The 57,671-nt window shown below is 39.3% G+C and carries 51 protein-coding genes and 1 pseudogene (1 of these 52 only partly in view); 25 read left to right on the top strand and 27 right to left on the bottom strand.

Features of this window, described 5'->3' with window-relative positions:
• Positions 1–62 precede the first annotated feature (62 nt).
• The 4 genes from QP437_RS04635 to QP437_RS04650 all read right to left on the bottom strand — a co-directional run bounded on the left by QP437_RS04635 (position 63) and on the right by QP437_RS04650 (position 4,187).
• Entirely contained in the window at positions 63–1,277 is a 1,215-nt protein-coding gene (locus tag QP437_RS04635) for an aromatic amino acid transporter (RefSeq protein WP_285267116.1), read from the bottom strand.
• A 162-nt stretch (positions 1,278–1,439) separates the two neighbouring features.
• A complete protein-coding gene (locus QP437_RS04640; RefSeq protein WP_285267117.1) occupies positions 1,440–2,816 on the bottom strand; it encodes a tyrosine phenol-lyase in 1,377 nt (458 codons plus the stop codon).
• Positions 2,817–3,315: 499 nt separating this feature from the next.
• The gene (locus QP437_RS04645; RefSeq protein ID WP_285267118.1) at positions 3,316–3,582 is read right to left on the bottom strand and encodes a hypothetical protein; all 267 of its coding nucleotides are present in this window, start codon (positions 3,580–3,582) and stop codon (positions 3,316–3,318) included.
• 329 nt (positions 3,583–3,911) lie between these two features.
• Positions 3,912–4,187: a hypothetical protein gene (locus tag QP437_RS04650; protein ID WP_285267119.1), complete on the bottom strand. Its 276-nt coding sequence runs from the start codon at positions 4,185–4,187 to the stop codon at positions 3,912–3,914.
• A 352-nt stretch (positions 4,188–4,539) separates the two neighbouring features.
• Between QP437_RS04650 and QP437_RS04655 the strand changes: the two genes are divergently transcribed.
• On the top strand, positions 4,540–4,848 hold the full coding sequence (locus tag QP437_RS04655) for a hypothetical protein (protein ID WP_285267120.1): 309 nt from the start codon (positions 4,540–4,542) through the stop codon (positions 4,846–4,848).
• A gap of 86 nt (positions 4,849–4,934) precedes the next feature.
• Here the strand turns inward: QP437_RS04655 and QP437_RS04660 are convergent, their stop codons facing one another.
• The 9 genes from QP437_RS04660 to rimO all read right to left on the bottom strand — a co-directional run bounded on the left by QP437_RS04660 (position 4,935) and on the right by rimO (position 18,273).
• Positions 4,935–6,389 carry a DASS family sodium-coupled anion symporter gene (locus QP437_RS04660; RefSeq protein WP_197545052.1) on the bottom strand — a complete coding sequence of 485 codons (1,455 nt, stop codon included), beginning with the start codon at positions 6,387–6,389 and terminating at the stop codon, positions 4,935–4,937.
• Positions 6,390–6,614: 225 nt separating this feature from the next.
• A complete protein-coding gene (locus QP437_RS04665) occupies positions 6,615–8,096 on the bottom strand; it encodes an aldehyde dehydrogenase family protein (RefSeq protein WP_197547491.1) in 1,482 nt (493 codons plus the stop codon).
• A 278-nt stretch (positions 8,097–8,374) separates the two neighbouring features.
• The gene (gene torA, locus QP437_RS04670) at positions 8,375–10,855 is read right to left on the bottom strand and encodes a trimethylamine-N-oxide reductase TorA (RefSeq protein WP_285267121.1); all 2,481 of its coding nucleotides are present in this window, start codon (positions 10,853–10,855) and stop codon (positions 8,375–8,377) included.
• A 63-nt stretch (positions 10,856–10,918) separates the two neighbouring features.
• Entirely contained in the window at positions 10,919–12,016 is a 1,098-nt protein-coding gene (locus QP437_RS04675; protein ID WP_285267122.1) for a NapC/NirT family cytochrome c, read from the bottom strand.
• Positions 12,017–12,201: 185 nt separating this feature from the next.
• The gene (locus tag QP437_RS04680) at positions 12,202–13,137 is read right to left on the bottom strand and encodes an alpha/beta fold hydrolase (protein ID WP_285267123.1); all 936 of its coding nucleotides are present in this window, start codon (positions 13,135–13,137) and stop codon (positions 12,202–12,204) included.
• Entirely contained in the window at positions 13,134–13,562 is a 429-nt protein-coding gene (locus QP437_RS04685; RefSeq protein WP_285267124.1) for a hypothetical protein, read from the bottom strand. The genes QP437_RS04680 and QP437_RS04685 overlap by 4 nt, the downstream gene beginning before the upstream one ends.
• Before the next feature lie 61 nt (positions 13,563–13,623).
• Positions 13,624–14,739, bottom strand: coding sequence for an aspartate-semialdehyde dehydrogenase (gene asd / locus QP437_RS04690; RefSeq protein WP_070775149.1), 1,116 nt, complete (start codon positions 14,737–14,739; stop codon positions 13,624–13,626).
• A 138-nt stretch (positions 14,740–14,877) separates the two neighbouring features.
• Entirely contained in the window at positions 14,878–16,896 is a 2,019-nt protein-coding gene (locus QP437_RS04695) for an adhesin (RefSeq protein ID WP_285267125.1), read from the bottom strand.
• A gap of 39 nt (positions 16,897–16,935) precedes the next feature.
• A complete protein-coding gene (rimO, locus tag QP437_RS04700) occupies positions 16,936–18,273 on the bottom strand; it encodes a 30S ribosomal protein S12 methylthiotransferase RimO (RefSeq protein WP_285267126.1) in 1,338 nt (445 codons plus the stop codon).
• A 165-nt stretch (positions 18,274–18,438) separates the two neighbouring features.
• Here rimO and QP437_RS04705 point away from each other — a divergent pair, with 165 nt between their 5' ends.
• Together QP437_RS04705 and mutS are read left to right on the top strand one after the other, a co-directional pair.
• Complete coding sequence (locus tag QP437_RS04705; protein ID WP_049364256.1) at positions 18,439–19,155, top strand: MgtC/SapB family protein; 717 nt, start codon at positions 18,439–18,441, stop codon at positions 19,153–19,155.
• Between the two features lie 84 nt (positions 19,156–19,239).
• Entirely contained in the window at positions 19,240–21,822 is a 2,583-nt protein-coding gene (mutS, locus tag QP437_RS04710; protein ID WP_285267127.1) for a DNA mismatch repair protein MutS, read from the top strand.
• A gap of 60 nt (positions 21,823–21,882) precedes the next feature.
• Here mutS and glpX read toward each other — a convergent pair whose 3' ends face one another.
• Positions 21,883–22,896: a class II fructose-bisphosphatase gene (gene glpX, locus QP437_RS04715; protein ID WP_014064477.1), complete on the bottom strand. Its 1,014-nt coding sequence runs from the start codon at positions 22,894–22,896 to the stop codon at positions 21,883–21,885.
• Between the two features lie 143 nt (positions 22,897–23,039).
• Between glpX and QP437_RS04720 the strand changes: the two genes are divergently transcribed.
• From QP437_RS04720 to QP437_RS04780, 13 genes are all read left to right on the top strand, one after another.
• Positions 23,040–23,258: a cell division protein ZapB gene (locus tag QP437_RS04720; RefSeq protein ID WP_014064476.1), complete on the top strand. Its 219-nt coding sequence runs from the start codon at positions 23,040–23,042 to the stop codon at positions 23,256–23,258.
• 51 nt (positions 23,259–23,309) lie between these two features.
• Positions 23,310–23,747, top strand: coding sequence for an FMN-binding protein MioC (mioC, locus tag QP437_RS04725; protein WP_285267128.1), 438 nt, complete (start codon positions 23,310–23,312; stop codon positions 23,745–23,747).
• Positions 23,748–24,176: 429 nt separating this feature from the next.
• Positions 24,177–26,066 carry a tRNA uridine-5-carboxymethylaminomethyl(34) synthesis enzyme MnmG gene (gene mnmG, locus QP437_RS04730; RefSeq protein WP_054420075.1) on the top strand — a complete coding sequence of 630 codons (1,890 nt, stop codon included), beginning with the start codon at positions 24,177–24,179 and terminating at the stop codon, positions 26,064–26,066.
• A gap of 170 nt (positions 26,067–26,236) precedes the next feature.
• Entirely contained in the window at positions 26,237–26,848 is a 612-nt protein-coding gene (gene rsmG, locus QP437_RS04735; RefSeq protein WP_285267129.1) for a 16S rRNA (guanine(527)-N(7))-methyltransferase RsmG, read from the top strand.
• A gap of 140 nt (positions 26,849–26,988) precedes the next feature.
• A complete protein-coding gene (locus QP437_RS04740; protein ID WP_285267130.1) occupies positions 26,989–27,363 on the top strand; it encodes an ATP synthase subunit I in 375 nt (124 codons plus the stop codon).
• Between the two features lie 31 nt (positions 27,364–27,394).
• Complete coding sequence (gene atpB, locus QP437_RS04745) at positions 27,395–28,183, top strand: F0F1 ATP synthase subunit A (protein WP_075916789.1); 789 nt, start codon at positions 27,395–27,397, stop codon at positions 28,181–28,183.
• A 54-nt stretch (positions 28,184–28,237) separates the two neighbouring features.
• A complete protein-coding gene (gene atpE / locus QP437_RS04750; RefSeq protein ID WP_005629249.1) occupies positions 28,238–28,492 on the top strand; it encodes a F0F1 ATP synthase subunit C in 255 nt (84 codons plus the stop codon).
• Between the two features lie 49 nt (positions 28,493–28,541).
• Positions 28,542–29,012, top strand: a complete 471-nt coding sequence (atpF, locus tag QP437_RS04755; protein WP_005699161.1) for a F0F1 ATP synthase subunit B — start codon at positions 28,542–28,544, stop codon at positions 29,010–29,012.
• A 12-nt stretch (positions 29,013–29,024) separates the two neighbouring features.
• On the top strand, positions 29,025–29,558 hold the full coding sequence (gene atpH / locus QP437_RS04760; protein ID WP_197542617.1) for a F0F1 ATP synthase subunit delta: 534 nt from the start codon (positions 29,025–29,027) through the stop codon (positions 29,556–29,558).
• 12 nt (positions 29,559–29,570) lie between these two features.
• Positions 29,571–31,112, top strand: a complete 1,542-nt coding sequence (gene atpA / locus QP437_RS04765) for a F0F1 ATP synthase subunit alpha (protein ID WP_111315334.1) — start codon at positions 29,571–29,573, stop codon at positions 31,110–31,112.
• An 18-nt stretch (positions 31,113–31,130) separates the two neighbouring features.
• Complete coding sequence (gene atpG, locus QP437_RS04770; protein WP_285267131.1) at positions 31,131–32,000, top strand: F0F1 ATP synthase subunit gamma; 870 nt, start codon at positions 31,131–31,133, stop codon at positions 31,998–32,000.
• Positions 32,001–32,016: 16 nt separating this feature from the next.
• Positions 32,017–33,390, top strand: coding sequence for a F0F1 ATP synthase subunit beta (atpD, locus tag QP437_RS04775; RefSeq protein WP_054420080.1), 1,374 nt, complete (start codon positions 32,017–32,019; stop codon positions 33,388–33,390).
• 30 nt (positions 33,391–33,420) lie between these two features.
• Positions 33,421–33,849: a F0F1 ATP synthase subunit epsilon gene (locus tag QP437_RS04780; protein ID WP_177989728.1), complete on the top strand. Its 429-nt coding sequence runs from the start codon at positions 33,421–33,423 to the stop codon at positions 33,847–33,849.
• A gap of 50 nt (positions 33,850–33,899) precedes the next feature.
• On the opposite strand, the gene ilvA is transcribed toward QP437_RS04780, so the two are convergent.
• The 6 genes from ilvA to QP437_RS04810 form a co-directional block, all read right to left on the bottom strand.
• Positions 33,900–35,441 (bottom strand): threonine ammonia-lyase, biosynthetic, encoded by a 1,542-nt coding sequence (gene ilvA, locus QP437_RS04785; RefSeq protein WP_285267132.1) that lies wholly within the window; start codon positions 35,439–35,441, stop codon positions 33,900–33,902.
• Between the two features lie 86 nt (positions 35,442–35,527).
• Positions 35,528–37,366, bottom strand: coding sequence for a dihydroxy-acid dehydratase (gene ilvD / locus QP437_RS04790; protein ID WP_285267133.1), 1,839 nt, complete (start codon positions 37,364–37,366; stop codon positions 35,528–35,530).
• Between the two features lie 363 nt (positions 37,367–37,729).
• On the bottom strand, positions 37,730–38,452 hold the full coding sequence (locus QP437_RS04795; RefSeq protein ID WP_285267134.1) for a hypothetical protein: 723 nt from the start codon (positions 38,450–38,452) through the stop codon (positions 37,730–37,732).
• Positions 38,453–38,464: 12 nt separating this feature from the next.
• Positions 38,465–38,683: an acetolactate synthase 2 small subunit gene (gene ilvM / locus QP437_RS04800; RefSeq protein ID WP_285267135.1), complete on the bottom strand. Its 219-nt coding sequence runs from the start codon at positions 38,681–38,683 to the stop codon at positions 38,465–38,467.
• A gap of 1 nt (position 38,684) precedes the next feature.
• Positions 38,685–40,340 carry an acetolactate synthase 2 catalytic subunit gene (gene ilvG / locus QP437_RS04805; RefSeq protein WP_285267136.1) on the bottom strand — a complete coding sequence of 552 codons (1,656 nt, stop codon included), beginning with the start codon at positions 40,338–40,340 and terminating at the stop codon, positions 38,685–38,687.
• A 185-nt stretch (positions 40,341–40,525) separates the two neighbouring features.
• Complete coding sequence (locus QP437_RS04810; RefSeq protein ID WP_070775162.1) at positions 40,526–41,164, bottom strand: tellurite resistance TerB family protein; 639 nt, start codon at positions 41,162–41,164, stop codon at positions 40,526–40,528.
• Positions 41,165–41,323: 159 nt separating this feature from the next.
• Here QP437_RS04810 and QP437_RS04815 point away from each other — a divergent pair, with 159 nt between their 5' ends.
• Both QP437_RS04815 and QP437_RS04820 read left to right on the top strand, forming a co-directional pair.
• Positions 41,324–42,838 (top strand): sodium-dependent transporter, encoded by a 1,515-nt coding sequence (locus tag QP437_RS04815; RefSeq protein WP_197542610.1) that lies wholly within the window; start codon positions 41,324–41,326, stop codon positions 42,836–42,838.
• 2 nt (positions 42,839–42,840) lie between these two features.
• Positions 42,841–42,939 (top strand): methionine/alanine import family NSS transporter small subunit, encoded by a 99-nt coding sequence (locus QP437_RS04820; protein ID WP_111327440.1) that lies wholly within the window; start codon positions 42,841–42,843, stop codon positions 42,937–42,939.
• 57 nt (positions 42,940–42,996) lie between these two features.
• Here QP437_RS04820 and cpdB read toward each other — a convergent pair whose 3' ends face one another.
• Complete coding sequence (gene cpdB / locus QP437_RS04825) at positions 42,997–44,970, bottom strand: 2',3'-cyclic-nucleotide 2'-phosphodiesterase (protein ID WP_285267137.1); 1,974 nt, start codon at positions 44,968–44,970, stop codon at positions 42,997–42,999.
• Between the two features lie 229 nt (positions 44,971–45,199).
• On the opposite strand from cpdB, the gene QP437_RS04830 reads away from it, so the two are divergent.
• From QP437_RS04830 to potE, 4 genes are all read left to right on the top strand, one after another.
• Entirely contained in the window at positions 45,200–46,204 is a 1,005-nt protein-coding gene (locus QP437_RS04830; protein WP_285267138.1) for an ornithine carbamoyltransferase, read from the top strand.
• Positions 46,205–46,420: 216 nt separating this feature from the next.
• Positions 46,421–46,615 (top strand): leader peptide SpeFL, encoded by a 195-nt coding sequence (gene speFL / locus QP437_RS04835; protein WP_197534114.1) that lies wholly within the window; start codon positions 46,421–46,423, stop codon positions 46,613–46,615.
• 250 nt (positions 46,616–46,865) lie between these two features.
• Complete coding sequence (gene speF / locus QP437_RS04840; protein WP_014064454.1) at positions 46,866–49,028, top strand: ornithine decarboxylase SpeF; 2,163 nt, start codon at positions 46,866–46,868, stop codon at positions 49,026–49,028.
• Between the two features lie 105 nt (positions 49,029–49,133).
• Positions 49,134–50,450, top strand: coding sequence for a putrescine-ornithine antiporter (gene potE / locus QP437_RS04845; protein ID WP_232086039.1), 1,317 nt, complete (start codon positions 49,134–49,136; stop codon positions 50,448–50,450).
• Between the two features lie 104 nt (positions 50,451–50,554).
• On the opposite strand, the pseudogene QP437_RS04850 reads toward potE, so the two are convergent.
• Positions 50,555–50,704, bottom strand: a pseudogene (locus QP437_RS04850) (SoxR reducing system RseC family protein); the annotation flags it as partial.
• Between the two features lie 173 nt (positions 50,705–50,877).
• Between QP437_RS04850 and pepE the strand changes: the two are divergent.
• The 3 genes from pepE to QP437_RS04865 all read left to right on the top strand — a co-directional run bounded on the left by pepE (position 50,878) and on the right by QP437_RS04865 (position 54,236).
• Positions 50,878–51,582, top strand: coding sequence for a dipeptidase PepE (gene pepE, locus QP437_RS04855; RefSeq protein WP_285267139.1), 705 nt, complete (start codon positions 50,878–50,880; stop codon positions 51,580–51,582).
• 17 nt (positions 51,583–51,599) lie between these two features.
• Entirely contained in the window at positions 51,600–52,895 is a 1,296-nt protein-coding gene (dcuC, locus tag QP437_RS04860) for a C4-dicarboxylate transporter DcuC (protein ID WP_285267140.1), read from the top strand.
• Between the two features lie 69 nt (positions 52,896–52,964).
• The gene (locus tag QP437_RS04865; protein WP_285267141.1) at positions 52,965–54,236 is read left to right on the top strand and encodes a M20 family metallo-hydrolase; all 1,272 of its coding nucleotides are present in this window, start codon (positions 52,965–52,967) and stop codon (positions 54,234–54,236) included.
• Positions 54,237–54,334: 98 nt separating this feature from the next.
• On the opposite strand, the gene QP437_RS04870 is transcribed toward QP437_RS04865, so the two are convergent.
• The 5 genes from QP437_RS04870 to QP437_RS04890 all read right to left on the bottom strand — a co-directional run.
• The gene (locus QP437_RS04870; RefSeq protein WP_285267142.1) at positions 54,335–54,775 is read right to left on the bottom strand and encodes a SoxR reducing system RseC family protein; all 441 of its coding nucleotides are present in this window, start codon (positions 54,773–54,775) and stop codon (positions 54,335–54,337) included.
• Entirely contained in the window at positions 54,769–55,536 is a 768-nt protein-coding gene (locus tag QP437_RS04875; RefSeq protein WP_285267143.1) for a class I SAM-dependent methyltransferase, read from the bottom strand. Before QP437_RS04875 ends, QP437_RS04870 begins: the two co-directional genes overlap by 7 nt.
• Positions 55,518–56,609, bottom strand: a complete 1,092-nt coding sequence (gene trmA, locus QP437_RS04880) for a tRNA (uridine(54)-C5)-methyltransferase TrmA (protein ID WP_285267144.1) — start codon at positions 56,607–56,609, stop codon at positions 55,518–55,520. The genes QP437_RS04875 and trmA overlap by 19 nt, the downstream gene beginning before the upstream one ends.
• A 101-nt stretch (positions 56,610–56,710) precedes the next feature.
• Positions 56,711–57,046: a DUF413 domain-containing protein gene (locus QP437_RS04885; RefSeq protein WP_285267145.1), complete on the bottom strand. Its 336-nt coding sequence runs from the start codon at positions 57,044–57,046 to the stop codon at positions 56,711–56,713.
• 55 nt (positions 57,047–57,101) lie between these two features.
• A protein-coding gene (locus QP437_RS04890; RefSeq protein WP_115180123.1) for a DsbA family protein crosses the window boundary here: on the bottom strand, positions 57,102–57,671 show its 3' portion. Its footprint extends 36 nt past the window's final position; only the last 570 of its 606 coding nucleotides appear in the window; its start codon lies off the right edge, out of view — the gene reads right to left on this strand; the stop codon is at positions 57,102–57,104.

The raw sequence follows: 57,671 nt of genomic DNA on the forward strand, positions 1-57,671 counted from the left end.
AACAAAAAGTGCGGTTAAAAACACAGTGATTTTTAACCGCACTTTTTATTTTAAGCGTGTTATTAACCCACTACTGGAGGCAATACACCTAATTTAATTAGGAATGGGATACACACAATAATCGTCCCTAAAATTGAGACAAAGAGTAGAACCCCTGAACCACCAGGCACACGATAAGGTAAGTTTGGATGTTGATGGCGAGCTTTCCAGACTAATGCTGCCGGCAATACCACTGCATAGAAAGCAAACATTTGTCCTGCATAACCTAATGCAAGGATGAAGCCTTCTGGGTAGAAGAATGCAAAGAGCAATGGAGGAAGGAAAGTTAAGAAACCTAAACTTAAACGGTTTGCCGAAAAATTGAATACACGTTTTAACAAGTCGTCAATACATTCTAATAAACCGAGTGCCACCCCTAAGAATGAGGTAATCAGTGCTAAGGCAGAGAAGATTTTCACGACAGCCGCAATAATGGTACTGCCTGTAATCACACGAACCGCTTCAATCAATCCATTTAATGTTGGATCTTGATTAAGGATTTCTAAGAAGCGAGTTTGGCTTAATACACCATGAGTTGAAAATTGCCATAAGACATAACCCACTAATGTGATTGCAGAGCCCACAATAATCGAAAATCTTAAGGCTTTTACATCACCTTCTAAGTATTTATTTAAGCAAGGAATCGAACCATGGAAACCAAAAGCGGTAAAGAAAACTGGGCTAGCTGAAATCAATAAGGCTTTATCAATTGGCATGGCCATTAAGTTGTCGATTTTAATTTCGGGGATCATCAATCCAAGCACGATAAATAAAGCGGCAATCATCGCAATAAACAAGAAGCGATTTAGCGCATCCACAAAGCTTGTACCAATTGCCACGAAAACACCAAATAAGATTGTAAATGCAAGGATAGAACCTTTCATTTTCAAATCAGGAGCAGCAAAATCAGGTAAAGTTGAAGCAAGAATTGCACCACCACCGGTCACATAGGCGGAAAGCAATGCATAAAGGAAAATCATTAATACGCTGGTTGCGACAATTCGTCCTGGTCGACCAAAATATTGTGCAGCAAGTGTACCAATGCCGGCATCATGTTCAGCGGTTTGATAAACCTCAACAAATAATAATGCGCTATAAGTGAGTAGGATCCATAAAAGAATAAGTAGAACGACTGTAAACGTAAAACCTATTCCAGCAGATGTGAGAGGCATAGCAAGCATCCCTGCGCCAATCATCGTCCCTGAGGTAATTAAGGTACTTCCCAATGTTTTATTCATGAGTTTTCTCCTTTCCGATTATCGTAGAAAGGCTAGTCACTTCCTTACTTGACAATACAACAAACTACAATGTCATTAGAATGTTTTCGCATTTTTCTCATTAACCAAATGTTTTAGATACAAAAAGCCCTTACCTCGTTTCCGAAGTAAGGGCTAGTAGGCCTATTTTTGTTCAAAGCGTGCAGTGAAGAAACGTAATTGTTTTGGTTCATACACGAAACGAAGCCCTTTAATATCCTCTTTATGTTTGAATAAGTGGATAATACCATCAGCAACTAAATCCATGTGTGCATAGGTGTAAACACGACGTGGGATAGTAAGACGTACTGTCTCAAGTTTTGGATGGTGGTTTTCGCCAGTTTTGATATCACGACCAGCTGAAATAATACCACGTTCCATTGTACGTACACCGCACTCAACATAAATTGCTGCTGCTAATGCTTGTGCTGGGAAGTCTTCTTCTTGTTTCAAGTGTGGACAGAAACGACGAGCATCTAAGAACACTGCGTGACCACCAATTGGCTCAACAATCGGTACGCCTGCTGCTTTTAATTTTTCACCGAGGTAACGTACTTGTTTAACACGGTGTTCAATGTATTCTTCTTGAGTTGCTTCTTTCAAACCAATTGCCATCGCTTCCATATCGCGACCAGCCATACCACCGTAAGATGGCATACCTTCGAATACTACAACCAACTCTTTAGATTTCATGAACAATTCTTCATCATTCATACATAAGAAACCACCGATATTGGTTAAGCAGTCTTTTTTACCACTCATTGTACAGCCATCTGCGTAGCTGAACATTTCTTGAACGATAGATTTGATTGAGCGATCTTGATAACCTTCTTCTTGCTCTTTAATAAAGTATGCGTTTTCAATACAACGTGTTGCATCATAGAATACTTTAATGCCGTGTTTAGCTGTTAATTCACGAACGGCTTTCATGTTTGCGATAGAAACCGGTTGACCACCTGCTAAGTTTACAGTTACCGCTAAGCACACATAAGCAATATTTTCAGCACCTTTTTCATTAATTAAATTTTCTAATTTTTTAACATCAATATTACCTTTGAATGGGATATCTAATGTTGCATCATGCGCTTCATCACGAATGATATCGTAGAAAATACCGCCATTTGCTTCTTGGTGGAAACGTGTAGTGGTGAAATACATATTACCTGGTACGTATTGACCTGGTTTAATCGCGATACGAGAAAGAATGTTTTCTGCACCACGTCCTTGGTGAGTTGGCACAATATGTTTGAAGCCAAATAAATCTTGAACAGTTTCTTGTAAATGATAGAAGTTGCGGCTACCTGCATAAGCTTCATCACCCATCATAATACCAGCCCATTGACGGTCACTCATCGCGTTAGTGCCGCTATCAGTTAAAAGGTCAATGTAAACATCTTCTGAATCAAGTAAGAAGGTATTGAAACCTGCTTCTTTCATTGCTTTTTCACGTTCTGCTTTTGGTAGGATTGAAACTGGTTCAACACTTTTAATACGGAACGGTTCTGCTGGGTAGTATGCCATAATAAATCTCCTATTATGATTAGGTTTAAAGTCTAAATGATTATTAACCCGCTATTAAAAACATCTATCATCGAGTTGCAAGCATAGTACTGAATTTTTTTCTGCAATACTGTGATCAAAGTCACAAATCAATAAAATTTTATCAAATTTATATAAAAATATCTTTATTTGATAATTTTATATCAAAATATCATAAGCATACTGCTTCTTAGAGCAATTAAACAAGTCTGGAGGAACTATTCCGTTTTCTCAACAGAACAAGCGGGCATAGGAATGGTGTTGCAGGCGGAATTGATATGAGAGGGCATATTTCGGCAAAAGGAGCATCAAAAATACAAAAAGTGCGGTCAATTTCAAAGAGTTTTAAAACCTCTCAAAAATTGACCGCACTTTTTGTTATTCTATTTCAAGTAGTATGCTAAGAAAATTCTAATTTGTTATAAAAAAGACTAATACTTAACCTTAATAAGACTATAACTTTTGATAGCATACTTTTATCTTACTTTTTATCATCCATACATTTTAATGTAGCAAGACTTGCTTTTCCCCTTTCCTCAGCTGTTCCTCTTGGTAAATTTTTAGTTTTCTCATAGCATAGATCAAATTTTTTCTCCTCCTCTGGAGTCATGTCAGATATAACATCCCCATTCCAAAATCGAACAAAATAGCTATCAGAAGAAACACATGCTGTCAAAATACTACAAAGTAAAAAGATACAGAGATTTATCTTACTCATGTTTTCATCTCCCAATATTACTTTCATCATTCATATACCCTGTCTAGTTTTCTACCTACTATTTTTTAGAAAACGACTAAGATAAAAGCCAACTAATACAAAAATAAATGATGCTGGATACCACTTTAATATAGATAAAATTTTAACTTTAGAAAAATCAAAGTTAAACTTATATAGAGAATATAAAGCTGCCATAAAAATCAAAAATATTGACATTTTTATAATCTCAATGAAATCATTTTTTTTCATTATTTCTGTTCATTCTTAGATAGTGGTTTATTGGCCAATGAAGGTGTGTTTTGATCAAAAATTCAGTCTCAAATCAAAACATTAATTCAAAGATCTAATTCCCCACCTTGTTATTTTACTCTTACATCCTCATCAGTAAGCCATTCATACTTTTCAGGAAAATCTTTATATAACGGCGTTCCATTTACTCTCATACAATGAACAAAAATATCACTCATATTAACTCTATAAGTATCACCATATTTATGTTTTTTCTCATAAAACAATGGTTTATTTATTTTATTGCAGTATTGTTCATTTTTAACCCTCAATAACTTTGTTTCTTGAGGTTCATTTTCATAAAAAACTCTTCTTTCTTTATCAAGCTCAGCGGCATTATTCCTCACAGAATAATCTCCATTCCAAAACCTAACTATGGGATCATTGACATCTGAAGTACAAGAAGTCAGTAGTGTAAATAAAGGTATTAGTATATTTTTTTCATTTTCTTACTCATTATTTTATTACTTGAGACTTAACTTCAATTAGTGAAAATAGATTTTACAACATCTGACTGAATCACCAATTAAACCTCTCAACAATCATACCAAAAATTGTTCATTCTTAAACCAATTGAACGAGCCGTTTGAACTTACTAATTTTCCTCATAGTCAAAGCAATCGTAAAAGGAATGCTTTTACACGCCGGATTGCATAAGAGCTTAGGCTGCAATCCCGACAAAAATAGAGGAGTAGATTTATGAAATCTAAATTGATGAAAGGGTTAGTGATTGTTGCATTAGCAGGAAGCTTAACCGCTTGTGAAATGGACAGACAACAACGTCATACTGCAACAGGTGCAGCAATCGGTGGCGTAGCCGGTGGTTTATTAGGTGGTGATATTGCCACAACACTCGGCGGTGCAGCATTAGGTGGCGTAATCGGTAGTCAAGTGAACAAAGGCGGAGACTATGATGACAGAGAATATCGCCATCATAAAAAACATAAAAAACACCATCATCACCACAGAAAACACCGTGATTGGGATGATGACTGGGATGATGATTAAGCCAAAATACAGATAAAAATGACCGCACTTTTGAGATACATATCAAGTGCGGTCATTTTTTTAGGGATTTTATGAATTAATAGGGATTACCACCAGCCTAGTAGTTTCATCCATAATCCACCCACACCAAACCAAATGACTAATGAAAGGATGGAAACAATAAAGCTCACGCCCCACCATTGACCGGTTGAGTTATAACCTGAGCCGTATAGTGCTGGACCAGGACCACCTGCATATTGCGTTAAACTCATGGATAATGTTGAGGTATAACCTAAACCAATTGCAGCAATGATTGGCGGTGTACCCACAGCGATAGCCGCTGCCACGAAAGCAAGATACATTGCGGAAATATGTGCCATGGCTGAAGCAAAGAAATAGCGGGTATAGAAATACACCAACACTAAAATAGTAAAGGCAACTGGCCAGCTGAAATCGCCCACAGATGAAGAAATGTGGGTGGAAATCCAAGTGATTGCACCGTATTTATTAAGTGCATTTGCCATCATGACCAATACTGCAAACCAGAACATCGTATCCCATGCGGTGGTTTCTGCTACGATATTTTTCCAGCTCATAATATTGGTTAATAACAAAATCACCAAACCAATAAATGCGGAAATCGTTGCAGGGATATGGAAGACTAAATCACCCACCGTCCAAAGGAATAAAAGAAGAATAAAGTCTAGGGCAAGAATCCATTCCGCTTTGCTCATTGGGCCCATGCTTTTTAATTCTTCACGTGCCATTTCTGCCATTTTAGGCGTATCTTTTAATTCTGGCGGATAAATTAAATACACGAAATAAGGCAAGACGATCAAGCTCACAATACCCGGTACAATCGCCCCTAAGAACCATGTCATCCAAGTGATTTCCACACCTTGGCTTTTCGCGAGTTCTGCAATTAACGGGTTACCCGCCATGGCGGTTAAGAACATGGTACAAATAATGGTATCGATTTGAGAGACAGCAATCGCTAAGAAAGCACCTGCACGACGAGCAGTTGGACCAGGTTTGGACTCATATGCATCAGCAATAGATTGCATAATAGGGTACATAATACCGCCCCCACGCGCAGAAGCTGAAGGAATACCAGGACCGATAACAACATCAGCCAACGCCATACCATAGGCCACACCCATCATTTTTTTACCAAAACGACCAACGAAGTACAGCGCGATACGTTTACCTAAACCGGTTTTAATCACCGCGCGAGATAAAAACATAGCAATAGCAATCAACCAAATTGTGCCGTTTGCAAAACCGGATAACATGCCGACATCACCTTGTTTTGGCGAAATTGGCGTAAGCCCAGTCAAGCCACTAATCACTAAGGCAACTAGCGTTGCAGCACCCATAGGCATTGCTTTAGCGATAATAGCCACAATGGTTGCCACAAACAGTGCTAGCATTCCCCATGCTTTTGCGGATAAGCCTTCTGGCGTTGGGATTAACCAAATCCCTAAACCAACGATGACGGCAATCAACAGCCCTTGCCATTTAAAGCCTAGTTTGACTTCTACTGCTGGAATTTTACTTTCCATAGGATAACTCCTAGATAAATAATAAAAATAACGCATCACACATAACGACCGTGACACAATCGATTAAATAGTAATCATAAAGATACCACTTATTTGGTATGAGTAAAGATTTAAGGCGCGTTTTTTAATAGAATCTAATCATAATTTGATATAGGTAAAAAAATAACCGCACTTTTGAGATACAAATCAAAGTGCGGTCGTTTTTTTAGGTTAGAAAGTGAATGATTAATACATGCCTTCGCGCTCTTCACGGGTGCTGATGAAGATATTTTTCACCTGTGTATAAGCGTCAAGCATCATTTTATGGGTTTCACGACCTATACCAGAGGTTTTATAACCACCGAAAGGAGCTCCAGCTGGTAAACGGTTATAACAGTTCACCCAAACACGACCGGTTTCAAGTGCTCGTGCAACTCGTAGCGCACGGTTAATGTTATATGTCCACACCGCACCACCTAGGCCATAATCACTGTCATTTGCCATTTTAATTACATCTGCTTCATCCTTGAATTTGATTACCACAGCAACCGGACCAAAAATCTCTTCTTGTGCCACGCGTTTTTTGTTATCAGGCGCTAAAATTAAGGTTGGTTGGAAAAATTCGCCTCGAGCCAATGCCGGGTCGGTTGATTTACCTCCACCAACGACGATTTGACACCCTTCTTCTTTAGCAATATCAACATACTTGCTAATAACCTTAACTTGATTTCCGTTTACTTGCGCCCCCATTTGCGTGTCATCTTCCCAAGGTAAGCCGACTTTAACTTTCTTAAATTCTTCTTTTAGTGCCGCGATAAATTTATCGTAAACGCTTTCTTGTACGAAAATACGTGAACCGGCACAACACACTTGCCCTTGGTTGAAGAGAATTCCTTTTTGTGCGCCCTCCAATGCTTTATCAAATGGCATATCGTCAAAGAAAATATTGGCTGATTTACCACCTAATTCCAAGGTGGATGGAATCAACATTTCAGCAGCAGCCACACCAATTTTTCTACCGATTTCGGTGGAACCGGTGAATGCCAGTTTGTTAAATCCAGTATGGTGCAACATGTATTCGCCAGATTTAGAACCCTTACCAGTAATAACATTGAAGACACCTTTCGGTAATAAATGATTAATTTTTTGAGCTAAGGAAAGTAAGCTCAATGAAGTAGTGGAAGATGGGTGAATCACGACGGTACAACCTGCTGCCAATGCCGGTGCTATTTTCCATGCAGCCATTAAGAACGGAAAGTTCCATGGAATAATTTGACCAACAACGCCAATAGGCTCGCGTAAAATCAACGACAAATCTTCGCTATCCAGTTGGTTTGCGACACCTTCTTCGGCGCGAATAACACTGGCAAAATAACGGAAATGATCTGATGCCAACGGAATATCTGCTGCGCGTGTTTCGCGAATCGGTTTACCGTTATCCAACGTTTCTTGTAAAGCGAATAATTCGGTATTTTCGTCAATAATATCTGCAATTTTATTCAAAATTGTAGCTCGTTCCGTTGCGCTGGTATTTTTCCAGGTTTTAAAGGCCTCTTTCGCAGCATTCACTGCAGCATCGACATCTGCATCCGTAGCGTCAATAAAGGTGGCTAAGGCTTCACCATTTGCAGGGTTATATGCTGTTAAGGTATTACCCTCAGAGCCATTTGTCCATTCGCCGTTGATCAATAAACCATAGTGTTTATCAAAGACATTAAGATCTTTTATCATCTGTTTTCTCCTTTTTTCTACGTTGTGAATCAAAGTAATACCTGATCTTTTTACACCACCAGGTCTTTAATATTTTGTCCGTAAAAGAGGACTATGGGTTGATTTTAGTACAAGACAAGACTTAAAACTGGGAGACAGATCACATTTTGGTGGTCAGAAGGAAAGGTAGAGAAAATTGATTTGATAGGTGAAAAAAAACAAAGTACAGAAAAACTTATTGAAAAAAGACCGCACCTGAATGGATAAAATCAAAGTGCGGTCGTTTTTTATTGGTTTTACACAGCGTGTTTAGGCTGTTTGAATACCGTCACTTCAGGTGCATTACTGGTAAATTTTTCAACCTGAACAATACAGGTATTCGGTGAGTTACCTTGTGCAAGTTTTGATGTGCCTTCATCGCGTGTTAATACGTTCGGGCAACCATTTTTACACAATGGTTTTTCACTTTCACCTAAGTCCATTGGGTCATACCACGCGCCTTCATGGAGAGCGACAGTACCTTTGATGATGTTTTCTGTGATAACCGCACCTGCAAGCACTTGACCGCGTTTGCTATGAATGCGAACAATATCACCGTCTTTAATACCGCGAGCAGCAGCATCTTCAGGGTGAATCATCACTGGCTCACGATCATTTACCGCATATTTTTGACGTAATGAAGTATGTGCCAATTGGCTGTGTAAACGATAGTAAGGGTGCGGTGTCACTAAAGCTAAAGGATATTCTTCTGTCACATTACCCGCAAATTCTTCTGGCTCCATCCAACTTGGGTGACCTTTACAGTCGTTATAATGCATTTTCTCGATAACATCAGAGAAAATCTCAATTTTGCCTGACGGCGTGCCAAGAGGATTGAGTAATGGATCTTCACGGAATTCACCATAACGTACCCATTTCTTCGCGACTTCACCCGCTTCAAAGCTTAACGGTTTATTTTCTGCCCAGAATTTATCAAAACGAGGCATTGCAACACGGTTTGCACGTGCGGCAGTAAAGGCTGCATTGTAGAATTCTTCCAGCCATTCCATTTCCGTTTTACCTTCGGTGTATTGTTCTTCCACACCTGCTCGTTTAGCAAGTTCAACGAAAATATCATAGTCATTTTTCGCTTCAAATTGTGGCGGAACCACTTGTTTCATCGGGTAAACGCTCATCATGGAGTAGTCGCCTGCCATGGTTAAGTCATTACGTTCATAACTGGTGGTTGCCGGCAAGACAATATCTGCCATGCGCGCAGTTGGTGTCCAGTTCACTTCATTCACAATCACCACTTCCGGTTGTTGGAAAGCTTTCACTAAAGTATTGGTATCTTGATGGTGAACAAATGGGTTACCGCCTGCCCAATATACTGCTTTGATATTTGGGTAAGTAATTTCAGTACCGTTATACTGAATTTTTTTGCCTGGATTGAGCAACACATCTGAAATACGCGCCAATGGGAAAGCGGATTTAGAGGTATCATCTAACCATGTTTTTGCTCCCGCTTTGCCTGATGGACTTGCGGTAATAGAGCCGATAATACCACCTGTCGCTGTTGGCACCCCACCATTTGAATAGTGATAACTTAAACCGAAACCACCACCTGGCAAGCCAATTTGTCCTAACATAGACGCTAGAGTGACTAACATCCAATGGGTTTGTTCACCATGGCGTTGGCGTTGCATACCCCAACCACCCATTAACATGGTACGTTTGCTAGAAAAATCTGCTGCAAGCTGTTTAATCGTTTCTGCCGGTACACCACAAATTTTCGCTGCCCATTCTGCTGTTTTTGGTTGACCATCAGTTTTACCTAATAAATATTCCTCGAATTTAGCATAACCCGACGTGTATTTTTTCAAGAAATCTTTATCGTGCTTACCTTGTTCAACTAAAGTATGCGCAATACCAAGCATTAACGGCACATCCGTTGCTGTATTCACAGGAATCCATTCTGCGTTCAGCATTTGGCAAGTTTCACTTTTTTGTGGGTCGATACAAATAATGCGTTTACCACTCGCTTGGAATTTTTTGAAATATTCAATCCCTTTTTGGTCGGTGGACATCCAAGCAATACGCATGGTTGTGAGTGGGTTTGCAGACCAAAGCACAATAATATCGCTGTTTTCTAACACAGATTCCCAGCTGGTTTGTTGTTCATAGACTTCAATAGTACCAAGCACATGCGGCATGATTACTTGCGCAGCACCCGTAGAGTAATCCCCTTTGTGTCCCACAAAACCACCGGTAGCGTTCATATAGCGCTGTAATAACGTACGAGAAGCATGTAATGAACCACAGCTAAACCAACCATAAGAACCGGCAAAAACGCCTGTTGGACCATGTTCGTCACGAACTCGTTTAAGCTGATTGTGTACTAAATCTAACGCTTCATCCCAAGAAACTCGCACCCATTCATCACGACCACGCATTGTGGTATCACTTTTTCCTGGATTAGCTAAAAAGCCTTTACGCACCATTGGATATTTCACGCGAGTTTCGCTGTATAGCTGATCGGCAACAACTGTTTGTAATTCGTTCGGTACAGCAGGTTCAATGGCAGGGCCAGATTTCACCACTTTGCCGTCTTGCACGACAACACCAAGTGGACCCCAGTGTGCGGCGGTCACTACCGTTTGCATACTGCTTTCAGCCGCTGCCGCATTAGGTGCAATCACCGAACCAACCACACCACCGGAGAGTGATGCTCCCGCCACGCCGAGAGAGGTTTTTTTCAAAAAGTCACGGCGGTTTTGATTAATGTTGTTGTTTTTCATTTTTGCCTCGCTTTGTCGTCATTAAAGTCATGTTGAGAGAGAACGGAATTTCACTTAACATGATTAGTTTCCGTTCATATCTTTAGCATGACGTTGTAAATAAATGGTGAGGGCACGAACCTCGTCTTTGGTCATGGAGGTGCGGTCTTTCATGGAATTGACGACACCTATCCACTGGTTTGCTGTGTAATGATCCGCACCGATTGCTGCGTGACAACCGCTACAATGGGTTTGGTTTAACTGATTGCCGTATTGCTCAAGTGCGGTCAGATCTGAAGACATTTTTTCTTTTGTAACCTGAACGGCAAAATTGACTTCCTTCCATTCGGAATTGGTCACATCATCATGTTTGCTTTGCAACACTTGTGCATGATTGCGAGCATCTTCATCTACCAAAGCAACGGTAATACGTTTACCTAAATCTAAATACAACACGGATTCCGCACCGGTTTGTTGCCAACCGTGTAACGTGCCGTGAATTTGTTCGCCTTGAGCCTGCCATTGCGTGAGTTCGGCAAGTGGCATTAGGCGTATTTCACCGCCTTTTTTACCTTGTGCTTTTACCATTTCAGTCGCATACAATGTTGCATTGTTATCAAGTTGGTGTGATTGGGTTGCGGAAGCAGTGGCAGCTTGTTCTTCTTGAACTTCCGGCAGGAAATGGACGATGCCTTTATGACAGTCGATACAGGTTTGATTATTCGTTTGGGCATCCGAGTGCATTTGTTTGGCTGATTTGGACTGTTGCGAAAATTCCATGGCATCAAAACTGTGGCAACTACGGCAGGTCTCTGAATCGGTCGCCTTCATCTCGTCCCACACGAGTTTGGCTAATTCGGCACGATGTGCTTCGAATTTTTCTTTGCTATCCAATTTGCCTTGCATTTCATACCACAAATCTTTCAGCGCAATGAATTTGGCTTTGACATAATGCCAGCCCTCTGACGGAACGTGGCAGTCGGCACACTCGGCGCGAATGCCTTTAGCATTGGAAAAATGGCTAGAACTTTCCCATTCTTCTTTTGGATAGCTCATTGAATGACAACTGACACAAAACTCCGGTGAACTTGTTTTATGCATAACCCACTGCGTTCCCCACAATGCCACAGCGCCGACACCAGCCAAGCAAAGTGTGGTGACGATTTTCTTCATTTTTGACATAGACACTCCAACGATACAAACGACAAAAAAACATAACTATAAATAAGTATTATGGATTGTAGGGATATAGTGAGAAAGAAACTATGATCTTGCTCAATAAAAGGTTAAACACTCATGAGATAAAAATAAAAAAACATTATATAAATCAATATATAATGTTTTTTATTTAATCTAATTAGTAAAATTTAAAAATGAAGAAATTGATTCACGCGTTCAAGCACGGCTTTTCTTACGTTATCCTTTTCAAAAAGAATTTCATGTTTTGCTTGAGGTACAAGCATGGATTCTGCATGCGGAAAAAGTGCAGTCAATTTTTCAAGATTTTTGTTATCTACAATTTTTTCCTTTTCCGCTTGTAAAATAAGCACGGGTGTTTCCACTCTTGGAATGATTTTAGGGAGCGCTTTTATTGCATTTAAACACAAATGTACCCAACGGAAAGTCGGGCCACCTAAGTGAATAGCAGCGCGTTTTCGATTAACTCGGTTCATCCATTTCATTCGTGTTTTAGAATGGCTAAGTTCATTAAGGTTTAAATCTGCCGGTTTGTAATGTCCTTTGCCAAAAACATAACGATGACCTTGACCAAATGCCATCATCGTTGCAATGATGACTTCATCTCGTAACGGATGTTTCATGGGAACGCCAAAGAAAGGCGAAGAAAGTACGGCCTTTTTAATATGATGATCGTAATTGGCCAGATAATAGGTGGAAATTAAAGCGCCGAGGGAATGTGCGAGAATATATTGTGCTTGATAAGCATAAAGTGCGGTCGTTTTTTCAATGATTTTTGCCATATCATCGGTATAAAAACGAAACTCATCTAAATGCCCTTTTTGAGGAATAATACGCTGTGAATAACCTTGTCCTCGGTGATCGAAAAGCAATACATCATAACCTTGTTGATAAAAATCATAAGCCAACTCAGTCCATTTCAGCATATTTTCTGCTCGACCATTCACCAAAATCATCAATTTTCTGACCGCACTTTCAGGCTGAACCAAATGACGATAAGCTAATTTGATATTTCGTTCACCAGAAAGATATTGCGTCGGAAATTGCTCAAAAAAAGGCAATAACTCTGCAAGAGCAAATTGATGAAAATGAGGTTCTCTGATCATAATTTTTTAACAAAAAATAGTGTAGGGATAGTAATAACAGATATGATGATATAAGGTATTTTTAATTCGATCCAAGCATAGTGAAATAAGCTTGAGAGCTCAAGTGTATTTCCTAAATCAGTACTATCAAAGGTGATAAAAACTGAACCCAATAGCCATAAAAGCCCAAGCCACAAACAACCGATAATAAAGTAAGATAATTTCTGAGAAAAAATAAAAGGAAACAATGCTAAAAACGCAACAGTTATCGTTGTAAATAATATATTAAACGTATATTCACAACGCGCTTCATACAAAAATTCACCCGTGTAATTTTGGCATGTTGTTGCAAAGGTTTCAGGATAACCAAGGCGTGAGACAAACCAATATTGCAAAACAAGTGTCATTAAAGAAATTGTAATAAAAACAAAGACAGATCGTAGCATATTATCTTTTTTAGTAATGAAAAGGGCGTAGTAAATACGCCCTTTGTAGTGAAAGTAAAACTTATGCCACCAATTGTTTTAAGATACGGCGAACTGGCTCTGCAGCACCCCATAATAATTGGTCACCTACAGTGAATGCCGCTAAGTATTCCGGACCCATTGCCAATTTACGTAAACGACCAACCGGTACACTTAATGTACCTGTTACTTTAGCTGGAGTTAATTCACGTAATGTGGTTTCTTTGTCATTTGGAATCACTTTCACCCATTCGTTGTGAGACGCTAAAATTTGTTCAATTTCTTCTAATGGTAAGTCTTTTTTCAGTTTGATAGTGAATGCTTGGCTGTGGCAACGTAATGCACCGATACGTACGCATAAACCATCCACAGGAATTGGATTGTCGCTTAAACCTAAGATTTTGTTGGTTTCTGCATAGCCTTTCCATTCTTCTTTAGTTTGTCCTGTTTCTGGGAGAAGTTTGTCAATCCAAGGTATTAAGCTACCACCTAATGCCGCACCGAAGTTATCCGTTGGGAAACTATCAGAACGCATTTCTGCCGTCACTTTACGTTCAATATCTAAAATTGACGAAGCAGGGTCTTTTAATTCACTTGAAACCGCTTGTTCTAATAAACCCATTTGTGAAAGTAATTCACGCATATTTTTTGCGCCTGCACCTGAAGCCGCTTGGTAAGTTGCGACAGATACCCATTCCACTAAATCTTTTTCAAATAAACCACCGATAGCCATCAACATTAAGCTCACGGTACAGTTACCACCCACGAAAGTTTTAATGCCTTTTTTCAAGCCTTCAGAAATCACGTGTTGGTTTACTGGATCAAGCACGATAATTGCATCATCTTTCATACGTAGTGCAGATGCTGCATCAACCCAATAACCATCCCAACCTGTTGCTTTTAATTTTGGATAAACTTCATTGGTATAGTCGCCACCTTGGCAGGTCACGATAATGTCTAATTTTTTAAGTTCTTCAATGTCGAATGCACTTTTAAGTTCACCCGCCTCTTTTCCTGCGAATACAGGGGCTTTTTGACCTGCTTGAGAGGTGGTGAAGAAAACTGGATTAATATTGGCAAAATCTTGCTCTTGCACCATACGATCCATTAATACGGAACCGACCATTCCGCGCCAACCGATAAAACCGACGTTTTTCATGAGTTTTTCCTTATTTTATGTTGTGTTGAATGGGTCTATTAATTACAGGCTTTATGCTACAAAATCAAGTTTTTTTAAAAAAAATGAGACTTTGTTTAATTTTTCTCAATAAAAAATCCCCTTTCGGGGATTTATTGATTATTTATCTGCTTTTTTCGTGGTTTTCTTTACCGTTTTTTTCGGCTCAGATTTACCTTCAGATTTGACCGCACTTTTCTTTGTCGTAGTAAACTTTGTAGCCTTCTCTTTTGTTGTTGCGGATTTAGTCGCTTTTTTCTTTGGCTTTTCAGCTAAATTTGCCGCTTTCCATTCCTCAAATTTTTCAAGTAAAACTTTACCCATTGGGCTTGGATCACCTGTAAATAAGGTTTGTAAGCCGTTATTTTCAATGATATGACGGCGAAGTTCTAAACGCTCTTGATGATTTTCAGCTAAACGAATTGCACGTTCAACATATTCATCTACCGTATTTGCGATTAACCATTCCGGTAAACCTAAACGTTTAAATAACCCTTCATCAATATGTTCATGGACTTCTGCACCGGTTTTACATACGCCCACTAAACCTAATGTCACCATATCAATAATGCCATTCGTGTTACCGAATGGGAATGGGTTTACCATCATATCGCAGTTATGCAAAATACGGAGATATTGATCATAAGGTGCATGTGGATGAGCTGTCGCATCATTACCTAAATAAGATTTAATAAAACGCTCAACATAAGGATGCGTCACACCACTAGATTGACCTAAAGCAAAGTGGAAATGAACTTTGACATTCGCACGATCACGAATAGCTTTTAATGCCGCCAAGAAATATGGGTTAAGCTTCATTGTAGTAGAAGCAATACCAATATTTACGACTTCAGGATTTTCACGTAAACGATACTCTACGTGTTGCGGTGCAAGCGCTGAAGGTACATAAGGAAGAGCATCTTTTGGTAAACGCAATAATTGCTCACTGAAGCATTTTTCAGACCCCACATAATCATCTTCTACAATCACATATTCAATAAAATCAGAATGTGTCGTAGCAGGGTGGCCTAAAGCAATCACTTGAACCGGTGCAAGACGCGTGTTACTTGCAAAAATGGTGGTTAAATCCATCCCAATACTTGGCATATAAAGAACGGCTGCACCATTTTTCTCACAAATCTCTTTTAATTCATTCAATTTACTAAAAATATTATCGCCTTTTAATAAATGGAATTCATCAAACACCGCTTGGCCCGCTTCATCTACAGCTTCATTACCTACACCAATTAAATGAAAACGCTCACGCGCAGCAATCATTGAAGTAGAATGCGTACGGTAAATTGAATGAGATGAATGGAAATGCTCCAATAATATGACCATAACTGGTTTTCCATCACGTTCACCTAATTTCGTGACATCGCGATCTACCCATCCACCTTGCAATAAATGACGACGAATAACTTGGTTTAATGCTTTTTTCACCCAGTGTTTATTTTCAGCAATATCGTAGCTGCAATGCATATACACATCATGTGAAATTGCACTTGGTACATTATTTAAGTTTTCAATCGTTGATAATTTTTCAGAGAACCATTGTAAAAGCGTACCACGCTTAGAAAACGATTGTTCTGTACCGATAAAACGTGGTGATTGCAATGCAAAACAAAGCGATGCGCATAACTCTGGATCTAAATTCCATAAAGCATCAAGATTAACATTCACATTAGATTCTGGCAGGTAGAAAATACAGAATTTAATTAATGATGATCTCGTATTATCTAAATGGAAATCGGATAAATTGGTTTTATCTGGATTGCGGTTATAAGCTTGCAAAACATGATCAGCATTCACAAATGGCGATGATGCAAAAATCATATTAATCCAACGTTGTAAGGTAAAGAAACGTTGAGCCCCGCCTTCAGAAATATCTAATTGAGGATCAGAAAATAACTCACTTATTGCTACCGCTACACGGGTACAAAAATGCTCAACTTTATCTTGTACTAATTCATCATTTAATTGATTAGGATAATCAATTTCAATGCCTTCTACACCGCCAAAATTACTATCTATTTTGCTTAAAATATCCAGCAATTCCACGCAAGCTGCTTCATAATTTTTTGCCGCTACTTCTTGTTCAAAACGGATAACACTTGGTTGTTTTTGTGTTTCTGCCATTTCTAAATTCCTTTGATAAAAAATAAATAAAATTAATAATTAACAAGTTCCCCACAGATCATATTCATCTGAATGGGTAATGGTTACTTTAATAAACTCGCCTACTTTCATAGGCGAGCCACTTAGATTTTCAATATAAACTAAGCCATCAACTTCTGGTGCATCAGCTTTTGTACGGCCGATAATACCTTCGTCATTAATTTCATCCACAATTACATCAAGCGTTTGGCCAATTTTTTGTTTTAATCGTTCTGCCGAAATGTCTTGTTGTAACTGCATAAAGCGGTGGAAACGTTCTTCTTTTACATCTTCAGGCACTTGGTCTGCCATTTCAGTTGCGGGAGCTCCTTCAACTGGACTAAATTTGAAACAGCCCACGCGATCAAGTTGTGCTTCTTTTAAGAAATCCAATAACATTTGGAAATCTTCTTCTGTTTCACCTGGGAAACCTACAATGAAAGTTGAACGCAAGGTTAAATCAGGACAAATCTCACGCCATTGCTTGATACGCTCTAAAGTGCGGTCAATTTTTCCTGGTCTTTTCATCGCTTTTAAAATTTTTGGACTCGCGTGTTGCAATGGAATATCCAAATAAGGTAACAATAAACCTTCCGCCATTAATGGAATTAAATCATCTACATGAGGATAAGGATAAACGTAGTGTAAACGTACCCAAATGCCTAATTTACCAAGTTGTTTACACAAGGTCATTAAGTCATTTTTAATTGGCATACCATTCCAGAAAGCAGTTTTCACCCCACCTTCTTTGCGTTGTGTATCCATCGCATAAGCTGAAGTATCTTGTGAAACGACCAATAACTCCTTCACGCCCGCATCAGCAAGGCGTTTTGCTTCATCCAATACTTGTGTAATAGAACGGCTTTCTAAATCCCCACGTAATGAAGGGATTATACAGAATGTACAACGATGATCACAGCCTTCTGAGATTTTCAAATAAGCATAGTGTTTTGGTGTTAATTTCACCCCTTGTTTTGGTACAAGGCTGGTGTATGGATTATGCTCTGGTTTTGGTACATATTTATGTACTTGTGCCATGACTGTTTCATAACTGTGCGGACCGCTCACTTCCAATACTTTTGGATGAACTTGGCGAATTTGATCTTCTTTCGCCCCTAAACAGCCGGTCACAATCACGCGTCCGTTTTCTTCCAACGCCTCTCCAATAGCTTCTAGGGATTCCTGCACGGCACTATCAATAAAGCCGCAAGTATTCACAATGACCAAGTCCACATTTTCATAACTTGGCACAATGTTATACCCGTCAGCACGTAATTCAGTCAGAATACGTTCGGAATCCACTAAATTTTTAGGGCAACCTAAACTTACAAAGCCAATATTCGGCGTTGATTTTTGCATAAATTTATTCTCAGCTATCATCATCTTTCAAAACTTTAGATTTTACTCAATTTCAAGCAGAAAGGCGATAAATTAAAGGTAAATTGATTGTAAATTTGCCCATTAAAGTCCTTTTTTCAGGTAGAATAACGCCCGTTTTTTTATTTACTTATATTCATTATTAACATGGAAAATTCTTCTCTTTTTTCGACCGCTCTTGAACAGACGGCTTATTTACTTATCCTAGGGAAAATGCTACTCGCACTTGTACTTGGCGGGATTATTGGCTTAGAGCGTGAACTTAAACACAAACCGGTTGGCGTTAAAACCTGTGCCATTATTGCGGTGACAACTTGTGTGCTGACGATTGTATCTATTCAAGCTGCAGAACATTACGCGCAAGTTTCAGATAATATTCGAACTGACCCTATGCGACTTGCCGCACAGGTAATCAGTGGCATTGGTTTCTTAGGTGCGGGTGTGATTTTACATAAGAAAAATGATGCCATTTCAGGCTTAACCACAGCTGCCATTATTTGGGCTGCGGCGGCTATCGGTGTGGCAACAGGTGCAGGCTTTATTTTTGATGCCATTATTGCCACTTTAATGATTTTAATCGCTATCCGTATCAGCCCGATTGTGCAACGTTATGTTCGTCGTAAAACCTATAAAAAGCGTACTCGCTTGGCTATTCAACTAAGTTCTGCGAATGGCATCAGTAAAGTGACGGATTTATTACTGAAACATGATTACCGCATTGAAAATATCTCAGTCAAAGACCAAGCAAGTGGCGAAGTTCGCTTGCAAGTGCGATGCTACAACATTGATAATGAAATGCTAAAAGATGTCTATACGCTATTAAAAACAGAAGATGAAGTACTGAGTGTGGATGTAGAAAATTAAAATCAACTTAAAATAACACATTACTTCTATCGTAAAACCTATACTTGCTAGACAAAAAGTTAAACACTTAAACTGGATAACGTCATGAATTTACAAGATAATTTTGAGCAGCATACGCCGATGATGCAGCAATATCTCAAGTTAAAAGCAGAAAATCCTGACATTTTATTATTTTATCGAATGGGGGATTTTTACGAGCTTTTTTATGATGATGCAAAAAAAGCAGCGGCATTGTTAGATATTTCTTTAACGAAACGTGGGCAATCAGCAGGTAATCCAATTCCCATGGCGGGCGTGCCTTATCATGCGGTAGAAGGTTATTTAGCAAAATTAGTGCAATTAGGTGAACCTGTAGCCATTTGTGAGCAAGTAGGTGATCCTGCCACGTCAAAAGGGCCGGTTGAACGCAAAATTGTACGAATTGTGACACCAGGTACAGTGAGTGATGAAGCCCTTTTACCAGAACGCCAAGATAACTTAATTGTGGCGGTTTATCAGGAAAAAGAAAAATTCGGTCTAGCCACATTAGACATGACATCTGGACGCTTCCAGCTTTGTGAACCTCATTCAAAAGAAGCCTTGCAAGCTGAATTACAGCGTATTAATCCCGTAGAATTACTTTATTGTGAAGATTTTGCTGAAATGGCCATTATCGAACATTATAAAGGATTACGTCGTCGTCCAATTTGGGAATTTGAACTCAGTACCGCGATCTCAGAACTTAATCGTCAATTTGGTACGAAAGATTTACGTGCATTTGGTGTAGAAAAATCCCCCCTTGGCTTGACAGCAGCAGGTTGTTTATTGCAATATGCAAAAGAAACACAACGAGCTTCTTTGCCACATATTCAAAGTATTAGTGTTATTCAAAATAACGATAATATTCAATTAGATGCCGCAACACGCCGAAATTTAGAACTCACTCAAAATCTTGCGGGTGGTACAGAAAACACGCTGGCTTCGGTATTAGATAAATGTGTTACGCCAATGGGTAGCCGTTTGTTAAAACGTTGGATTCATCAGCCTATCCGTCAAACAGACATTCTATTAAAACGCCAAAAAAACATTGGTGAAATTATTGAGCAAGATTTGTATCACGAATTGCAGCCTTATTTGCAACAAGTGGGGGATATGGAACGGATTCTTGCTCGTGTAGCACTACGTTCTGCGCGTCCTCGAGATCTCACGCGTTTACGTACTGCATTAGAACAAATTGAACCGATAAAATCGCTGATTCATACAAAAATATCGTCAAATTTGACCGCACTTTCCGCACAAATTGATGATTTTTCCGCGCAAATCGACCTACTTCAAAAAGCAATTATTGAAACTCCTCCGTTATTAATTCGCGATGGTGGCGTTATTGCTGAAGGCTATAATGCAGAATTAGATGAATGGCGAACCCTTTCCGCTGGCGCAACGCAATATTTAGAAAATTTAGAACAACGTGAACGAGAAAGCACAGGTATTGATACCTTAAAAATTGGTTTTAATGCGGTGCATGGTTATTACATTCAAATTAGCCAAGGACAAGCCCATAAAGCACCGATTCATTATGTTCGCCGTCAAACATTAAAAAATGCCGAACGTTACATTATTCCTGAATTAAAAGAATATGAAGATAAGGTTTTAAAATCAAAAGGAGCGGCGCTTGCTTTAGAAAAGCAACTTTATGATGAATTATTTGATTTATTGCTGCCACATTTAGGCCAATTACAATTAGCCAGCTTGGCATTGTCTGAATTGGATGTGTTAGTTAACTTAGCAGAGCGAGCAGAAACCTTAAATTATGTTGCACCACAATTTAGTGATGAAATTGGTGTAAAAATTGAAAATGGTCGTCATCCTGTAGTGGAACAAGTCTTAAAAGACCCCTTTATTGCTAACCCTGTTAATCTCAATCAGCAACGTCATTTACTGATTATTACTGGCCCAAATATGGGCGGTAAAAGTACCTATATGCGTCAAACGGCTTTAATTACGTTAATGGCTTATATAGGCAGTTTTGTGCCGGCTGATAGCGCGGTTATCGGGCAAATTGATCGTATTTTTACTCGAATTGGTGCCTCTGATGATTTAGCATCTGGTCGTTCTACATTTATGGTGGAAATGACCGAAATGGCGAATATTCTTCATCAAGCCACTTCACAAAGTTTAGTTCTGATTGATGAAATAGGACGGGGGACGTCTACCTATGATGGGCTTTCTTTAGCTTGGGCTTGTGCCGAATGGTTAGCGAAGAAAACCCGTTCACTTACATTATTTGCGACCCATTATTTTGAACTCACCGCACTGCCAGAACAAATTGAAGGTATTGCTAATATTCATTTAGATGCATTAGAACATAACAATACCATCGCCTTTATGCATGCGGTTCAAGACGGTGCAGCAAGTAAAAGTTATGGTCTTGCTGTTGCAGCGCTGGCTGGTGTGCCTCAATCCGTGATTAAACTGGCGAAGCAAAAATTACATCAGTTAGAAAAACTGTCAGCACAAAATGGTGATCAACAAATTCAACATTTGAGAGCATTAAATCAATATCAAGGTGAATTGGCTTTTGAAGCAGAGCCAGATGCTTTACGTGAAGCCATTGAGCAGCTTGATCCAGATGAATTAAGTCCAAAACAAGCCTTAGCTTATCTGTATCAATTGAAGAAAATACTGTAAGAAATAAAAAAGAGCGGTCAAAAAATTCATTGTTTTTTTATGACCGCTCTTTTATTTTCACTAATTTCTTAAAATCTCATAGATTTCAGAATCTTTTCTATCGAGATAATGAATGGATTGGATTTTACGAATGGTGCGTGATTTACCACGAATTAATAAGGTTTCTGTGGTTGCTAAGTTGCCACGACGAGAAATCCCTTTGAGTAATTCACCGTGCGTAATTCCCGTTGCGGCAAAAACAAGATTATCATCACGTACTAAATCTTCTAATTTTAAGATTTCATTGACCTTCACACCTAAGGCTTCACAACGTTGAACTTCTTCAGCGGCAATTTTACGGTTTTCCTCTGTATCGCCTTTCACTTCATTACGTGGAATAAGACGAGCTTGCATATCCCCACCTAATGCACGAATTGCAGCAGCAGCTGCCACACCTTCAGGTGCACCGCCAATGCCATAAACCATATCCACTTCAGCATCCGGTAAGCAACATAAAACCGAAGCGGCAACATCACCATCTGGAATGGCCATCACGCGAATACCTAGATTATGCATTTGCTTAATCACTTCATCATGACGTGGTTTAGCGAGCACCATCACGGTTAAATCCGATAAGGATTTACCTAAACGAGAAGCCACACGGCGAAGATTTTGTTCAATCGGTAAACTTAAATCAATCATTCCTTTCACTTCAGGGCCGACGACCAATTTTTCCATATACATATCAGGTGCTTTTAAAAAAGTACGTTTACCACCAGCCGCCAATACTGAAATGGCATTTGATTGGCCCATTGCTGTCATTCTTGTACCATCAATCGGATCAACCGCAATAGAAACGAGCTCACCATTACCTGATCCCACTTTTTCGCCAATATAAAGCATTGGAGCTTCGTCAATTTCCCCTTCACCAATCACAATTTCACCGTCCATATGGATTAAATTCAGCATATAACGCATGGCTTTGACTGCCGCCTCATCTGCCGCATTTTTATTACCACGTCCAAGCCAAGTATAAGCCGCTAATGCAGCTGCTTCGGTTACTCTTGAAAATTCAATAGCTAATGCACGATTCATTTTTATCTCCCAATGCAAAAAGTCTCGCTATTTTATCACTAAGCAAACGTTTGCATAATAATTTTTGACAAGAGGCTTTTAAAAATAGGATTAAGTGGGTAGAATAAAGCCGTTTCGGACTTATTTTAAAAAAGGAAATCACTATGTCTTTAGAAATTTTAGATCAGCTTGAAGAAAAAATTAGACAAGCAGTAGAAACCATTCAATTACTTCAACTTGAAGTGGAAGAATTAAAAGAACAAAAAAATCAATCTCAACAAGCAGTAGAAGCGTTGCAACATGAAAACGAGCAACTTAGAAATGAACACCGCAACTGGCAAGAACACATTCGTTCATTGTTGGGTAAATTCGACAACGTATAATGACTATAAAGGCTTAGAAAATCTAAGCCTTTTTTCTTATTAGGAAACAATATGAATATTTGCGTGATTTCAGGCAGCACATTAGGCGGCGCTGAATATGTGGCGGAGCATTTAGAAGAGGTGTTAAAAACACAAGATTTTTTTACCGCACTTTTCCACGGACCAGAACTTGATGATGTGATTGATGAAAATATTTGGTTAATTGTCACTTCAACACATGGCGCAGGTGAATTACCTGATAATTTAAAACCACTCTTTGAGCAAATTGCGGCGTCAGATAAAGATTTCTCTTCCCTCCGCTTTGCTGTTGTAGGCTTAGGTAATTCAGATTACGATACATTCTGTCATGCCGTAAATAAAGTCGAAACACAATTAAGTGAAAAAAGTGCGGTCAAAATTTGCGAGAGTTTAAAAATCGATGTCTTGCATGTTGATGATCAAGAACAATTTGCGGAAGATTGGCTACCACAATTTATAAATGCACTTTAGTCATAATAAAGCGATAATTTGAGTTTATCGCTTTTTCTTTATCCATTATCAAAAAAATCACCTGTGGATAACTTTACTAAAACCTGTCAAAAACTTGTTCTTTTCCACTGAGTAAATATGATGATTGTTTTAACTGTGGATAAAATTAAAGGTTATCCACAAGAAAAAGACTCCAAACTGACGACATTTCAACACAGTCTAAAATGATCTAACTTCTTCATTTAAAAAAGGAAAATGATCTTATTCACAAAGTAAAAGGATCCTAATAGTAACAATAATAAGATCTTTATAAATAAATAGATCTTATCTTTATTACCTCTCGATCTTCTCTCATCACAGATTGAATTCTTACTTTCAAGCACACGTAATTTTCAGTAGAATAGCGCCTATTTTTAGATCGAAGATCAAATTGAAGACGAAGAGAGAGATATGTTTTACACCGAAAATTATGATGTGATCGTCATTGGAGGCGGTCATGCTGGTACAGAAGCGGCATTAGCACCAGCACGTATGGGATTAAAAACCCTATTATTGACACATAATGTCGATACCCTTGGACAAATGTCATGTAATCCAGCCATTGGCGGCATTGGTAAAGGCCATTTAGTGAGAGAAATTGATGCGATGGGCGGTCTTATGGCTCACGCAGCGGATAAAGCCGGTATTCAATTTCGTACTTTAAATAGCAGTAAAGGGCCTGCTGTACGTGCAACTCGTGCTCAAGCTGACCGTGTGTTATATCGTCAAGCGGTACGCATCGCACTTGAAAACCAACCAAATTTAGACATTTTCCAACAAGAAGTGACTGATATTTTAATTGAGCAAGATCGCGTTTGTGGTGTGGAAACCAAAATGGGGCTTAAATTCCGTGCTAAATCAGTTATTTTAACTGCTGGTACTTTCTTAGCGGGTAAGATCCACATTGGTTTAGATAACTATGAAGGCGGCCGTGCAGGTGATCCGGCATCCGTTACACTTTCTCATCGTTTACGAGATCTGAATTTACGCGTTGATCGTTTAAAAACCGGTACACCACCGCGTATTGATGCACGTACAATCAATTTTGATATTTTAGCTAAACAGCATGGTGATGAGGTTTTGCCTGTGTTCTCTTTTATGGGATCAGTGGATGATCACCCTCAACAAATTCCTTGTTATATTACCCATACTAATGAACAAACCCATGAAGTGATCCGTAATAACTTGGATCGCAGTCCAATGTATACTGGTGTGATTGAAGGGATTGGTCCACGTTATTGTCCATCCATTGAAGATAAAGTGATGCGTTTTGCGGATCGTAATTCACATCAAATTTATTTAGAACCAGAAGGCTTAACCAGTAATGAAGTGTATCCAAATGGAATTTCTACCAGTTTGCCGTTTGACGTGCAAATGGGCATTGTGAATTCTATGAAAGGTTTGGAAAAAGCTCGCATCATTAAACCAGGTTATGCCATTGAATATGATTATTTTGATCCACGTGACTTAAAACCAACGTTAGAAACTAAATCGATTTCGGGTTTATTCTTTGCTGGTCAAATTAACGGTACAACGGGTTATGAAGAAGCGGCAGCACAAGGCTTATTAGCAGGGATTAATGCAGGTCTTTATGTACAAGAAAAAGAGGCATGGTATCCACGTCGCGATCAATCTTATACAGGCGTATTGGTGGATGACCTTTGCACGCTTGGTACCAAAGAACCATATCGCGTATTTACTTCTCGTGCAGAATACCGTTTGTTATTACGTGAAGACAATGCAGACATTCGTTTAACGCCAATTGCCCATGAATTAGGTTTGATTGATGAGACTCGCTGGGCACGCTTTAATCAAAAAATGGAAAATATTGAACAGGAACGCCAACGCTTACGCAGCATTTGGTTGCATCCACGTTCTGAATATTTAGAAGAAGCCAATAAAGTGCTTGGCAGCCCACTTGTGCGTGAAGCCAGCGGTGAAGATTTATTGCGCCGCCCAGAAATGACCTACGATATTTTGACTTCTTTAACGCCATACAAACCGGCAATGGAAGATAGAGAAGCCGTAGAACAAGTGGAAATAGCTATTAAATATCAAGGCTATATTGAGCATCAACAAGAAGAAATTGAAAAACAAAAACGCCACGAAAATACGGCAATTCCAGCTAACTTTGATTACAGCAAAGTGTCTGGTTTATCTAATGAGGTACGTGCGAAGTTGGAACAGCATCGTCCAGTTTCCATTGGTCAAGCGAGCCGAATTTCAGGTGTTACCCCTGCAGCAATTTCAATTATTCTGGTGAATTTGAAAAAACAAGGGATGCTAAAACGTGGGGAGTAAACTTCTCAGGTATTGAAAGTAAAAGTGCGGTGAATTTTCATCGCACTTTTTTATATTACAAATTAAAAAGATGTAATTAGTAGGCTAAATTTTTTCTGAAATAAAAACACTAAGGATTTTAACTGCACTTTCAAGTAGAATGATGACAAACAGACAAGATAGATAGAAAAATGAAAGCAAAACTCGAAAATTTACTGGCTCAAGCAGAAATTCAATTAACCGATCTACAAAAAGATCAGCTGATTCAGTTGGTACAATTACTCAATAAATGGAACAAGGCTTATAATTTAACTTCTGTACGAGATCCGCAAGAGATGTTAGTAAAACATATCTTGGATAGTATTGTTGTTAGTCCTTATTTACAAGGAGATCGTTTTATTGATGTGGGAACAGGTCCAGGCTTGCCAGGGCTGCCTTTGGCCATTATTAACCCCACTAAGCAATTTGTCTTGTTAGATAGCTTAGGCAAGCGCATTAGCTTCATTCGAAATGCAGTACGTGAGTTAGGACTAACAAATGTAGAACCTGTTCTTAGCCGTGTCGAAGAATACCAACCTGAACAAAAATTCGATGGTGTATTAAGTCGTGCGTTTGCTTTATTAAAAGATATGACAGATTGGTGTGATCATTTGCCAAAACAAGATGGATATTTTTATGCTTTAAAAGGCATTTATCACGAAGATGAAGTTCAAGAATTAGATAAAAAATTCGAAGTAAAAGACGTGATAACTTTGCATGTACCAGAGCTTATAGGTGAGCGACATTTAATCGTTTTACGATAAAACACACTTTTTTTATGACTATTTTGTTAATTATTTTTTAAAAGTGTGATTTGTTTAACATTTTTTAGTGGTTTAAAAGTTGAAACTCTTTGTAGCACGGGTATAATTAGGTAGTTTTTGTATTTTAAAAAAATAAGATAATGTCTAAGGTTTTAACGCAGGCCAAAAATCGATATCAAAAAGCGATGATCATTGAATCAGTTTGTCTTGTTGTTTTTGGTTTGTTAGTTGCGCTTTGGCAAGGTGAAAGTGCGGTGGATTTTAGTTTAGGATTTATCTGTGCTTTTGTGCCATTTTGTGCTTTTGCTTATATTGTTTTTTTTCGCAAACAAGATTTCTCAACAAAATTAACGGCATTTTATCGTGGTGAAGCATTGAAATTTATGCTAACCATTGTGCTTGTGGGTGTGTCCTTTAAATGGCTTTCTATCTCACATTTTATTTCGTTTTTTGTTGGTTTTTTTACGGCATTAGCGTTGAATAATTTTATTCCGTTTTTGTTAAATAAATCTTAAATTTTTTTCTTTTTTCTACAAAGGGTTGACTATGTCTGGACAAACGACTTCCGAATATATTGGCCACCACTTGACCTTCTTAAAAACAGGTGATGGTTTCTGGAACGTTCACGTTGATACGCTCTTTTTCTCGATCGTATCTGCAGTGATTTTCCTGTTTATTTTTTCTCGTGTTGCAAAAAATGCAACGACAGGCGTACCAGGCAAAATGCAATGTTTGGTTGAAATTGTCGTAGGTTGGGTTGATGGCATTGTGAAAGAAAACTTTCATGGCCCGCGTAATGTGGTAGCACCAATTGCTTTAACCATTTTCTGCTGGGTATTCATCATGAATGCTATTGACTTAATTCCTGTTGATTTTCCTCCTCAACTTGCCAGTCTCTTTGGTATTCACTACTTGAGAGCTGTGCCAACGGCAGATATTAGCGCAACCTTAGGTATGTCGATCTGCGTATTCTTCCTTATTCTTTTCTATACAGTTAAATCAAAAGGTTTTAGTGGTTTGGCGAAAGAATATACACTCCATCCTTTTAATCATTGGGTGTTTATTCCAGTAAACTTTATTCTTGAAACCGTAACTTTATTAGCGAAACCTATTTCTCTTGCTTTCCGTCTATTCGGTAATATGTATGCAGGGGAATTAATCTTTGTTCTTATCGCTGTGATGTACTCTGCAAATGTGGCCATCGCGGCATTGGGAATTCCGTTACACCTTGCTTGGGCTATTTTCCATATTTTGATTATTACGTTACAAGCATTCATCTTTATGATGTTAACGGTCGTTTATTTAAGTATTGCTTATAACAAAGCAGATCATTAATCATTTTTTATTAACCGGCTCTAGGGCTAAACTTAACTTCTATTGGAGAACATTATGGAAACTGTAATTACAGCGACAATCATTGGTGCATCAATCCTTCTTGCATTTGCTGCATTAGGTACTGCAATCGGCTTTGCGATCTTAGGTGGTAAATTCTTAGAATCATCTGCTCGTCAACCTGAATTAGCATCTAGCTTACAAACTAAAATGTTTATCGTGGCAGGTCTTTTGGATGCGATTGCAATGATTGCTGTTGGTATTTCATTACTTTTCATTTTCGCAAACCCATTCATCGGTTTATTACACTAATCACCTTATTTGCTTATCAACGTAAAACAAGCATAGTAAGGAGGACGTTGTGAATTTAAATGCAACATTGATTGGTCAGCTTATTGCGTTCGCACTTTTCGTGTGGTTCTGCATGAAGTTTGTTTGGCCACCAATTATTAATGCGATTGAAACACGTCAAAGCCAAATTGCGAACGCGTTAGCGTCAGCTGAAGCAGCGAAAAAAGAGCAAGCAGATACTAAAAATCTTGTGGAACAAGAACTTTTATCTGCAAAAGTACAAGCTCAAGAAATTTTAGATGCTGCTAATAAACGTCGCAATGAAGTGTTAGACGAAGTGAAGGCAGAAGCCGAAGAACTGAAAGCAAAAATTATTGCTCAAGGTTATGCTGAAGTAGAAGCAGAACGTAAACGTGTTCAAGAAGAATTACGTGTTAAAGTGGCTTCATTAGCAGTGGCTGGTGCTGAGAAAATTGTGGGTCGTTCTATTGATGAAGCGGCAAACAATGACATTATTGATAAATTAGTTGCAGAGTTATAAGAGGCTTAGCTTATGTCAGAATTAACTACAATAGCTCGCCCTTATGCAAAAGCTGCATTCGACTTTGCCATTGAACAAAGTGCGGTCGAAAAATGGACTGAAATGTTAGGTTTCGCTGCTGCCGTAGCTGAAGATGAAACGGTAAAAGCTTACTTAAGTAGTTCTCTTTCTGCACAGAAATTAGCTAATACAGTAATTTCTATTTGTGGCGAACAATTGGATCAATATGGGCAAAATCTTATTCGGTTAATGGCTGAAAATAAGCGTTTGAGTGCGATTCCTACCGTGTTTGAAGAATTTAAACATTATGTAGAAGAACACCAAGCTATTGCAGAAGTTGAAGTAACTTCCGCACAACCATTGAATGCAACACAAATCGAAAAAATTGCAGCTGCAATGGAAAAGAGATTAGCTCGCAAAGTGAAATTAAATTGCAACGTAGATAGCTCACTGATTGCCGGTGTGGTTATTCGTACTGAAGACTTTGTGATTGACGGAAGTAGCCGTGGGCAACTTGCTCGTCTCGCAAACGAGTTGCAATTATAAGAGGAATACAAGATGCAACTAAATTCAACTGAAATTAGTGAATTGATTAAAAAACGCATCGCTCAATTCGACGTGGTGAGCGAAGCCCGTAATACAGGGACAATCGTTTCTGTAAGTGATGGGATTATTCGTGTTCACGGTTTAAGCGATGTAATGCAAGGTGAAATGATCGCCTTGCCAGGCAACCGTTACGCAATGGCACTTAACCTTGAACGTGATTCTGTTGGTGCGGTAGTAATGGGTCCTTACGCAGATTTAGCGGAAGGTATGGAAGTACAATGTACTGGCCGTATCCTTGAAGTACCAGTTGGTCGTGGTTTATTAGGTCGTGTGGTAAACACTCTTGGTCAACCAATCGATGGCAAAGGCGAAATTGAAAACGATGGTTTCTCTCCTGTTGAAGTTATTGCGCCAGGTGTTATCGATCGTAAATCTGTTGATCAACCAGTACAAACTGGTTATAAGGCGGTTGACTCAATGGTTCCAATCGGTCGTGGTCAACGTGAGTTAATCATCGGTGACCGTCAAACAGGTAAAACAGCATTAGCAATCGACGCAATCATCAACCAACGTGATTCAGGTATTAAATGTATCTATGTCGCGATCGGCCAAAAAGCTTCTACAATCGCAAACGTAGTACGTAAATTAGAAGAACACGGTGCACTTGAAAACACTATCGTTGTTGCAGCGTCAGCGTCTGAATCAGCGGCATTACAATACCTTGCACCTTACTCAGGTTGTGCAATGGGTGAATATTTCCGTGATCGCGGTGAAGATGCGTTAATCGTTTACGATGACTTATCAAAACAAGCCGTTGCTTATCGTCAAATTTCATTATTATTACGTCGTCCACCAGGTCGTGAAGCATATCCAGGTGACGTATTCTATCTACACTCACGTTTACTTGAACGTGCTGCACGTGTAAATGAAGAATACGTAGAGAAATTCACTCAAGGCGCAGTAAAAGGAAAAACAGGTTCTTTAACCGCTCTTCCTATTATTGAAACTCAAGCGGGTGACGTTTCAGCATTCGTTCCAACTAACGTAATTTCGATTACCGATGGTCAGATTTTCTTAGAATCTAACTTATTTAATGCTGGTATTCGTCCTGCGGTAAACCCTGGTATTTCGGTATCTCGTGTGGGTGGTTCTGCACAAACTAAAGTAGTGAAAAAATTAGCTGGTGGTATCCGTACTGCATTGGCTCAATATCGTGAATTAGCGGCGTTTGCTCAGTTCGCATCTGACCTTGATGATGCAACCCGTAAACAACTTTCTCACGGTGAAAAAGTTACTGAATTATTGAAACAAAAACAATATGTACCGCTTAGCGTAGCAGACCAATCTGTGTTGCTTTTCGCGGTTGAGTTTGGCTATTTAGAAGATGTGGAATTGCAAAAAATTGCAAGTTTTGAAGCCGCACTTTTAGATTATGCTCGCCGTAACCACAGCGAGTTTATGGCTGAATTGACCAAAACCGGTAACTACAATGATGAAGTTAAAGCATCATTGAAAGCGATTTTGGATAACTTTAAAGCCAACAGCGCGTGGTAAAAGTAACGGAGAAATAAGATGGCAGGTGCAAAAGAGATAAAAACCAAAATTGCCAGTGTACAAAGTACACAAAAAATTACTAAGGCAATGGAAATGGTGGCAACCTCGAAAATGCGTAAAACGCAAGATCGTATGGCTGCTTCTCGTCCGTATTCTGAAACAATACGAAATGTTATCAGCCACGTCTCTAAAGCAACTGTTGGTTATAAACACCCATTTTTAATTCAACGCGAAGTAAAAAGAGTCGGGATCTTAGTGGTCTCGACTGACCGCGGAATGTGTGGCGGTTTGAACATTAACTTGTTTAAAACTGTGATGACAGAAATCAAACAATGGAAAGATAAAGGTGTTACTGTTGAATTGGGCTTAATTGGCTCAAAAGGTATCAGCTTTTTCCGCTCATTAGGATTACCTGTTCGTGCACAACTTTCCGGTTTGGGTGATAATCCGGCAATGGAAGATTTAATCGGGGTCGCAAACGACATGTTTGATGTCTATAAAGACGGCAAAGTAGATGCAGTTTATATTGCCTACAATAAATTCGTTAATACAATGGCACAAAAACCCGTTTATCAACAATTGATACCATTACCGGCATTAGAAACCGATAATTTAGAGCAAAGACAAAGCACCTGGGATTACCTTTACGAGCCAGAGCCAAAAGTCTTATTAGACAGTTTGCTTACTCGTTATTTGGAATCACAAGTGTATCAATCTGTGGTAGATAACCTTGCTTCCGAGCAAGCTGCTAGAATGGTAGCAATGAAAGCGGCAACTGATAATGCAGGTAATTTAATCAATGACTTGCGATTAGTTTACAATAAAGCCCGTCAAGCAAGTATTACAAATGAATTAAACGAAATCGTCGCCGGCGCGGCAGCGATTTAATAAAAGAGGAACGGTAATGTCAGCAGGAAAAATTGTACAAATCATCGGTGCGGTGATTGACGTTGAATTCCCACAAGATGCAGTACCAAAAGTTTACGATGCATTAAAAGTTGAATCAGGTTTAACCCTTGAAGTTCAACAACAATTAGGTGGCGGCACAGTTCGCTGTATCGCATTAGGTACATCTGATGGCTTAAAACGTGGCTTAAAAGTAGAAAATACTGGTAACCCAATTCAAGTTCCAGTAGGGACTAAAACTTTAGGTCGTATCATGAACGTATTGGGTGAACCAATCGATGAGCAAGGTGATATTGGCGCGGAAGAAAATTGGGCTATCCATCGTCCAGCACCAAGCTATGAAGAACAATCTAACAGTACGGAATTACTAGAAACTGGTATCAAAGTTATCGACTTAATTTGTCCATTCGCAAAAGGTGGTAAAGTTGGTCTATTCGGTGGTGCAGGTGTAGGTAAAACCGTTAACATGATGGAATTAATCCGTAACATCGCGATCGAGCACTCAGGTTACTCCGTATTTGCGGGTGTAGGTGAACGTACTCGTGAAGGTAACGACTTCTATCATGAAATGAAAGATTCTAACGTATTGGATAAAGTATCATTAGTTTACGGACAAATGAATGAGCCACCAGGTAACCGTTTACGTGTTGCGTTAACCGGTTTAACTATGGCTGAAAAATTCCGTGATGAAGGTCGTGATGTATTATTTTTCGTGGATAATATCTATCGTTATACCCTTGCTGGTACTGAAGTATCTGCGTTATTAGGTCGTATGCCATCTGCGGTAGGTTACCAACCTACATTAGCAGAAGAAATGGGTGTACTACAAGAACGTATCACTTCAACCAAAACAGGTTCTATCACCTCTGTACAAGCGGTATACGTACCTGCGGATGACTTAACTGACCCATCTCCAGCAACAACGTTTGCGCACTTAGACTCAACAGTTGTATTAAGTCGTCAAATTGCGTCTTTAGGTATTTACCCTGCGGTTGACCCATTAGATTCAACCTCACGCCAATTAGACCCACTTGTTATCGGTCAAGAGCACTATGATGTAGCGCGTGGCGTACAAGGTATCTTACAACGTTATAAAGAATTGAAAGATATCATCGCAATTCTTGGTATGGACGAATTATCTGAAGAAGATAAATTAGTGGTAGCACGTGCACGTAAAATTGAACGTTTCTTATCACAACCGTTCTTCGTTGCTGAAGTATTCAACGGTACACCAGGTAAATATGTTTCTTTAAAAGAAACTATCCGCGGCTTTAAAGGTATTTTAGACGGCGAATACGACCATATTCCAGAACAAGCGTTCTACATGGTCGGTACAATCGACGAAGCGCTAGAAAAAGCCAAAAATATGTAATCACTTCAAGTCATTTGAAGGAGAACAAAAATGGCGACATTTAACTTAATAATAGTCAGCGCAGAGCGAAAAATCTTTGAAGGTGCTGTGAAACAAATCCAAGCAACAGGTGTGGAAGGTGAACTTGGTATTTTACCAAACCACACCCCTTTAATGACGGCTATTAAGCCGGGGATTGTTAAATTCACCCTTGAAGATGGCAAAGAAGAAGTTATCTATGTTTCAGGCGGCTTCTTAGAAGTTCAACCTAAAGTAGTGACTGTGCTTGCCGATGTTGCAATTCGCGGTAGCGAGTTAGATGCAGATCGTATTCTTGAAGCAAAACGCAAAGCTGAAGAAAATATCGTGGCTCATGTTTCTGATGTGGATTATGAGCTTCTTGTAGCTAAACTTTCTAGAGAGTTAGCGAAACTTCGAGCTTACGAGCTTACTGAAAAACTCGTTAAATCAAAACGATAAGTTTATGATAATAAAAAAGAGCGGTCATTTTGACCGCTCTTTTTTTGTTTCTATCTTAAGAAATATCGATAAGCTTTACTCTCACTTACATCTTCATAAACATAGCCGAGTTGTGTTAAAGCTTGCTCAAATTCTGCGTTATCTTTTTCTTCTAATTGGAATGCTGCAAGGATATTACCGTAATCGGCGCCATGCGCACGATAGTGGAACAATGAAATATTCCAGCGTTTACCTAATATTTCTAAGAATTTCAGTAGAGCCCCTTTTTGTTCTGGGAATTCAAAGCTATAAAGTCGCTCATTACGGTTTGAAACGCGTCCGCCCATCAAGTAACGAATGTGTGTTTTAGCAATGTCGTCATCAGACATATCTTCAACATCAAAACCGTTTTTCGTTAAATCAGCAATAATGTCTGCTTTTTCTGCTTCATTAGTCGTTCGCACACCAACAAAAATGCAAGCTTTTTGGTTATCTGCATAACGATAACTAAATTCTGTTACTGCACGATTACCGATGACATGGGCAAATTTTAAGAAACTGCCAGGTTGTTCAGGCATAGTTACAGCCAATAAAGCTTCACGGTTTTCACCAATTTCGCAACGCTCTGAAACATAACGTAATGTATGAAAGTTTAGGTTAGCACCAGATAAAATCGCTGCCATGTTTTTGCCTTGAATATTGTGCTGTTTGACGTATTTTTTCAGACCGGCTAAACCTAATGCACCAGATGGTTCTGATACCGCACGCACATTTTCGAATAAATCTTTCATTGCGGCACAAACTTCATCGCTATCCACCAACACCATTCCATCCAAATATTTCTGGCATAAACGGAATGTCTCATCACCAATACGTTTTACTGCTACACCGTCAGCAAATAGAGCAACGTGAGCTAAATCTGTAGGTTCACCTTTTTCTAAAGCGGCGTTCAAACAGGCTGAATCTTTGGACTCGACACCGATCACTTTAATTTCCGGCATAAATTGTTTGAGTAAAATTGCTACACCAGCGGCGAGACCACCGCCTCCGACTTGTACAAAGACATAATCCAAATCGGCCACCTGTTGTAGCATTTCCATTGCCAATGTGCCTTGACCAGCGATCACCAATGGATGATCAAAAGGTGGAATAAATGTCATTTGTTTAGACTTCGAAAGCTCAATAGCTTTAGCTTTAGCTTCATCAAAATTGGCTCCGTGCAGCAACACTTCGCCACCAAATCCACGGACAGCATCCACTTTAATGCTTGGTGTGTTTTGTGGCATAACGATCAATGCTTTTAGCCCGAGTTGTTTCGCTGATAATGCTACGCCTTGCGCATGATTGCCCGCAGAAGCAGCAATAACACCAGCCTGTTTTTGTTCATCAGAAAGGCTAGAAATCATTGCATAAGCACCACGCAGCTTAAAGCTATTTACTGGCTGTCGGTCTTCACGTTTAATCCAAATATTATTATGCAGACGGTCAGATAATTTCCCCATTTTTTGTAGCGGGGTTACAGTAGCGGCTTCATATACTCTGGAGCCAAGTTTAACAATCGCGTTAACGTAATCCGATTGAGAGGGTTGAGGATTGGTGAGTAGGTTTTTCATGATATTTGTTGTTTATGATGAAGTGCGGTTAATTTTTTCTTTATTTTTATCCTCCTCTCTTTTATGAGAGGAGGAGCGATTAGAGATTATTTTAATAGACTTTTATCACGCACCGCGCCTTTATCTGCGGATGTGGCAAAGTGACCAAACACTTTTAATGCAAAGGATACTTCACGTTCACGGTGAGCTGGTTGCCAGCCTTTGACATCTTGCTCGGTACGGCGTTTTGCTAATTCTTCATCGCTGATTTTAAGATTAATCGAGCGATTTGGAATATCAATTTCGATAACATCATCATCATGGACTAAACCGATCGCACCGCCAGATGCCGCTTCAGGAGAGGCGTGACCGATAGATAAGCCTGATGTACCGCCAGAGAAACGACCATCCGTTAATAAAGCACATTTTTTACCTAAGCCCATCGATTTTAAGTAGCTGGTTGGATACAACATTTCTTGCATACCCGGGCCGCCTTTTGGACCTTCGTAGCGGATGACTACTACATGGCCTTCTTTCACTTTACCGCCTAAAATGCCAGCCACAGCATCTTCTTGGCTTTCAAATACGATAGCACGGCCTGTGAATTTCCAGATAGACTCATCTACACCCGCTGTTTTTACGATACAACCATCTTTAGCGATGTTACCAAACAATACCGCTAGACCGCCTTCTTGAGAAATCGCATTTTCTTTGTTACGGATACATCCACTTACACGGTCATCATCTACGCTATCCCAACGACAATCTTGGGAGAAGGCTTGTGTGGTGCGAATACCAGCAGGGCCGGCACGGAAGAATTTGTGTAATTCTTCGTCTTTGTTACGAATAATATCGTATTGATTTAATTGTTCTTCTAGTGTTGTTCCTAACACGGTTTTGGTGTTACGGTGGATTAATCCTGCGCGATCTAATTCACCCAATAAGCCCATGATGCCACCTGCACGGTGCACATCTTCCATGTGGTATTTATTGGTGTTTGGTGCGATTTTGCTTAAGCAAGGGACAACACGGGATAAGCGGTCGATATCAGCCATTTGGAAATCTACGCCAGCTTCTTGAGCAGCCGCTAATAAGTGTAAAACGGTATTACTTGAACCACCCATAGCAATATCTAAACTCATGGCATTTTCAAAGGCTTCAAATGTACCGATTGAACGTGGCAGTACACTTTCATCATCTTGTTCATAATAGCGTTTGCAAAGCTCAACAATTTGACGACCAGCTTTTAAGAATAATTCTTTGCGGTCAGCATGGGTCGCCAACATCGAGCCATTGCCTGGTAAAGATAAACCTAACGCTTCCGTTAAGCAGTTCATGGAGTTAGCGGTGAACATGCCTGAGCAAGAACCACAAGTAGGGCAAGCACTTCGCTCAATTGCATCAATACGCTCATCGCTTACATTCGGATCTGCCGCTTCAATCATCGCATCCACTAAATCTAAGCGAATAAGTTGATCGGATAATTTCGTTTTACCCGCTTCCATTGGGCCGCCTGAAACGAAGATTGCTGGAATGTTTAAACGCATTGCCGCCATTAACATTCCCGGGGTGATTTTGTCACAGTTAGAAATACATACCATCGCATCAGCACAGTGAGCATTAACCATATATTCTACGCTGTCCGCGATTAAATCACGGCTTGGTAAGGAATAAAGCATCCCGCCGTGGCCCATTGCGATTCCATCATCCACCGCAATGGTATTGAATTCTTTTGCCACGCCACCAGCTTTTTCAATTTCAGCGGCAACCAGCTGACCCATATCTTTTAAATGAACATGCCCAGGTACGAATTGGGTGAAAGAGTTCACCACCGCAATAATCGGTTTACCAAAGTCATTTTCTTTCATCCCTGTTGCACGCCATAAGGCACGTGCACCCGCCATATTACGACCCTGAGTACTGGTCGCTGAACGTAGTTTTGGCATAAATAATCTCTCCAAGTAAATTTTTGTTAAAGTTCGTTATGTTGTTTAATTTCTTCGTTAATGAATACTGCCAAATCTCCCCTCCCCCTCTTTGCTAAAGAGGGGGGAATCTTTAGTTAATGAGCAACAATTTTCTCACTTTCATTTTAGTTAGCTAAATCATAAACGCTAAGATCTAATTTTATCTCATTTCAATCCCCTCTTTAGCAAAGAGGGGGAGGGGAGATTTGGCAGAAGATAATACGAAGAAATTATTTGATAAAATTAAGTTTATAAATGCAATTATTCAGATAAAGAGCCTATCGATTAAAATAAAAGTGCGGTCAGATTTTACAGTGATTTTTAACCGCACTTTATTGCTATTTAACGGAATGGACATAAATCAATGAATCCACTTCGTTCATTCAGACAACCTATCATCGCAACCGGAATCCACAATGGAGCCGTTAAGATTATTAGTGGCGCCGTAAGTATATTTTCACCAGTGTCCGAAAGGCTATATGATTTACTGGTGGTATAAGTCGTACGATAAACTGTCGCCATAATAGGCTTTGTCAGTTTATATTTTGCTAGTAATTCATCACGATTTTTATATTCTTGGATAATGCCATCTGCCTTGTACGTTTTAATATAAAAAACATCAAGTTGAGATGAAATACCAAAATCTTCTTTTATCCCTTGTTTAACCTTGTCTTTTGCTTGAGATGCTTGTGTAAAGTTAAATTGACTGACTAGTTCATCCTGTTGTTTTTTCGTTAATTTATCTGCTTTAACAAGCACTTTTAAGTATGATGAAGCCCATTGCTTTTTCTCCTCATTCAAATATATATAAAGTTTAGGTGATACTTTTTCTATTGATTTTGCATGGGGGCTATTAAGGAATGTCGATAAATTAGAAACGTCTTGCCCTTTAAATTCAAAACTTTCTTTATCAGTAAAAACAAAAAGTCTGCCATCTTGGCTAAACATAAACATTTGAATTGGTTCTTTACTTGATGTTACATCAGATTCAGTATTTTTATCTACAGTACATGCTGACAAACAAAATAATGAACACAGCATTATGAATGATAAGAGCTTTTTCATTTTTAAGTTCCTTTACTTAATTTCAATCACATCCGGCAATTTCGCCAACTGATTCACCAACAAATCAAAAGTGCGGTCAGATTTTACAGTGATTTTTAACTGCACTTGGGTTTCTACCAATGCCATATCCATATTAGTCACAGTGAAGCCGCGTAAACGAATAACGCGTAATACACGTTCTAAAACCTCTGGGCGATGTTGAGCAATCAAGTCAAAAGTATATTGGTTCATCTTAAATTTCCTCCAACATATCCGTGTTGCATGCACCTGGCGGCACTAATGGCCACACACATTCTTCAGGTGGAATGCATACTTGCAATAAATAGGCAGTTTCACTATTTAATAAACGATTAAGTGCCGCATCTACATCATCAGCGCGCTCAATGCGTTCAGCTGGAATATCAAAGGCTTTTGCCAACATCACGAAATCAGGGTTATCTTCTAAAATGGTTTCAGAGCGGCGTTTATTCCAGAAAAGGTCTTGCCATTGACGCACCATACCAAGGCGTTGGTTATCTAACAGCAAAATTTTCACTGGTAGTTTGCCGCGTTTGATTGAACCTAATTCTTGAATGTTCATCATCAATGAACCATCACCTGTCACTAAAATCACTTCATCATGAGGACGTGCTTTTTTCGCACCTACCGCTGCAGGTAAACCAAATCCCATGGTGCCGAAGCCCGCAGAGGTAATATAGTTTTCTGGCGCAAAATGACGCATATGTTGTGCAGACCACATTTGGTGTTGGCCAACATCGGTACAAATCACCGCATTTTGAGGTTTACGCTGAGAAAGTGTGTTGAGCAATGACCAAGGGTCAATCGGTCGGTTGCCTGCATTATCGATATAAGTGAAATCGAGTTTGGCTTTTAACGCTTGAATGTGTTCACGCCAATCATCAATCGCAAGCGGAATACTTAAAGCTTCTAAGGCTTGAATTAAATCACCTTGAAGGGCGACATTAGCAACACGGAGTTTGTTAATTTCCGCAGCATCAATATCACAATGAATGACTTTAGCTTGTGGTGCAAAACTGTCTAATTTGCCCGTCACACGGTCGTCAAAACGCGCACCGCACACTAACAATAAATCACATTCGTGCACGGCAATATTGGCCGGTCTTGTGCCGTGCATACCAATCATACCCATATAAACGGGATCAGTCGGGTCAATTGAGCCTAAACCTTTCAATGTCGAAACAGACGGCATTTTGGTAATTTGTAGGAATTTTCTGACCGCTTGCGTTGCGTTTGCCATACCTACGCCTCCACCAACATAAAGCACAGGTTTTTTCGCTTGCGCCAATAACGCTTTAGCTTCCGCTAATTTTAATTCTGAAAGTGCGGTTGGTTTTACGGTTGGTTTTACAATGGGTTTGATATGTTCTGGTACATCGCCAACTTGAATATTGCGAGGAACGTCAATTAACACTGGGCCTGGTCTTCCGCTTTGTGCAATTTGGAAAGCAGAAGCAATAATTTCAGGTAGTTCTTCAACAGATTGAACTATGTAGCTGTGTTTGGTACATGCAAGGGATAAACCTAAAACATCGGCTTCTTGGAAGGCATCTGTACCGATAAGAGGGGCTGCCACTTGGCCAGTAAATGCCACGATGGGTACAGAATCAGCAAAGGCATCGCCTAAACCTGTTACTAAGTTGGTTGCACCTGGGCCTGATGTTGCGACACAAACACCCACTTTACCTGTAGAGCGAGCATAACCAATTGCGGCGATTGCGGCACCTTGTTCGTTACGGCAAAGAAGATGGTCAAGACCTGAGTCATAGATGGCATCATAGGTTGGCATGATTGCCCCGCCTGGGTAGCCGAAAAGATCGGTTACGCCATGCGCTTTTAAACATTGGATAATGAGTTGTGCGCCTGTCATGTTGCTTCCCGTTTTTATGATTATTGAATAATTTTATAAACACTGAAGTTCAGCATTGTAGCGGAATTTTTCGCCTTTGGTTAGGTTTTAGCGAAAAAACCAATGAAAAAAACACGATAACAAACATTATCGTGTTTTTGAATGAAAAGTGCGGTCAGAAAACATGATGTTTTCTTTGCGTAAAATTAGAAGCCTGCTTGTTTTTCTAATTGTTCCACAAGCGCATCGTCTAAGCCTAACGCTTTTGCTAAGTCTGCTAAGAAAATGATTTCTTTGCGAGATAAATCTTTGCTTACTAAACGAGCTGCTAAGTACACATTGCTTGCAAGTGCAGTATCGTTACCTACAAGACGTGCAATTTCGTTGATAGAAATTGGATTTTGGATTTCTTGTGCAAGCCATTGTGCTAATTCAGGGTTGTTACCCGCTTCGTTTGCAATAGTTTGTTTTTCATCTTCAGTAATTTCACCATCAGCTGCCGCAGCTGCGATCATGGTGCGTAAAATTAATTCGCCTGCATCGACATGGCTTGATGAATTTAATACATCAAACGCATTTTCTGAGATGTTTGGTTGGCTGCTTTGTTGGGATTTTTGATAGTTTTGGTAAGCTTGATAAGCAAGGTTACCTAAAACGGCAAGTGAGCCTAATTTTGCTAAGCTTGCACCACCGCTACGGCCTAAAATCATCGATAAGATACCGCCTAACGCTGCACCACCACCTACTTTTGTAATAGAGTCGATAGTTTGGTTGCCGGTTTCAAGTTTGCTTGCAGAGTTTTTAGCGACATTTAAAACTTGATTTAAAATGCTGTTGATATCCATAAATGTTTCCTTTTGGTTGTTAATAGAGATTAAATTTGGCCTTTAGACAGTAAATTTTAAAAAAAATTCACTATTTTTAACCGCTCTTTTAACCAAGTCCTTGACTCGGTTTTAGAATTCATTATATTGAAATCTTTCTTCATTAAAAAGGAACTTAATATGACGCAGTCAAACGCAAAGCGTGAGACCTTCTCTGGTCGGAAAGCATTTATTATGGCGGCAATTGGATCCGCTGTTGGTTTAGGAAACATTTGGCGTTTCCCTTATACCACTTATGAAAACGGGGGCGGTGCATTTATTATCCCTTATCTTATTGCACTTTTAACCGCCGGTATTCCATTGCTTTTCTTAGATTACGCAATCGGTCATCGCCATCGTGGTGGTGCACCACTTTCTTATCGTCGCTTTAACCCGCACTTTGAAGTGTTTGGTTGGTGGCAGGTGATGGTGAACGTCATCATCGGTCTTTACTACGCAGTAGTATTAGGTTGGGCGGCAAGCTACACCTACTTCTCACTTAATTCTGCCTGGGGCGATAAACCAATTGATTTCTTCCTACACGAATTCTTAAAAATGGGCGATATCAGCAATGGTGTGAGCTTTGAGTTTGTTGGTATGGTGACAGGCCCATTAATCGCAGTATGGTTAGTCGCATTAGGCGTACTTTCTTTAGGTATTAAAAAAGGGATTTCTAAATCTTCAGACATCTTAATGCCTGTTTTAGTGGTGATGTTTGTGGCGTTGGTTGTTTATTCTTTATTTCTACCGGGTGCAGAAAAAGGTTTAAATGCGTTATTTACACCAGATTGGTCAAAATTGTCTAACCCAAGTGTGTGGATTGCGGCTTACGGTCAAATCTTCTTCTCTCTTTCTATTTGTTTCGGGATTATGATCACTTATGCGTCTTACCTGAAAAAAGATTCTGATTTAACAGGAAGTGGTTTAGTTGTTGGCTTTGCGAACTCAAGCTTCGAAGTACTTGCAGGTATCGGTGTATTTGCGGCATTAGGTTTTATTGCAGCTGCACAAGGTGTGGAAGTGAGTGAAGTGGCAAAAGGCGGTATTGGTTTAGCCTTCTTTGCATTCCCAACCATCATTAATAAAGCACCATTTGGTGAAGTGTTAGGGGTATTGTTCTTCGGTTCATTAACTTTCGCCGCATTAACTTCATTTATCTCTGTTATTGAAGTAATCATTTCAGCAATTCAAGATAAACTCCGTTTACGTCGAGCAAAAGCGACCTTTATTGTGGGTTTACCAATGATGGTAGTGTCAGTAATTTTATTCGGTACCACAACCGGTCTACCAATGCTTGATGTGTTGGATAAATTCGTAAACTACTTTGGTATTGTAGCGGTAGCATTTGTTTCATTAATTGTGATTGTAGCAAATGAAAAACTTGGCTTATTAGGTAACCACTTAAATGAAAGCTCTTCATTCAAAGTCGGTTTCCTATGGCGTTTATGCATTGTAATCACTACGGGTATTCTTGCCTTTATGTTATTGAGTGAAGGTGCGAAGGTATTTACAGAAGGTTATGAAGGTTATCCAAGTTGGTTCGTAAATACCTTTGGTTGGGGTATGGCAATTTTACTTGTAGTCGTTTCGTTCATTCTTTCTCGCTTAAAATGGAAAAATGAAGAGAACTTCAATCTTGAAGAAAAAGGAGAATAAAGATGACAGGTATTGCACTTACAATGATGATTGTGTCGCTTTTGATTATTTGGGGCGGCTTGATCTTTGCTTTAATCAGACTTCCAAAAGAAGAAAAATAAGGTCAAAATTGACCGCACTTTGATATAAGTAGGGCGTGCTCAGCACGCCCTTTTTTGTTATTTCGATAAATCGATTTGATATACCGCAAAGCCAACTTCATCAGTGCCGACTTTCTTCATTGGGTATTGTGCATTGTCTTGAATAAATTTCGCTGCTTGTTCGCTTGGCGAGGTTTCAAAACGCACGTCTAATTTGTCGTTACCTTTAATCGGTGCAAAACGCCAGTTTTTATCCGCACTTGGGTTTACATGACCATGTTTTTCACTTTCTGCTTTGATGTAATCGGCAAGGATTTGGCGGTTTTCATCAGGAGAAGCATAAACGATATGCGCATCGCCAGTACCTGGGAATTTATTACCATAAGCACGATAGTTGTTAGTCGCAATTAAGAATTCTGCTTTTGGATCAACCGGTTTACCTTGGTAAGTTAAATTCACCACACGGTGTGAGTTCGGGTTAATCAATTTACATTCGCCGTCATAACGTGCTGGTTGAGTCAGGTCGAATTCATAATTTACGCCGTCAATCACATCGTAGTTATAAGTACGGAAACCTTCCCAATCAAGTAAAGATTGTGGTTTGTCGCTTGCAGGATCGATTTGTTTGAACATACCCGCGCTACATTCCAACCATTCTTTCAATTCTTCACCGGTTGCTTTCACCACAACTAATGTGTTTGGATAGAGGTATAAGTCTGCTGCGTTACGGAAGGTTAATTCACCTTTGTTCACTTCTGTATAGCCAGTAGGATCATTTTTACGTCCGCCCGCTTTAAATGGTGCGCCTGCACTTAAAATTGGTAAGCCTGCCATTGCTGCAACACTTGGCGCTACTTTTTCAACATAAGCTTTTTGTGCTTGGTTCACAATTTGAATAGTTGGGTCATCTTGCACTAAGGCTAAGTAGCTGTACATGTTATCGGTAGCTTTACCGATTGGCTGTGCCACGAATTCACGAGTGGCTTCATGCACAGGTTTTAAAAGTGCGGTCAATTCTGCATCACTTTCTGTGGTCGCTTTTTTGTTTTCAGCATCGTAAATTGGGCGAAGTGCCGCTTTACCATCAGCCACTAACCATTTGCCGTTGTGTTGAGCAAGGGTTAAGTCAATCACGCTGATATTGTTTGCCCAGTAACCTGCCATACTTTCAGGCACGCCTTTCACGGTACCTTTAGCAATATCTGCATTTGGTGATTTCGCGAACTCTTTGTTTGGGAATAAACGGTGAGAGTGACCGAAAACAATCGCATCAATGTGTGGTACATCAGCAAGGTAGAATGCTGAGTTTTCTGCACCTTCTTGATATGGCTCATCAGATGGGCCTGTGTGCGCAAGTGCCACAATAATATCTGCGCCTTTTTGTTTCATTTCTGGCACATATTTTTGTGCGGTTTTCACGATATCGCGCGTTTCAACTTTGCCTTGTAAATTTGCTTTATCCCATACCATAATTTGTGGTGGCACAAAACCGATATAACCGATGTTTAGTTTATGTGTTTTACCTTGGCTATCCACCACTTCTTTGGTTTGAATCACATAAGGCGTGAAATAGGGCTCTTCAGTACCGACTTTCACTACGTTGGCATTGATGATTGGGAATTTTGCTTGTTTAATCGCATCCGCTAAATAATCTAAGCCATAGTTAAACTCATGGTTACCTAATGTCCCTACTTCATAGTGCATTGCATTTAAACAATCTACGGCTGGGTTTGATTTACCTTCTTTATAACCTTTAGCTGCTTGATAGTCAGCGATTGGGTTACCTTGGATTAAGTCGCCGTTATCAACTAAAACGCTGTTTTTCACCTCTTGACGAGCTTGACGAATCAAACTGGCTGCACGGGTAAAACCGAATTTCTCAGTCGGTGCATCTTTGTAGTAATCGAAGTCAGTTAAAAAACTGTGAATATCGGTTGTTGCCACAATACGTAAATCGACTTGCGTGTCACCTTTCGCAAAAGCAAAACGGCTCGCACTTAACGCTAAAATGCTGCTTGCGCCAAGTTGGATGAAATTTCTTCTGTTGATCATATGAGCTCCTGTTGTGTAAGAATCGGCAAGATTTTAAAGCTCTTTTATATATAAAGAAAGTGCAATATAAAGTTATGAAATGAAGTGTGATATGCATCACAAAATAAGGGATTGAATTTGGTTGCAAAACTTCACGTTTGGGACAAAAATAAGGTATCCAATCCGCTAAAAATAACTTGATTCACAGTAAGGTAGCCATTTATTGATGGCATCCGATAAGGAGATCGCTATGGCTTTTAATCTTAAAAACAGACACCTATTGAGTCTTGTTCATCATTCAGAACGCGAAATTAATTATTTGTTAGATTTATCCCGTGATTTGAAACGTGCTAAATATGCAGGAACAGAGCAGCAACAACTTAAAGGTAAAAATATTGCGCTTATTTTTGAAAAAACCTCAACTCGTACTCGTTGTGCTTTTGAAGTGGCCGCTTATGATCAAGGTGCACAAGTGACTTACATTGATCCAAATTCCTCTCAGATTGGGCATAAAGAAAATATGAAAGACACGGCTCGAGTTCTTGGGAGAATGTATGATGCGATTGAGTATCGGGGCTTTAAACAAAGTACTGTCCAAGAACTTGCAGATTATGCTGGTGTGCCGGTGTTTAATGGTTTAACGGATGAGTTTCATCCTACACAAATGCTCGCGGATGTTCTCACGATGATTGAACATTGTGACAAGCCACTTCGTCAAATTAGTTATGTGTATATTGGTGATGCACGTAATAACATGGGGAATTCTCTTTTACTGATTGGATCAAAATTAGGGATGGATGTGCGTATTTGTGGTCCTAAAGCCCTATTACCAGAAGCCGGTTTTATTGAAATGTGTAAAGGTTTTGCCAAAGAAAGTGGTGCGCGGATTACTGTAACAGAAGATATCGACAAAGCCGTAAGAGGCGTTGATTTTGTGCATACCGATGTTTGGGTTTCAATGGGCGAGCCATTAGAAGCTTGGGGAGAACGTATTAAGTTATTGCTTCCTTATCAAGTAACGCCAGAACTCATGAAGCATACGGGTAATCCAAAAGTAAAATTCATGCACTGTTTACCTGCATTCCATAATAGCGAAACTAAAGTGGGTCGCCAAATTGCAGAAAAATACCCTGAATTAGCAAATGGCATTGAAGTGACTGAAGAGGTATTTGAGTCTCCGATGAATATTGCATTTGAGCAAGCAGAAAACCGTATGCATACGATTAAAGCGGTAATAGTTTCAAGTTTAGCTTAGTATTGAAAATTAGATAAAATGTGTACCGTTTTTTTAATTCTAAATTTTGAATGAATTCTTAAGTTGTTCGTTGTGATTTTTTATTATTTATGTGAAATTTTATGTTATTTTTTGATTATGATCACATTTTTCAAAAAATATTATTGACATAATATTTACACAAGCAGAGAATGTACCCAACAAAGGTTAGTTTAGATAGAAAGAGGGACTTTTTCTATGCTACTTCGTACATATATACACAGATACGTCCATACGAAAGTATTGAGACTTTTACGGTTTAATCCGATAAAGGGTCGTTCTTTGATGGCGCACATCCGTCGTACACGCCATATTATGATGCCATCGCATCGCTCTTGCTTCTCATATTCAGTATTTGCTTCTCAAAACAAACCATCCAACACGGCTCTCTAAACAGAGTTGTTCTCTCTGTTTAGAGAGTTTCCACAGATTAATTTCTGAATATTTTTGTATTGCCTAGAATAGGTAATAAATATTTTGTGAAATTAACTTAATCTTATTTAATTTAAAATAAATAAATTCTTACTTTAGTTTTTGTTATTAAAATCTAGAGAGGGTTGTTTTATTCTAAATAAATCTATTGCGTTATTAAAATTAATAATGCAGGGTAACTTTACGTCAAAAATAAATAAAGGAGTTCATTATGCCAAACTTAAAAATTGCATATAGTCCAAAAGTTGAACAATATTTCTCTACAAATAGAGAATTAGTTGAGATTGCCAAAACAGACTTTACAGATGTTGCGGCTATCGTATTAAGTTCAGGTGATGTAGGAGAATACCTCGGTCGAATTCAAGCAACAAAATTCGGCGTTCCAGTATTCGTTGTTCAAACAGAAGAACAACAAGTGGATCCAAAATTCTATGATTCTATTTACCATATCCAAGATTTAAACGGTTATGACATCAAACTTTATAGCCGCCAAATCGAAACCGCAGCAAAACTTTATGAAGAAAAAATGTTACCTCCATTCTTCAAAATGTTAAGTGAATATGTGGAAATGGGTAATATCGCTTTCGACTGTCCAGGACACCAAGGTGGTCAATACTACCGTAAACACCCTGCGGGTCGTTTCCTTTACGATTTCTTTGGTGAAAATATTTTCCGTTCTGATATTTGTAATGCGGACGTAAAATTAGGTGACTTGTTAATTCATGAAGGTGCAGCTTGTGATGCACAAAAATATGCCGCTCAAGTATTTAATGCAGATAAAACTTACTTCGTATTAAATGGTACTTCATCTGCAAACAAAGTAGCATTAAACGCAGTGCTTTCTCCAGGCGATTTAGTGTTATTTGACCGTAACAACCACAAATCAAACCACCACGGTGCGTTAATTCAAGCAGGTGCAACGCCAATTTATTTGGAAACTGCACGTAACCCATTTGGTTTCATCGGTGGTATTGATAGTCACTGTTTTGAAGAAGATTACTTAAAATCATTAATCAAAGAAGTGGCACCTGAAAAATTAAATCAAAAACGTCCATTCCGTTTAGCAGTTATCCAATTAGGTACTTATGACGGTACGATTTATAACGCTCGCCAGGTTGTGGATAAAATCGGTCACCTTTGTGATTACATCTTATTCGACTCTGCATGGGTAGGTTATGAACAGTTCATTCCAATGATGAAAGATTGCTCTCCATTATTGCTTGAATTAAATGAAAATGACCCTGGTATTTTAGTGACACAATCTGTTCACAAACAACAAGCTGGTTTCTCACAAGCTTCACAAATCCATAAAAAAGATAAACATATCAAAGGTCAAGATCGTTATGTAAACCATAAACGTTTCAATAACGCCTTCATGTTACATGCTTCAACCAGTCCGTTCTATCCATTGTTTGCAACATTAGATGTGAACGCGAAAATCCAAGGTAGTGAAGCAGGTCTTCGCTTATGGCATGAATGTGTGAAAGTGGGTATCGAAGCACGTAAATTAGTGTTGAATCATTGTGACTTAATCCGTCCATTCATCCCTACCACAGTAAAAGGTAAAAAATGGCAAGATTATGACACAGAAGAAATCGCAACTAACCTCGAGTTCTTCAAATTCCACCCAACTGATACATGGCATAAATTTGAAGGCTATGCAGATGAACAATACTTCGTTGACCCATGTAAATTCTTGCTTACCACTCCAGGTATCAGCTTAGAAAATGGTGAATATGAAGACTTCGGTATTCCAGCGACCATTCTTGCAAACTACTTACGTGAAAACGGTATTATTCCGGAAAAATGTGACTTGAACTCTATCTTATTCTTGCTCACTCCGGCAGAAACTCTCACCAAAATGCAAACATTGGTAGCTCAAATTGCCTTGTTTGAAAAACACATTAAACAAAACTCTTTATTAAAAGATGTATTGCCAACTGTGTACAAAAACAACGAAGACCGCTACAAAGGTTACACAATCCGTCAATTATGCCAAGAAATGCATGACCTTTATGTAAGCCGCAATGTAAAACAACTTCAAAAAGACCTATTCCGCAAAGCAACATTACCGGAATATGCGTTAAATCCACACGATGCGAATATTGAATTCGTTCGTAACAAAGTTGAACTTGTTGCATTAACTGACATTGTTGGTCGCGTAGCTGCGGAAGGTGCATTACCTTATCCTCCAGGTGTGTTATGTGTGGTTCCAGGGGAAAGATGGAGTCCGACTGCACAAAAATACTTCCTCGCATTAGAAGAAGGTATCAACACATTACCTGGTTTCGCACCTGAAATCCAAGGGGTTTACTTACAAAAAGACCCTGATGGACGTACTCGTGCATATGGCTATGTTTTAACTGACTATTAATAAAGTGTGGTTATGAGGTTTTCCCTCATAACCCTCTCAGCACAAACAAAAAAAGTGCGGTTAAAAACATCTGATTTTTTGACCGCACTTTAAGGAGTATAAATTATGAGTGCTAAAAGTAATAAAATTGGTGTGGTTCAACTCACCATTCTGACCATGGTTAATATGATGGGTTCAGGTATCATTATGTTACCGACCAAATTAGCCGAAATTGGGACTATTTCTATCGTTTCTTGGCTTGTAACCGCAGTTGGTTCAACAGCCTTAGCTTATGCATTCGCACAATGCGGTATGTTTAGTAGAAAATCTGGTGGTATGGGTGGCTATGCCGAATACTCTTTCGGTAAAGCTGGTAACTTCATGGCGAACTATACTTATGGTGTGTCGTTAGTTATTGCGAATACTGCGATTGCGATTTCTGCTGTAGGTTATGGTTCTGAGTTCCTCGGTGCAACCCTTTCTCCACTTTCTATTGCATTATGGACGATCTTCACTCTTTGGCTTGCGACTGTTCTTAACTTCGGTGGTGCAAGAATTACGGGTAACATCAGTTCATTCACCATTTGGGGTGTAATTATTCCTGTGGTAGGTATTTCAATCATTGGTTGGAAATGGTTTGATGGTTCAATGTATGTAAACTCTTGGAACCCACACAATGTGCCTACTTTTGAAGCGATCGGTGTATCTATTTCAATGACATTATGGGCATTCTTAGGGTTAGAGTCTGCTTGTGCGAACTCTGATGCGGTTGAAAATCCAGAGAAAAACGTACCAATTGCGGTACTTGGTGGTACTTTAGGGGCAGCGGTAATTTATATCGTTTCAACTAACGTGATCGCAGGTATTGTTCCTAACCTTGAACTTGCTAACTCAACTGCACCGTTCGGTTTAGCTTTTGCTCATATGTTTGATGAAACAATCGGTAAAGTGATCATGGGCTTAATGGTGATGTCTTGTTTCGGTTCATTATTAGGTTGGCAGTTCACTATTGCTCAAGTATTCAAATCTTCAGCGGAAGAAGGTTATTTCCCAGCATTCTTCAAAAAAGTTACTAGTAAAGATGCACCAATCGTTGGTATGGTAACCATCACTTCGTTACAAACATTACTATCATTAATGACAATCAGCCCATCATTAAATAAACAATTCAATGTGTTGGTGGACCTCGCGGTAGTAACAAACGTTATTCCATACTTGCTCTCAATGGCAGCACTTGCCGTATTGTTGAAAACTGAAAATGTTCCTCACCAAAAATACAAAAAAACTGTTCTTGTTGCCTTTATTGGTTCAGTCTATAGTATCTATGCGCTTTATGCTGCAGGTGAACAGGCGATGTTATACGGTTCAATTGTGACCTTTATCGGTTGGACATTGTATGGTTTTGTTTCTTACAAATTTGACCTTAAAAAATCTCAAGCTTAATTAAAAAAGAAAAGCCTACATCTTCATGTAGGCCTTTTGAGTTGCAATAAGCTAAGTACAAAAGAGCGGTTGAAAATTTAATTGTTTTCAACCGTTCTTTTTATTTAGGACAATACTCTCAACAAAACAGGCTGAAATTCCGTTTGTTGGCCGAGTTTGTGGGTATATCGTTTAACCATCACAAAGGAAAGTGCGGTCAAAATAAAGATTAAAATCGCACGGATGAGCTCATTTTCACTGATATAACATGAAATAAAAGCCAGTTTTTCAATTAAATTTTGAATACGATTAAGATTAATTGACATAGTCTTCTCCTGATACGGTTTATTTTTTGATATTCGTCAAACAATAATAATTTTTCGTTGAAAATTAACTTTTTCTGAGTGTAATATCGGTATTGCTAAATGCCTCTAAAAAGGAGTAGAAAATGAAAAACATGTTACTGCTCAGTAGCTCAAAATACAAGAACACAGGTTATCTTGAACACACCATACCTTGGTTACAAAATTTCCTGACTGATTATCGTGGTAAAACAATTGCTTTTGTGCCTTATGCTGGGGTACGTCGCACTTTTGATGAATATGAAAAAACTGTGCAAAATGCACTTTCTGATTTAAGGATGAATATTGTTTCCGTTCATCATGGTAAACAGCATCGAGATATCATTGAACAAGCAGATATCATCGCCATTGGCGGCGGGAATACATTTTGTTTGTTAAAACAACTTTATGAACATAATTTGATTGATATCATTCGTGAAAAAGTGAATAACGGTACGCCTTATTTTGGTTGGAGTGCTGGGGCTAATATAGCTGGCGCATCTATTATGACAACTAATGATATGCCGATTATTTATCCTCCTTCATTTCAAGCATTACAGCTTTTTCCTCATCAAATTAATCCGCACTTTATTTCAGGTAAAATGCAAGGCCACAATGGTGAAAGCCGAGAAGAACGTTTGGCAGAATTTTTACTCGTTAATCCAACTGCACTTGTATATGCATTGCCTGAAGGTTCTGCGCTTCATATACAAAATGAAATGGCAACTGTGTTGGGTGAAAATCCTATTTTGTGCTTCAGTGAAAATATGGAATGTGGCACATTTGACATCAATACAACTTTTTCTTATTAACTTAAAAGGAACATATAATGGAATTATTTAAATCCATCGTTGCAGTGGTTGGCATTATTGCAACAATTTATTTTCTGATTAAAAAAGCCGAAACCCGAACCGTTTTGATTGGTGTTGGTTTAATAATGTCCATTCTGACGCTTAATCCAATGGGCGCATTAGATGCTTTTGCCAAAAGCATGACATCTAGCGGATTAATTATGGCTATCTGTTCCAGTATGGGTTTTGCTTATGTAATGAAATACACTCAATGTGATACTCATCTGGTACATTTACTTACCAAACCATTAAGCGGATTAAAATTCTTCTTAATTCCGATTGCAACAGTCATCACCTTTTTCATCAATATTGCTATTCCTTCTGCTGCTGGTTGTGCTGCTGCGGTTGGCGCAACATTAATTCCCGTTTTAAAAAGTGCGGGTGTTCGACCAGCTACTGCTGGTGCAGCTATTTTAGCAGGGACTTTTGGATCGATGATGAGCCCTGGGTCTTCTCACTCAGCAATGATTAGTGAAATGTCAGGCTTAACTATCACTCAAGTAAACCTTTCACATGCGCCATATAGCATGATTGCGGGAGCAATAGGTGCGATTGTTTTAACAATTCTTGCACTTGTTTTTAAAGATTATGGTGAACAACATCGTGAAGCTTATCTTGCAGAACAAAAAGAAAGTGAAATTAAAGTTGTTGAAGGCGTCAATGTACTTTATGCCCTTGCACCATTAATACCATTAGTTATTTTAGTAATTGGTGGAACGTCATTACAACAAGTACCGGGTCTTGAATGGACTAAAATGGGCGTTCCTCAAGCGATGCTTATTGGTGCAATTTACGGCATTATAGTAACTCGCATTTCCCCAGTAAAAATCACTGAAGAATTTTTCAATGGTATGGGAAATTCTTATGCAAACGTACTTGGTATCATCATTGCAGCCAGCGTATTTGTAGCAGGATTAAAATCTACGGGCGCAGTTGATGCTGCAATTTCTTTCTTAAAAGAATCCAACGAATTTGTACGTTGGGGCGCAACAATTGGACCATTCTTAATGGGCTTAATTACAGGCTCTGGCGATGCAGCAGCGATTGCCTTTAACACTGCCGTCACGCCACATGCTGTAGAACTCGGCTACACTCACGTAAATCTTGGTATGGCAGCAGCTATTGCTGGTGCAATCGGTCGTACAGCTTCACCAATTGCAGGTGTAACCATTGTTTGTGCAGGCCTTGCGATGGTAAGCCCGGTAGAAATGGTAAAACGTACCGCACCAGGCATGATACTTGCTGTTTTATTCTTAGCGTTATTTATGTTGTAGAAATAGTAAAAAATTGACCGCGCTTTATTTAGGTGCGGTCTGTTTTTATAGACGTTTAAAGGAGAAAAAATGAACTTAGATTTAAATCAACTTGTTAAATGGCGTCGTGAATTTCATCGTTTTCCAGAAATTGGCTGGAGTGAATTTTGGACAACTTCTCGCATTGCGGATTACTTGGAAGGCTTAGGTTGTTTTGAAATTTTTCTTGGCAAACAAATTATAAATCCGGACTTTGTTCGTGGACGAAAACAAGCCATAGTAGATAAAGGTTTAGCTAATGCAAAAGCCTATGGAGCTAATGAAAAATGGCTCGAAAAAATGGAAGGGTACACTGGTTGTGTGGCATTATTTGATTCAGGTAAACCAGGAAAAACCATCGCGTTACGCTTTGATATTGACTGTGTGAATGTAACAGAAACTCGTTCATCCGAGCATATTCCAAATAAAGAAGGTTTTGCTTCAATTAACGATGGTTTTATGCATGCTTGTGGACATGATTCACATATTACAATAGGTTTAGGTGTTGCATTATGGATTGCTCAGAACAAAGATAAACTCACTGGAAAAGTAAAAATTGTATTCCAACCAGCAGAAGAAGGTGTTCGAGGTGCAGCAGCCATTGCACAAAGTGGCATAATTGATGATGCAGATTATTTTGCTTCTTCACACATTAGTTTTTGCGCGAATACAGGCACAGTCATTGCTAATCCAAGAAATTTTCTTTCCACTACAAAAATTGATATTCGCTATAAAGGTAAACCTGCACATGCAGGTGCTGCTCCCCATTTAGGTCGTAATGCTTTATTAGCTGCAGCGCATACAGTCACTCAACTTCATGGTATTGCACGCCATGGTGAAGGCATGACAAGAATTAATGTGGGTGTGCTAAAAGCGGGTGAAGGACGAAATGTCATTCCATCCTCTGCTGAATTACAATTAGAAGTGCGGGGAGAAAATAAAGCAATTAATGAATACATGACTGAACAAGTCATGCAAATAGCCAAAGGTATCTCCATAAGTTTTGATGTAGCGTATGAAACTGAAATTGTAGGTGAAGCAGTGGATATGAATAACGATGTTGAACTTATAAAACTCATCGAAGAAATATCCCTTGAACAAGCACAAATAAATAACGTAAATTCAGATTATGTTTTCAATGCAAGTGAGGATGCGACTATTTTAGGTAGACGAGTACAAGAACATGGGGGCAAAGCTATTTACTTCATTCTTGGTGCAGATCGCACAGCAGGTCATCATGAAGCTGAATTTGATTTTGATGAAAATCAATTGCTTACTGGGGTTAACATTTATACTTCTTTAGTACAAAGATTATTATCTTAATAGAAAAGCCTACATCTTCATGTAGGCCTTTTGAGTTGAAATAAGCTAAGTACAAAAGAGCGGTTGAAAATTTAATTGTTTTCAACCGCTCTTTTTATTTAGGATAAAACTCTCAACAAAACAGGCTGAAATTCTGTTTGTTGGCCGAGTTTTCGGGTATAACGCTTAACAATCAAAAAAGAAAGAGCGGTCAAAATAAAGATTAAAATCGCACGGATGAGCTCATTTTCACTGATATAACTTGAAAGCAATGTTGCGACTAATAGAATGAAAAGCGGGACGATATACATTAACAATGCAGAAAATAATATGGATTTTTCTTCTAGACCGATTTCTACCATTTGACCTGCACGGAGTGGCGTAATGGTTTCGAGCGTGAAGATATGCTCGCCTCGTTTTCCATTGAGTTCAGACAGGGAGGCTGTCCCACAGGCTTCTCTAGCCGAACAAGCCCCGCAGGCGCTTTGTGATTGACATTTCACTTTAGCAATACCGGTTTCCGCATCATAGCTCATTACAACAGCACTTTCTTTTAGCATTGTGCTTCTCCCATATAAATATCAAAGCGGTGGTTTTTGGTTTCACGACTGACATGGGGCGCTTTTTGCGCTAAAAATTCCGCATAATCAGGACGTTTTACCACCACGCGTTTACGAGCTAATTGTAACGCAGGTGTCAAGAGCTCATCGGCATCCAAATCGGCACCAACTAAATGTTGGAATAAGCGCATTTCTTTTTTAACTAAGGCAGATTTTTGCTTGTGCGGATACATTGGATCCAAATACACCACATCGGCACTCTCTGTTTTTGGATTGAGTTCGGCAATATGATGAACGCCCAATAATTGCATATTTTGTTGCATCATTTCGCCTATTTCTGCATCTTGATAGGCGCGGTTGAGCCCATCCTGCAATAGCAAATACACCACGGGATGGCGTTCCACTAAACGCACTTGGCAACCGATAGAAGCTAAAACAAAGGCATCTCGACCAAGCCCGGCTGTAGCATCAATCACGGAAGGCAATTCTGAGCCCTTGATGCCTACAGCTTTGGCAACAGCTTCGCCACGTCCACCGCCAAATTTACGACGATGAGCCATTGCGCCGGCTACGAAATCTACAAAGACATCGCCCAACTTGGGTTCATCCAGTTTACGTAGGGCAAGGTGGGTTTCGGTTCGCACCAATGCAAGCGGGCTTTCAGTACAATGCTCGATACCAAAAGGAGAACAAAGTGCGGTCAATTCTGACAATGTTCCTACTTCGGCAAACAGTTGAATTTTTATTTTCTCACCAGCCATACGCCGCTTTCCATATGATCTGTGTAAGGGAATTGATCAAACAGCGCCGCTTTTTCAATGCGGTGGGTTTGGCTTAGGGTCTGCAAGTTCTCGCAAAGGGTATGTGGATTGCAGGAAATATACAAAATACGATCGTAATTCTGCACCAGTTTTACCGTGTCAGGGTCAAGCCCTGCTCGTGGTGGATCAACAAAAATCGTATTGCATTGATAGGCTTTTAAATCGATGCCTTTTAAGCGATTAAATTCACGTACACCATTCATGGCTTGGGTAAACTCTTCTGCCGACATACGGATAATTTGCAGATTATCTATGCCATTTTCCGCAATATTAAATTGTGCAGCTGCAACGGATGGCTTAGCAATTTCGGTAGCAAGCACTTTACGGAAGTTTTGTGCAAGGGCGATAGAGAAATTGCCGTTACCACAATACAGCTCTAATAAATCGCCTTGAGAACCTTGAGTGCAATCAATCGCCCATTCCAACATCTTGCAATTTACAGCTGCATTAGGTTGGGTAAAGCTGTTTTCCACTTGGCGATAAACATAATTGCGACCTTTTACTGGTAATACTTCATCAACAAAATCTTGCTCTAAACAAATTTTTTGCTTACTCGCTCGACCAATCAACTGCACATCAAAACCAAGTTGTTGTAATTCTTCTTTTAAGCGTATAGCAGCGCTTTGCCATTCTTCCGTGAGTTGCTTGTGGTAAAGTAGGCTCACAATGATCTTATTGCTGAGTGTGCTCAAATAATCAATTTGAAACAGTTTTTTATATAACACTTCCTGCGTTTTTAACAACGGCAATAAGGCTTTCATCATGCGATTGATCAGCTCGCTGGCAATCGGGAATTCATCTACTCGATAGCGCTGCAATGTACTTTGATCGAACATGATGTGATAAAAATCATCTTTATCATGCCAAATACGAAATTCTGCACGCATCCTATAATGGCTAGTCGGCGAATCAAACACGGCTATTTCTGGGGCATTAAAAGGCTGCAAAAGTGCGGTCAGTTTTTCAGTCTTTTTTTTCAGAAGTTCGGTATATTGGGAAACGGGTAGTTGCATTGATGTTTACGTTTGAATGATAAATATCCCACAGCCCTTGGCAAGCATGGGGATTGAGTAAAAAAGCAAAAGGCAAGCTTCTGCCTGCCTTTTTAAGTGTATTATTCGCCAGAATAATCTTCGCCACCAGAAGCCGCTTCGCTCACATCACCTGATAAGGTGTAAACACGTTTTGTTGTGTTAATGCGAGTACGATATTTATTCCACGTTTTTTCGAAGAAAGTTTCCGGTGCACGTTCACCACGGCAAAAAGCAACAAATTCTTTTTCTTCTTTTGTCGTCGGCTTGCGCTCGCCTGAATCTAATGCTTTAAACGCTTGGCCATATTGCTCTAAAATTTGGGATTCTTTGATTGTATAATCACCGTGACGGGAAAATCCGCGTGGGTAGTTTTTGTCGTCAAAAAAACGACGAGTAACACTGAAACTAGCAGCCATAATATCATCTCTCTTCTTTATATTTAAAAACGGCAGGCATTAAACCAATTTTTTTTTATTTTTGCAATAAACCTTTCACGGTTTCTACATAATCTTTGACGAAATCATCGTAATTTAAGCCTTCAGGGTTTACACGATATTTGCCATTGACATAGAAATCAGGTACGCCACGTACTTGGAACTGTTCCGCTGCATTTACTTGTTTATTTACTAAACCGTTTACAGCAAAGCTGTTGATGTTGTTATCAAATTGTTCAGCTGTAACCCCGTTATCAATGAAGATTTTGCGAATATCGTCCATTGAGCTTAATTTATCTTGTTGTGCCGCTTCGAATAAAGGCGCTTTCACTTTGCTTTCTGCACCAAGTGCCATCGCTAATGCCCATGCACGAGTGAGGTTTTCAGATTGACGACCTAAGAAGTTAACATGATATTGTTTAAATTCAGTGCCTTTTGGTAAGCTTTCTGCAACTTGTTTTGGAATGTGGTATTCCATTTCAAAGGCATAGCAATGCGGGCAGTAGAAAGAGAAAAATTCAATGACTTCTGGTTGTGCAGAAGCGGTTTGACTCACTTGAACGTATTGTTTGCCTTCTTCTAGGTTGGCTGCAAATGCGTTAAATGA

This window comes from Haemophilus sp. UMB1048, from assembly GCF_030218125.1.
Lineage (GTDB): Bacteria > Pseudomonadota > Gammaproteobacteria > Enterobacterales > Pasteurellaceae > Haemophilus_D.

Coding starts and splice junctions, on each gene's coding strand:
- ilvA (WP_285267132.1), bottom strand. CDS start 35,441: ATGAAAAACCTACTCACCAATCCTCAACCCTCTCAATCGGATTACGTT.
- QP437_RS04830 (WP_285267138.1), top strand. CDS start 45,200: ATGGCTTTTAATCTTAAAAACAGACACCTATTGAGTCTTGTTCATCAT.
- ilvD (WP_285267133.1), bottom strand. CDS start 37,366: ATGCCAAAACTACGTTCAGCGACCAGTACTCAGGGTCGTAATATGGCG.
- atpE (WP_005629249.1), top strand. CDS start 28,238: ATGGAAACTGTAATTACAGCGACAATCATTGGTGCATCAATCCTTCTT.
- QP437_RS04795 (WP_285267134.1), bottom strand. CDS start 38,452: ATGAAAAAGCTCTTATCATTCATAATGCTGTGTTCATTATTTTGTTTG.
- rimO (WP_285267126.1), bottom strand. CDS start 18,273: ATGCAAAAATCAACGCCGAATATTGGCTTTGTAAGTTTAGGTTGCCCT.
- QP437_RS04820 (WP_111327440.1), top strand. CDS start 42,841: ATGACAGGTATTGCACTTACAATGATGATTGTGTCGCTTTTGATTATT.
- ilvG (WP_285267136.1), bottom strand. CDS start 40,340: ATGACAGGCGCACAACTCATTATCCAATGTTTAAAAGCGCATGGCGTA.
- torA (WP_285267121.1), bottom strand. CDS start 10,855: ATGAAAAACAACAACATTAATCAAAACCGCCGTGACTTTTTGAAAAAA.
- QP437_RS04640 (WP_285267117.1), bottom strand. CDS start 2,816: ATGGCATACTACCCAGCAGAACCGTTCCGTATTAAAAGTGTTGAACCA.
- dcuC (WP_285267140.1), top strand. CDS start 51,600: ATGGAATTATTTAAATCCATCGTTGCAGTGGTTGGCATTATTGCAACA.
- mutS (WP_285267127.1), top strand. CDS start 19,240: ATGAATTTACAAGATAATTTTGAGCAGCATACGCCGATGATGCAGCAA.
- QP437_RS04865 (WP_285267141.1), top strand. CDS start 52,965: ATGAACTTAGATTTAAATCAACTTGTTAAATGGCGTCGTGAATTTCAT.
- pepE (WP_285267139.1), top strand. CDS start 50,878: ATGAAAAACATGTTACTGCTCAGTAGCTCAAAATACAAGAACACAGGT.
- speF (WP_014064454.1), top strand. CDS start 46,866: ATGCCAAACTTAAAAATTGCATATAGTCCAAAAGTTGAACAATATTTC.
- cpdB (WP_285267137.1), bottom strand. CDS start 44,970: ATGATCAACAGAAGAAATTTCATCCAACTTGGCGCAAGCAGCATTTTA.
- glpX (WP_014064477.1), bottom strand. CDS start 22,896: ATGAATCGTGCATTAGCTATTGAATTTTCAAGAGTAACCGAAGCAGCT.
- QP437_RS04660 (WP_197545052.1), bottom strand. CDS start 6,389: ATGGAAAGTAAAATTCCAGCAGTAGAAGTCAAACTAGGCTTTAAATGG.
- QP437_RS04645 (WP_285267118.1), bottom strand. CDS start 3,582: ATGATGAAAGTAATATTGGGAGATGAAAACATGAGTAAGATAAATCTC.
- mnmG (WP_054420075.1), top strand. CDS start 24,177: ATGTTTTACACCGAAAATTATGATGTGATCGTCATTGGAGGCGGTCAT.
- QP437_RS04810 (WP_070775162.1), bottom strand. CDS start 41,164: ATGGATATCAACAGCATTTTAAATCAAGTTTTAAATGTCGCTAAAAAC.
- QP437_RS04720 (WP_014064476.1), top strand. CDS start 23,040: ATGTCTTTAGAAATTTTAGATCAGCTTGAAGAAAAAATTAGACAAGCA.
- trmA (WP_285267144.1), bottom strand. CDS start 56,609: ATGCAACTACCCGTTTCCCAATATACCGAACTTCTGAAAAAAAAGACT.
- QP437_RS04655 (WP_285267120.1), top strand. CDS start 4,540: ATGAAATCTAAATTGATGAAAGGGTTAGTGATTGTTGCATTAGCAGGA.
- QP437_RS04740 (WP_285267130.1), top strand. CDS start 26,989: ATGTCTAAGGTTTTAACGCAGGCCAAAAATCGATATCAAAAAGCGATG.
- atpG (WP_285267131.1), top strand. CDS start 31,131: ATGGCAGGTGCAAAAGAGATAAAAACCAAAATTGCCAGTGTACAAAGT.
- QP437_RS04635 (WP_285267116.1), bottom strand. CDS start 1,277: ATGAATAAAACATTGGGAAGTACCTTAATTACCTCAGGGACGATGATT.
- potE (WP_232086039.1), top strand. CDS start 49,134: ATGAGTGCTAAAAGTAATAAAATTGGTGTGGTTCAACTCACCATTCTG.
- QP437_RS04885 (WP_285267145.1), bottom strand. CDS start 57,046: ATGGCTGCTAGTTTCAGTGTTACTCGTCGTTTTTTTGACGACAAAAAC.
- QP437_RS04815 (WP_197542610.1), top strand. CDS start 41,324: ATGACGCAGTCAAACGCAAAGCGTGAGACCTTCTCTGGTCGGAAAGCA.
- atpH (WP_197542617.1), top strand. CDS start 29,025: ATGTCAGAATTAACTACAATAGCTCGCCCTTATGCAAAAGCTGCATTC.
- rsmG (WP_285267129.1), top strand. CDS start 26,237: ATGAAAGCAAAACTCGAAAATTTACTGGCTCAAGCAGAAATTCAATTA.
- atpA (WP_111315334.1), top strand. CDS start 29,571: ATGCAACTAAATTCAACTGAAATTAGTGAATTGATTAAAAAACGCATC.
- asd (WP_070775149.1), bottom strand. CDS start 14,739: ATGAAAAACGTCGGTTTTATCGGTTGGCGCGGAATGGTCGGTTCCGTA.
- ilvM (WP_285267135.1), bottom strand. CDS start 38,683: ATGAACCAATATACTTTTGACTTGATTGCTCAACATCGCCCAGAGGTT.
- QP437_RS04695 (WP_285267125.1), bottom strand. CDS start 16,896: ATGGCAGAAACACAAAAACAACCAAGTGTTATCCGTTTTGAACAAGAA.
- mioC (WP_285267128.1), top strand. CDS start 23,310: ATGAATATTTGCGTGATTTCAGGCAGCACATTAGGCGGCGCTGAATAT.
- speFL (WP_197534114.1), top strand. CDS start 46,421: ATGCTACTTCGTACATATATACACAGATACGTCCATACGAAAGTATTG.
- QP437_RS04680 (WP_285267123.1), bottom strand. CDS start 13,137: ATGATCAGAGAACCTCATTTTCATCAATTTGCTCTTGCAGAGTTATTG.
- atpB (WP_075916789.1), top strand. CDS start 27,395: ATGTCTGGACAAACGACTTCCGAATATATTGGCCACCACTTGACCTTC.
- QP437_RS04705 (WP_049364256.1), top strand. CDS start 18,439: ATGGAAAATTCTTCTCTTTTTTCGACCGCTCTTGAACAGACGGCTTAT.
- QP437_RS04875 (WP_285267143.1), bottom strand. CDS start 55,536: ATGGCTGGTGAGAAAATAAAAATTCAACTGTTTGCCGAAGTAGGAACA.
- QP437_RS04870 (WP_285267142.1), bottom strand. CDS start 54,775: ATGCTAAAAGAAAGTGCTGTTGTAATGAGCTATGATGCGGAAACCGGT.
- QP437_RS04685 (WP_285267124.1), bottom strand. CDS start 13,562: ATGCTACGATCTGTCTTTGTTTTTATTACAATTTCTTTAATGACACTT.
- atpD (WP_054420080.1), top strand. CDS start 32,017: ATGTCAGCAGGAAAAATTGTACAAATCATCGGTGCGGTGATTGACGTT.
- QP437_RS04675 (WP_285267122.1), bottom strand. CDS start 12,016: ATGTCAAAAATGAAGAAAATCGTCACCACACTTTGCTTGGCTGGTGTC.
- QP437_RS04780 (WP_177989728.1), top strand. CDS start 33,421: ATGGCGACATTTAACTTAATAATAGTCAGCGCAGAGCGAAAAATCTTT.